General features: G+C 64.6%; 51 protein-coding genes (2 of these 51 cut by a window edge). 9 read left to right on the top strand and 42 right to left on the bottom strand.

What is annotated here, in order from left to right; all coding sequences use genetic code 11:
* Positions 1-1,154, bottom strand: the beginning of a protein-coding gene (gene pulA / locus P0M04_RS16765; protein ID WP_259452753.1) for a pullulanase-type alpha-1,6-glucosidase. It extends 1,918 nt beyond the left edge of the window; the window shows 1,154 of its 3,072 coding nt (coding positions 1-1,154); it begins with the start codon at positions 1,152-1,154; the stop codon falls past the left edge of the window.
* 243 nt (positions 1,155-1,397) lie between these two features.
* On the opposite strand from pulA, the gene P0M04_RS16760 reads away from it, so the two are divergent.
* Positions 1,398-2,744, top strand: coding sequence for an IS4 family transposase (locus P0M04_RS16760; protein ID WP_281042028.1), 1,347 nt, complete (start codon positions 1,398-1,400; stop codon positions 2,742-2,744).
* A gap of 121 nt (positions 2,745-2,865) precedes the next feature.
* Here P0M04_RS16760 and P0M04_RS16755 read toward each other — a convergent pair whose 3' ends face one another.
* From P0M04_RS16755 to rpsF, 7 genes are all read right to left on the bottom strand, one after another.
* A complete protein-coding gene (locus P0M04_RS16755; RefSeq protein WP_259452910.1) occupies positions 2,866-3,876 on the bottom strand; it encodes an inorganic phosphate transporter in 1,011 nt (336 codons plus the stop codon).
* 22 nt (positions 3,877-3,898) lie between these two features.
* The gene (locus tag P0M04_RS16750; protein ID WP_036232987.1) at positions 3,899-4,525 is read right to left on the bottom strand and encodes a DUF47 domain-containing protein; all 627 of its coding nucleotides are present in this window, start codon (positions 4,523-4,525) and stop codon (positions 3,899-3,901) included.
* An 80-nt stretch (positions 4,526-4,605) separates the two neighbouring features.
* Complete coding sequence (locus P0M04_RS16745) at positions 4,606-5,991, bottom strand: replicative DNA helicase (protein ID WP_258853419.1); 1,386 nt, start codon at positions 5,989-5,991, stop codon at positions 4,606-4,608.
* Positions 5,992-6,101: 110 nt separating this feature from the next.
* Positions 6,102-6,554 carry a 50S ribosomal protein L9 gene (gene rplI / locus P0M04_RS16740; RefSeq protein ID WP_056136742.1) on the bottom strand — a complete coding sequence of 151 codons (453 nt, stop codon included), beginning with the start codon at positions 6,552-6,554 and terminating at the stop codon, positions 6,102-6,104.
* A 45-nt stretch (positions 6,555-6,599) separates the two neighbouring features.
* The gene (gene rpsR, locus P0M04_RS16735) at positions 6,600-6,890 is read right to left on the bottom strand and encodes a 30S ribosomal protein S18 (protein ID WP_020656854.1); all 291 of its coding nucleotides are present in this window, start codon (positions 6,888-6,890) and stop codon (positions 6,600-6,602) included.
* A 42-nt stretch (positions 6,891-6,932) separates the two neighbouring features.
* The gene (gene priB, locus P0M04_RS16730; protein WP_259452909.1) at positions 6,933-7,223 is read right to left on the bottom strand and encodes a primosomal replication protein N; all 291 of its coding nucleotides are present in this window, start codon (positions 7,221-7,223) and stop codon (positions 6,933-6,935) included.
* A gap of 27 nt (positions 7,224-7,250) precedes the next feature.
* Entirely contained in the window at positions 7,251-7,634 is a 384-nt protein-coding gene (gene rpsF / locus P0M04_RS16725; protein ID WP_105378247.1) for a 30S ribosomal protein S6, read from the bottom strand.
* 285 nt (positions 7,635-7,919) lie between these two features.
* Here rpsF and lexA point away from each other — a divergent pair, with 285 nt between their 5' ends.
* The gene (gene lexA / locus P0M04_RS16720) at positions 7,920-8,585 is read left to right on the top strand and encodes a transcriptional repressor LexA (RefSeq protein ID WP_259452908.1); all 666 of its coding nucleotides are present in this window, start codon (positions 7,920-7,922) and stop codon (positions 8,583-8,585) included.
* A 55-nt stretch (positions 8,586-8,640) separates the two neighbouring features.
* Here the strand turns inward: lexA and P0M04_RS16715 are convergent, their stop codons facing one another.
* From P0M04_RS16715 to P0M04_RS16615, 21 genes are all read right to left on the bottom strand, one after another.
* Positions 8,641-9,276 (bottom strand): class I SAM-dependent rRNA methyltransferase, encoded by a 636-nt coding sequence (locus tag P0M04_RS16715; protein ID WP_259452907.1) that lies wholly within the window; start codon positions 9,274-9,276, stop codon positions 8,641-8,643.
* A 74-nt stretch (positions 9,277-9,350) separates the two neighbouring features.
* Positions 9,351-10,151 (bottom strand): tetratricopeptide repeat protein, encoded by an 801-nt coding sequence (locus tag P0M04_RS16710; protein ID WP_259452906.1) that lies wholly within the window; start codon positions 10,149-10,151, stop codon positions 9,351-9,353.
* 65 nt (positions 10,152-10,216) lie between these two features.
* A complete protein-coding gene (locus P0M04_RS16705; RefSeq protein WP_259452905.1) occupies positions 10,217-11,458 on the bottom strand; it encodes a cystathionine gamma-synthase family protein in 1,242 nt (413 codons plus the stop codon).
* An 84-nt stretch (positions 11,459-11,542) separates the two neighbouring features.
* Positions 11,543-13,066, bottom strand: coding sequence for an amidophosphoribosyltransferase (purF, locus tag P0M04_RS16700; RefSeq protein WP_259452904.1), 1,524 nt, complete (start codon positions 13,064-13,066; stop codon positions 11,543-11,545).
* A 40-nt stretch (positions 13,067-13,106) separates the two neighbouring features.
* Positions 13,107-13,595: a CvpA family protein gene (locus P0M04_RS16695; protein ID WP_259452903.1), complete on the bottom strand. Its 489-nt coding sequence runs from the start codon at positions 13,593-13,595 to the stop codon at positions 13,107-13,109.
* 13 nt (positions 13,596-13,608) lie between these two features.
* A complete protein-coding gene (locus tag P0M04_RS16690; protein WP_259452902.1) occupies positions 13,609-14,640 on the bottom strand; it encodes an SPOR domain-containing protein in 1,032 nt (343 codons plus the stop codon).
* Positions 14,641-14,651: 11 nt separating this feature from the next.
* Positions 14,652-15,950, bottom strand: coding sequence for a bifunctional tetrahydrofolate synthase/dihydrofolate synthase (folC, locus tag P0M04_RS16685; protein WP_259452901.1), 1,299 nt, complete (start codon positions 15,948-15,950; stop codon positions 14,652-14,654).
* A 69-nt stretch (positions 15,951-16,019) separates the two neighbouring features.
* Positions 16,020-16,892: an acetyl-CoA carboxylase, carboxyltransferase subunit beta gene (gene accD / locus P0M04_RS16680; protein WP_259452900.1), complete on the bottom strand. Its 873-nt coding sequence runs from the start codon at positions 16,890-16,892 to the stop codon at positions 16,020-16,022.
* Between the two features lie 162 nt (positions 16,893-17,054).
* Positions 17,055-17,339 (bottom strand): hypothetical protein, encoded by a 285-nt coding sequence (locus P0M04_RS16675; protein ID WP_259452899.1) that lies wholly within the window; start codon positions 17,337-17,339, stop codon positions 17,055-17,057.
* A gap of 434 nt (positions 17,340-17,773) precedes the next feature.
* On the bottom strand, positions 17,774-18,574 hold the full coding sequence (gene trpA, locus P0M04_RS16670) for a tryptophan synthase subunit alpha (protein ID WP_259452898.1): 801 nt from the start codon (positions 18,572-18,574) through the stop codon (positions 17,774-17,776).
* Between the two features lie 43 nt (positions 18,575-18,617).
* Complete coding sequence (gene trpB / locus P0M04_RS16665) at positions 18,618-19,862, bottom strand: tryptophan synthase subunit beta (RefSeq protein WP_259452897.1); 1,245 nt, start codon at positions 19,860-19,862, stop codon at positions 18,618-18,620.
* The gene (locus tag P0M04_RS16660) at positions 19,843-20,538 is read right to left on the bottom strand and encodes a phosphoribosylanthranilate isomerase (protein ID WP_259452896.1); all 696 of its coding nucleotides are present in this window, start codon (positions 20,536-20,538) and stop codon (positions 19,843-19,845) included. The genes trpB and P0M04_RS16660 overlap by 20 nt, the downstream gene beginning before the upstream one ends.
* Positions 20,539-20,610: 72 nt before the next feature.
* Complete coding sequence (gene truA, locus P0M04_RS16655) at positions 20,611-21,411, bottom strand: tRNA pseudouridine(38-40) synthase TruA (RefSeq protein WP_259452895.1); 801 nt, start codon at positions 21,409-21,411, stop codon at positions 20,611-20,613.
* Between the two features lie 11 nt (positions 21,412-21,422).
* Positions 21,423-24,374: a motility hub landmark protein FimV gene (locus tag P0M04_RS16650; protein WP_259452894.1), complete on the bottom strand. Its 2,952-nt coding sequence runs from the start codon at positions 24,372-24,374 to the stop codon at positions 21,423-21,425.
* Positions 24,375-24,610: 236 nt separating this feature from the next.
* On the bottom strand, positions 24,611-25,735 hold the full coding sequence (gene asd, locus P0M04_RS16645; protein ID WP_259452893.1) for an aspartate-semialdehyde dehydrogenase: 1,125 nt from the start codon (positions 25,733-25,735) through the stop codon (positions 24,611-24,613).
* A 50-nt stretch (positions 25,736-25,785) separates the two neighbouring features.
* On the bottom strand, positions 25,786-26,856 hold the full coding sequence (gene leuB, locus P0M04_RS16640) for a 3-isopropylmalate dehydrogenase (protein WP_259452892.1): 1,071 nt from the start codon (positions 26,854-26,856) through the stop codon (positions 25,786-25,788).
* A 14-nt stretch (positions 26,857-26,870) separates the two neighbouring features.
* Positions 26,871-27,518: a 3-isopropylmalate dehydratase small subunit gene (gene leuD / locus P0M04_RS16635; protein WP_105378263.1), complete on the bottom strand. Its 648-nt coding sequence runs from the start codon at positions 27,516-27,518 to the stop codon at positions 26,871-26,873.
* Positions 27,519-27,531: 13 nt separating this feature from the next.
* Positions 27,532-27,654, bottom strand: coding sequence for an entericidin A/B family lipoprotein (locus tag P0M04_RS16630; RefSeq protein WP_082577193.1), 123 nt, complete (start codon positions 27,652-27,654; stop codon positions 27,532-27,534).
* Between the two features lie 4 nt (positions 27,655-27,658).
* Complete coding sequence (gene leuC / locus P0M04_RS16625) at positions 27,659-29,059, bottom strand: 3-isopropylmalate dehydratase large subunit (protein WP_259452891.1); 1,401 nt, start codon at positions 29,057-29,059, stop codon at positions 27,659-27,661.
* 230 nt (positions 29,060-29,289) lie between these two features.
* Entirely contained in the window at positions 29,290-31,212 is a 1,923-nt protein-coding gene (locus P0M04_RS16620) for a chemotaxis protein CheA (protein WP_259452890.1), read from the bottom strand.
* Positions 31,212-32,087: a protein phosphatase CheZ gene (locus P0M04_RS16615; RefSeq protein WP_259452889.1), complete on the bottom strand. Its 876-nt coding sequence runs from the start codon at positions 32,085-32,087 to the stop codon at positions 31,212-31,214. The genes P0M04_RS16620 and P0M04_RS16615 overlap by 1 nt, the downstream gene beginning before the upstream one ends.
* A gap of 369 nt (positions 32,088-32,456) precedes the next feature.
* Here P0M04_RS16615 and P0M04_RS16610 point away from each other — a divergent pair, with 369 nt between their 5' ends.
* From P0M04_RS16610 to P0M04_RS16600, 3 genes are all read left to right on the top strand, one after another.
* Positions 32,457-32,921 (top strand): universal stress protein, encoded by a 465-nt coding sequence (locus P0M04_RS16610; protein ID WP_259452888.1) that lies wholly within the window; start codon positions 32,457-32,459, stop codon positions 32,919-32,921.
* A 136-nt stretch (positions 32,922-33,057) separates the two neighbouring features.
* Positions 33,058-33,702, top strand: coding sequence for a response regulator (locus tag P0M04_RS16605; protein WP_036232923.1), 645 nt, complete (start codon positions 33,058-33,060; stop codon positions 33,700-33,702).
* Between the two features lie 428 nt (positions 33,703-34,130).
* Entirely contained in the window at positions 34,131-34,925 is a 795-nt protein-coding gene (locus tag P0M04_RS16600; RefSeq protein ID WP_036232920.1) for a Crp/Fnr family transcriptional regulator, read from the top strand.
* Positions 34,926-35,008: 83 nt separating this feature from the next.
* On the opposite strand, the gene P0M04_RS16595 is transcribed toward P0M04_RS16600, so the two are convergent.
* From P0M04_RS16595 to P0M04_RS16570, 6 genes are all read right to left on the bottom strand, one after another.
* Entirely contained in the window at positions 35,009-36,112 is a 1,104-nt protein-coding gene (locus P0M04_RS16595; RefSeq protein WP_259452887.1) for a glycine zipper 2TM domain-containing protein, read from the bottom strand.
* Between the two features lie 69 nt (positions 36,113-36,181).
* Entirely contained in the window at positions 36,182-36,832 is a 651-nt protein-coding gene (gene pdeM / locus P0M04_RS16590) for a ligase-associated DNA damage response endonuclease PdeM (protein WP_259452886.1), read from the bottom strand.
* Positions 36,829-39,315 (bottom strand): ligase-associated DNA damage response DEXH box helicase, encoded by a 2,487-nt coding sequence (locus P0M04_RS16585; protein ID WP_259452885.1) that lies wholly within the window; start codon positions 39,313-39,315, stop codon positions 36,829-36,831. The genes pdeM and P0M04_RS16585 overlap by 4 nt, the downstream gene beginning before the upstream one ends.
* Positions 39,312-40,943, bottom strand: coding sequence for an ATP-dependent DNA ligase (locus P0M04_RS16580; protein WP_259452884.1), 1,632 nt, complete (start codon positions 40,941-40,943; stop codon positions 39,312-39,314). Before P0M04_RS16580 ends, P0M04_RS16585 begins: the two co-directional genes overlap by 4 nt.
* The gene (locus P0M04_RS16575; RefSeq protein WP_259452883.1) at positions 40,936-41,991 is read right to left on the bottom strand and encodes a ligase-associated DNA damage response exonuclease; all 1,056 of its coding nucleotides are present in this window, start codon (positions 41,989-41,991) and stop codon (positions 40,936-40,938) included. Before P0M04_RS16575 ends, P0M04_RS16580 begins: the two co-directional genes overlap by 8 nt.
* 19 nt (positions 41,992-42,010) lie before the next feature.
* Positions 42,011-43,723: a RecQ family ATP-dependent DNA helicase gene (locus P0M04_RS16570; protein ID WP_259452882.1), complete on the bottom strand. Its 1,713-nt coding sequence runs from the start codon at positions 43,721-43,723 to the stop codon at positions 42,011-42,013.
* A 523-nt stretch (positions 43,724-44,246) separates the two neighbouring features.
* Between P0M04_RS16570 and P0M04_RS16565 the strand changes: the two genes are divergently transcribed.
* The 4 genes from P0M04_RS16565 to P0M04_RS16550 all read left to right on the top strand — a co-directional run bounded on the left by P0M04_RS16565 (position 44,247) and on the right by P0M04_RS16550 (position 48,531).
* Entirely contained in the window at positions 44,247-44,693 is a 447-nt protein-coding gene (locus P0M04_RS16565) for a response regulator (protein ID WP_259452881.1), read from the top strand.
* Between the two features lie 381 nt (positions 44,694-45,074).
* Positions 45,075-46,301 (top strand): glycoside hydrolase family 30 protein, encoded by a 1,227-nt coding sequence (locus tag P0M04_RS16560; protein ID WP_259452880.1) that lies wholly within the window; start codon positions 45,075-45,077, stop codon positions 46,299-46,301.
* Positions 46,302-46,333: 32 nt separating this feature from the next.
* Positions 46,334-47,878, top strand: a complete 1,545-nt coding sequence (locus P0M04_RS16555) for a glycoside hydrolase family 30 protein (RefSeq protein WP_259452879.1) — start codon at positions 46,334-46,336, stop codon at positions 47,876-47,878.
* Positions 47,879-47,889: 11 nt separating this feature from the next.
* The gene (locus P0M04_RS16550) at positions 47,890-48,531 is read left to right on the top strand and encodes an NF038129 family PEP-CTERM protein (RefSeq protein WP_281042027.1); all 642 of its coding nucleotides are present in this window, start codon (positions 47,890-47,892) and stop codon (positions 48,529-48,531) included.
* A gap of 16 nt (positions 48,532-48,547) precedes the next feature.
* On the opposite strand, the gene P0M04_RS16545 is transcribed toward P0M04_RS16550, so the two are convergent.
* The 7 genes from P0M04_RS16545 to P0M04_RS16515 all read right to left on the bottom strand — a co-directional run.
* Positions 48,548-49,894 (bottom strand): IS4 family transposase, encoded by a 1,347-nt coding sequence (locus tag P0M04_RS16545; protein WP_281042231.1) that lies wholly within the window; start codon positions 49,892-49,894, stop codon positions 48,548-48,550.
* 127 nt (positions 49,895-50,021) lie between these two features.
* Positions 50,022-51,599, bottom strand: a complete 1,578-nt coding sequence (gene ahpF / locus P0M04_RS16540; RefSeq protein WP_259451484.1) for an alkyl hydroperoxide reductase subunit F — start codon at positions 51,597-51,599, stop codon at positions 50,022-50,024.
* Between the two features lie 231 nt (positions 51,600-51,830).
* On the bottom strand, positions 51,831-52,394 hold the full coding sequence (ahpC, locus tag P0M04_RS16535) for an alkyl hydroperoxide reductase subunit C (protein ID WP_056136676.1): 564 nt from the start codon (positions 52,392-52,394) through the stop codon (positions 51,831-51,833).
* Positions 52,395-52,548: 154 nt separating this feature from the next.
* Positions 52,549-53,766, bottom strand: coding sequence for a hybrid sensor histidine kinase/response regulator (locus P0M04_RS16530; protein ID WP_259451485.1), 1,218 nt, complete (start codon positions 53,764-53,766; stop codon positions 52,549-52,551).
* Positions 53,763-54,395 carry a chemotaxis protein CheB gene (locus tag P0M04_RS16525; RefSeq protein ID WP_259451486.1) on the bottom strand — a complete coding sequence of 211 codons (633 nt, stop codon included), beginning with the start codon at positions 54,393-54,395 and terminating at the stop codon, positions 53,763-53,765. The genes P0M04_RS16530 and P0M04_RS16525 overlap by 4 nt, the downstream gene beginning before the upstream one ends.
* Complete coding sequence (locus tag P0M04_RS16520; protein WP_259451713.1) at positions 54,392-55,219, bottom strand: CheR family methyltransferase; 828 nt, start codon at positions 55,217-55,219, stop codon at positions 54,392-54,394. The genes P0M04_RS16525 and P0M04_RS16520 overlap by 4 nt, the downstream gene beginning before the upstream one ends.
* Before the next feature lie 8 nt (positions 55,220-55,227).
* A protein-coding gene (locus tag P0M04_RS16515; RefSeq protein WP_259451487.1) for a response regulator crosses the window boundary here: on the bottom strand, positions 55,228-56,954 show its final stretch. It continues 1,768 nt past the right edge of the window; only the last 1,727 of its 3,495 coding nucleotides appear in the window; the start codon falls outside the window, past its right edge — the gene reads right to left on this strand; its stop codon occupies positions 55,228-55,230.

Below are 56,954 nucleotides of genomic sequence, written 5' to 3'. Positions count from 1 at the left end.
GCGACGAAGCTGCGCGCGCTGTTCGCCGAAAGGCTCAGCGAGTACGGATCGGTCACGGTGTTCGTCACGATCTTGTTGTCGGCCCAGCGCGACAGCACCTGCACCGTGTACGTGTAGTAGGCGCGGTTGGCGAGCGTCGGGTCGTTGGACGTGGCGCTCCACACGCCGCTGGCCGGGTCGCGCGTCATCGGGACCGTCGAGGCGGTCGTCGCGTTCGCGCTCGCGTACAGGTTCAGCGCGACGGATTTCGCCGTCGGCGCCCACACGCGGAATGTCGCGCGGCCGCTGCGGTCGAACGTCACACCCAGCTGGGCTTGCGCCGCCTGCGCCGCGAACAAATCGTCCAGCAGGCCGGCCGTCTGCAGCGACGTCACCTGCACGAGGTTGCCGCTGCCGTCGTACTGGGCGATGGCGAACTGGCCGCTGACCATAGCCGCCACCTTGGCCGCGTCGGCGTCCTTCAGGCGCAGGCCGGTGGCGCCGGCCAGGTGCGGGTATTTCTGGCGGAGCGCGTCCGGCAGTGCGGACACGGTCAAATCGAAGGCGACTTCCGCGCCCGTCAGGCCATTGGCACCGCCCGGGGTCGGCACCAGGCCGCCGTTCGCGGCATGGAACAGTTTGTAGCTGCCGCCCGTCGGCACGCCCGGCCAGGCCAGCGTGGTGCTGGTAAGCCACTGCGCGTTGGCAAACGCCAAGTTGCCGAAGCTGAGTGCCGGCTGGGCCACATACACGGTGCAGTCGCCTTCCAGCATCCAGACCTCCTGGCCCTTGGTGGCGACATCGGCATTCAGGTCGGCGTGCTGGTCGGCACCGCAGTTCTTGCTGCCGTTGCCGTCGGTGACGAGGAACCAGATCGCGCTCTTGCCGGCCGCCAGCGGAATATCGACGTAGCCGCCGAAGCCGTCGCTGTTCGTGAACATGAAGCGGTCGGTGATCCACGCCGAGCTGGGATGCTGCGGGCCGTCCCACGAATAGACGCCCCACTGGGCGGTGTCGTTCTGGACGCGGTGGAAGTGCATGCGGATGCTGCCTGGCGCGACGGGCGTGGCCGCGGCGGCGCTGGTTGCAAGCAGCCGGGTGCCGGACTGGGTGGCCTGCTGGCCCGTATCACCCGCGCCGCAACCGGCCAGCAGCACGCTGGCGCAAGCGGCCACGGCAAGCCCCGACCATGAAGTCAAACTACTTCTGAATATCATATTGTCCCCTCTTCATTCTTATTCTGACCGACGGGCGTGGCCCGGACGGCAACGCTGGCCGACGATCGCCTGTAATATTACTACGTCATTAGTAAAAATGAAAAAGGAACGCGCAACTGTGGCGAAAAACAAACCGGGGTCAGAGCTAATGCCGGTCACTTAAGGACTTGACCGACGCGATCCAAGGGCTAGAACGGATTTATGTTCAACGTAAATCCGTTTTCTATCATGGCTCTGCAACTTGACCTGGATTACTCGGCCTCGCTGACGCCGCAGGAATTTGACCGTTTCGCCAGCCTTATCGATCCGGCGTGGATCGATGAGGCTTTGCAACAGACTGGCACTGTGTCGGTGCGTCGTCGTCGGTTACCGGCCGATCGGATGGTCTGGCTGGTAATTGGACTGGCATTGTTTCGAAACGAGCCGATCTGGCATATCGTCAAACAGCTCGATCTTGCCGATGGCCCGGCAGCCAGCACACCTGTCCCCAGTGCTTCAGTGGCGGGGCGTGAGCGTTTAGGCGAAGCCCCATTGGAATGGCTGTTCAAGCGGACGGCAAGCTGCTGGGGTGAGCGTGCCCCAGCGGAGAGTGCGCTGTTTCATGGCCTGCGCAGTTATGCTGTTGATGGCGTGGTCTGGTCGGTGCCGAGCACGCCAGAAAACGAAAGGGAGTTTGGCCGGCCCCGGGGAGGTGACGGACGTGATGGCGCTTGGCCGCAATTGCGTGCCGTCTGCCTGATGGATACCCACAGTCACCTGCTGCGCGCCGTCGACTTCGGAGAGTGCCAGACAGGTGAGCTGAGCTATGCAAAGACACTGATACAGGCTGCGCCTGATAACTCGCTCACGATTTTTGATCGAGCCTATTTCTCGGCCGCGTTTCTACTGGACTGGCAACGGTCGGGCCTGCAAAAGCATTGGCTGATACGCACCAAAACCTCGCTGTGTTATGAGGTAGTCTGCCAGGTGGCTCCCGGTGACTGTCTGGTACGGCTTCCCGTCTCACCTCAGGCGCGTCGGCAGCATCCGGATCTTCCCTCGCACTGGCAGGCTAGACTGATCGAATGCACGGTGGGCGGACAGCCTCGACGATTTCTCACCTCGCTGTGCGATGCGCATCGTTTCCCCGCGCGTGACGTCGCCGCACACTACGTGCAGCGATGGGAGATCGAACTCGGTTTCAGGGAAATGAAGCAAGGCATGCTGAAAAAAGCGCCTGTCCTGCGCAGCAGGCTGCCGGAACTCGTGCGCCAGGAAGTATGGGGAATGTTGATCGCCTACAACCTGCTGCGCCATGAAATTGCCCAGATGGCCACTGAACTGAACGTGCCACCGCAGCGCCTCAGCTTCCAATGGCTGGCCCTGGCCATCGTTACCGCGCTGTACCACTGGCCGCTCGAAACACCCGGCACCTTCCCCAAGCGATTGGCATCGCTACGTGAACAAGCACGTGCCTACCTTCTACCAGAGCGACGAACACGCTCATATCCGAGAACAATAAAATCCAGGAAATCCAAGTACCCAACAAAACATGCCAGCCCCGATTAACTGACTGGCATTAGGGTCAGAGCCCGCTTTTTGGCAATTTCCCAAGATCGCGCTCTGACCCCGGTTTTGGGAAATAAAAAAGCAGCCCGCAGGCTGCTTTTTCGATAGGAGCGCGGTTCGCTTAGAGGATGTGCGTCCCGACCCACCACGCGATCGCCGCCATGAAGGCCGATGCGGGGATGGTGAAGACCCACGCCCACACGATGTTGCCGGCCACGCCCCAGCGCACGGCCGAAGCCTTTTGCGCGGAGCCGACGCCGACGATGGCGCCCGTGATGGTGTGCGTCGTCGACACCGGCACGCCGATCGCGCTGGCGAGGAACAGCGTGATGGCGCCGCCCGATTCCGCGCAGAAGCCGCCGACGGGCTTGAGCTTGGTGATCTTCTGACCCATCGTGCGCACGATGCGCCAGCCGCCGAACAGCGTGCCCATCGAGATCGCCGTGTAGCAGGCGATGATGACCCACAGCGGGGGCGCCGCATCGCCGGCCTTCGAGACGCCGGCCACGATCAGCAGCATCCAGATGATACCGATGGTCTTCTGCGCGTCATTGCCGCCGTGGCCCAGGCTGTAGGCCGCGGCCGAGACGAGCTGCAGGCGGCGGAACCACGTGTCGACCTTGCGCGGCGGGGTGCGCACGAAGATCCAGGACACGGCCAGCATCACGAGCGAACCGAGGATGAAGCCCAGCAGCGGCGACAGGAGGATCCACTGCACGGTCTTGAGCAGGCCGCCGCCGACCAGGGCGCCGGTGCCGCTCTTGGCGACGGCCGCGCCCACCAGGCCGCCGATCAGGGCGTGCGAGGACGAGGACGGGATGCCGTAGTACCACGTGATGACGTTCCAGACGATGGCGCCGACGAGCGCCCCGAACACGACGTAATGGTCGACGACGTGCGGATCGACGGTGCCCTTGCCCACGGTGGCCGCGACGTGCAGGCCGACCGTGAAGATGGCGACGAAGTTGAACAGCGCCGACATCGCGACCGCGGTCTGGGGCCGCAGCACGCCCGTCGACACCACCGTCGCGATCGCGTTGGCGGCATCGTGGAAGCCGTTCATGAAGTCGAAGACCAGCGCTAAAAAGACGAGCAGGCCCAGCACATAGATGCTGATGTGTAGAGAATCCATATTGTTCTTGTTGGTCCGGTCGTTACGCGTTCTCGACGATGATGCCTTCGATGATGTTGGCAACGTCTTCGCAGCGGTCGGTCACCGTCTCGAGGATTTCGTAGATGGCTTTCATCTTGATCAGGTTGCGCACGTCCGGCTCGTCGCGGAACAGCTTGGACATGGCGGCGCGCATCACGTGGTCGGCGTCCGATTCCAGGCGGTCGATCTCTTCGCAGATGGCGACCATCTTCTGGGCGTTGTCCATGTTGTGCAGCATGCCGACGGCCTGCTGGACCTTTTCGCAGCATGCCAGGCACAGCTCGGCCAGGCGCTTCGCTTCCGGCGTCACGGCGTGCAGGTCATACAGCGAGATGGTCTGGGCGGCGTCCTCCATCATGTCGAGGATGTCGTCCATGCGGGTGATCAGCTTGTGGATGTCGTCACGGTCGAGCGGCGTGATGAACGTCTTGTGCAGCAGGTCCACACACTGGTAGGTGATCTTGTCCGCCTGTTTTTCGATGCTCTCCACGGCGTGCGTGCGGTTTTCCAGGTCGTCGAAGTTGGTCATCAGGCCGACCATCTCTTGTGCACCCTTCACGCACAACGCGGCGTGCTGGTTGAACAGGTCGAAAAATTTGCCCTCCGTGGGCATCAGGCGTCCAAACATAGGTTCTCCGTTGGGTAAATCTCTTGGGACTTCTTTGAAAGTCGCGGCGACGCCGCGATCCTTGGCTGCTCTCGGCTTTTTTAATCGCCCTGATAAATGCTCAGGTTGCCGGTGTAATTGCCGAACTTCGTGTACATGCCCATCCAGGTCACGCGAATGGCGCCGATCGGGCCGTTACGCTGTTTGCCGATAATGATCTCGGCAGTACCTTTGTCGGGCGAGTCCGGGTTGTAAACTTCGTCACGATACAGGAAGATGATCACGTCCGCATCCTGTTCGATAGCGCCCGATTCGCGCAGGTCGGACATCACGGGGCGCTTGTTGGGGCGTTGTTCCAGCGAGCGGTTCAGCTGGGACAGCGCGATCACCGGGCATCCCAGTTCCTTCGCCAGGCCCTTCAGGCTTCGCGAGATCTCCGAGATCTCGGACGCCCGGTTGTCGCCCGGCTTGGAACCCTGCATCAGCTGCAGGTAGTCGACGATGATCAGGCCCAGCTTGCCGCACTGGCGCGCCAGGCGGCGGGCACGGGCCCGCATCTCGATCGGGTTCAGCGCCGGCGTCTCGTCGATGAAGATCTGTGCATCGTTCATCTTCTGGATCGCGTGCGTCAGGCGCGGCCAGTCCTCGTCCAGCAGCTTGCCGGTACGCAGGCGGTGCTGGTCGAGCTGGCCGATGGAGCCGAGCATACGCATCGCCAGCTGCACGCCGCCCATCTCCATCGAGAAGATCGCGACCGGGAGGCCGGCATCGACGGCCACGCTTTCGCCGATGTTGACGGAGAACGCGGTCTTGCCCATCGACGGACGGCCTGCGACGATCACGAGGTCGCCCGGCTGCAGGCCGGACGTCATCTTGTCGAGATCGGTGAAGCCTGTCGGGACGCCGGTGATCTCGCCCTGGTTGTCACGGCTGTACAGCTCGTCCACGCGCTCGACCACCTGGGTCAGCAGCGGCTGGACGGGCAACCAGCCCTGGGCGCCCCGGGCGCCCTGCTCGGCGATCGCGAAAATGCGCGATTCCGCCTCGTCGAGGATCTGCTTGACCTCGGCACCTTGCGGATTGAAGGCCTTGCCGGACACCTCGTCGGCGACGGTGATGAGCTGGCGCAGCACGCCGCGATCGCGGACGATCTCGGCATAACGGCGGATGTTGGCGGCGGATGGCGTATTCTGCGCCATCGCATTCAGGTACTGCAGGCCGCCGACGTCCTCGGCCTTGCCGAGCTGGACGAGCGCCTCGTACACGGTGATCACGTCGGCAGGCTTGCCGGCATTGATCAGGCGAACCATCTGTTCGAAGATGATCCGGTGGTCGTAGCGATAAAAATCCTCCGCATGCATGAAGTCGGCAATGCGGTCCCACGCCGCGTTATCGCGCAGCAGGCCGCCGATGACGGACTGTTCTGCTTCGATGGAATGCGGAGGGATGCGGAGCGACTCGATCTGCGGGTCTGCTGGGGTGTTCATGGCCGGCATTATACCCGTTCCCGATCAGGCGCTGAAATCATTGGTGAGTTTCCAAAAACAAAAAAGCCGGGGCAACCCCGGCTTTTCTCATTCTGACAACAGAATGTATCTTAGGCGGCTTCGCCCACGACAGCGATGGTGATTTCCACCACGACGTCGGTGTGCAGAGCGACCGACACCGGGTGCTCGCCGGTGGTCTTCAGCGGACCGGTCGGCATGCGCACTTGTGCCTTTTCGACGGCGAAACCTTGCTTGGTCAGGGCTTCGGCGATGTCGAAGTTGGTCACGGAACCGAACAGACGGCCGTCGACGCCGGCTTTCTGGGCGATGGTGACGGTCATGCCGTTCAGCTTGTCGCCCTGGCCTTGAGCGGCAGCCAGTTTCTCGGCAGCTGCTTTTTCCAGTTCGGCGCGCTTGACTTCGAACTCGGCCACGGCAGCCTGCGTTGCGCGGCGGGCCATTTTTTGCGGGATCAGGAAGTTACGAGCGTAACCATCTTTGACCTTGACGACGTCGCCCAGGTTGCCGACGTTGACGACTTTTTCCAGCAGGATAACTTGCATTTTATTCTCCAGTAATCTGACTATGCTTGCGGTCGCGACCGACGATTAAGCGTTGTGCAGGTCGGTGTACGGCAGCAGAGCCAGGTAACGGGCGCGCTTGATGGCGGTGTCCACTTGACGCTGGTAGTGAGCCTTGGTGCCGGTCAGGCGTGCCGGCATGATCTTGCCGTTTTCCTGGACGAAATCCTTCAGGGTGTCGACGTCTTTGTAGTCAACCTGTTCCACGCCTGCAGCGGTGAAGCGGCAGAATTTCTTGCGCTTGAACAGCGGGTTCTGCTGTTTACGCTTCTCTTTGAGCTTAGCTTTGTTTTTGTCGAACTTTTTACCGAATGCCATTTTGAGGCTCCTGTATCTATCTATAAACGTGCCCGCAAACTTTTATGCGGCACTGAAATCAATGATGTGAAACACCAGGCTTTTGCTGTGACGGCTTTTCCTGGCCAAGAATCCGGTGAAGCGGTACATCGCGCCCAACTCGGCATTGGCAAATCGTCCCGAAATCTCGCCCGCGGCAACCGCGGGAATCTCGAATTCGACCTGCCTGTCCAGCCTCGCTTCCGTCTGCGTCGATCCGTGTTGCAGGATGCCGCCCACGATGGGGATGCCGGCCGGGGTGTAGCGCAGGACGTCGCGTTCCAGAATGCTTGCGACCAGGGACAGCTTGTTCACTTACAGCCTGATGCTCCCGCGAGAGATTTAGGCTGCTGCGGCCGGAGCGGCGGCCTGCTCGGCGCGGTGGCTCTTGGCTGCGTCTTCGCGCTGGACCGACTTCATCATCGGCGACGGTGCGGTTTCAGCTTTCTTCATCTTCACGGTCAGGTGACGCAGCACGGCATCATTGAATTTGAATGCGGTTTCCAGCTCGACCAGGGTCTCGTTGTCGCACTCGATGTTCAGGCAGATGTAGTGTGCCTTCGGCAGCTTCTGGATCTGGTAAGCCATTTGACGACGGCCCCAATCTTCGACGCGGTGGATGTTGCCGCCGCGCGAGGTGACCGTGGTCTTGTAGCGTTCGATCATCGCCGGGACCTGCTCGCTCTGGTCCGGGTGGACGATAAACACGATTTCATAATGACGCATGAAACACTCCTTAAGGACGTTTAAACAAATGCCCACCTCGGCGTCAAGACGAGTGTGGGAAGGGAAAGCCCAACATTATAACAGCAAAACCGTCAAGTGCTCAATGGGGCAGCGGCACGCAGTGCGTGGCGCTGCGAAAAACGTTGGACGTGCGCTGCGTACCGCACCGCAAAAGGTTGTAGACGTGCACTGCGTACCGCACCGCAAAAAAACTTTGAAATCCCCTTGCGCGCGGCGCAATACTGTACAAAAATACAGTCTGACCCCGTACCAACGAAGACAAACATGCTTAAGCTCACCGCACGGCAAGAACAGATCCTCAACCTGATCAAGGAAGCCATCGACAACACGGGCTTCCCGCCGACCCGCGCCGAAATCGCCCAGGAGCTTGGCTTCCGCTCGGCCAACGCCGCCGAGGAACACCTGCAGGCCCTTGCGCGTAAAGGCGCGATCGAAATTTCCCCGGGTACCTCGCGCGGTATCCGCCTCGTCGGCCAGTCCGTCGAATCCAAGGCTGCCGCTGCTGCCGCGGTGCCTGCCTTCGTACCGCCGATTCCGCCGAACCTGATGTCGCTGCCGCTCGTCGGCCGCGTCGCCGCGGGCTCGCCCATCCTCGCCCAGGAACACGTCGAAGCGACCTATTCCGTCGACCCGGCCATGTTCTCGAGCAAGCCCGACTTCCTGCTGAAGGTCAGGGGCTGGTCGATGCGCGACGCCGGCATCTGCGATGGCGACTTCCTCGCCGTCAAGAAGGTCGACAGCGCGAAGAACGGCCAGATCGTCGTGGCCCGCATCGGCGACGAAGTGACGGTCAAGCGCTACCGCAAGACCGGTACCACGATCGAACTGCTGCCGGAAAACCCGGACTTTTCCGTGATCACCGTCGATCCGCAGGCCGACGAGTTCGCACTGGAAGGCCTGGCGGTCGGACTGCTGCGGTCCTGGCACTAAGCTTCCACCTGCACACAGGCCCGCGTCATGCGGGCCTTGTCGTTTTATCCTTCGCTCAGCGCGGATAGACGAAACCGGTACGGATATCGGTCGGCAGCAGCCGGCTGCCGTCACGTACCATCAGGCGCTGCGGCGGCTCGTCGCCGGCCAGGGCACGCCAGATGACAGGTAGCCCCTCCCCTTTGCGCAACAGCTCGTCGCTACGTTCGAATACGTTGGGGCAACCTGTGGCCGCGAGCAGCGCCTGCACGATGGTCACCTTCCACGCGTCGACACCGGCAGCATTGAACTGGCACACCAGGTAACCGGCGGTCCCGCCATAGCTGTGCACCATGAGCCCGGGCAGACCGTCTTTTTCGCCGTCGATCACCAGCACCAGGGCTTGCGGATCGGCGCCACGCACGGCAACGGCGCGCCGCGCGACCGCAGCCTGCACGCGACGCTTCATCATGGCGTGATCGACCGGTTCGTCCTCGCGCAGGGTCCAGACGCGGGCCGCGATCTGCGACTTCGCGTTGTAGGCCGCGCGCGCCAGAAACTGGCGTGCCGACGACTGCACGATCGCCGTGACACCGGGCTTGCCGCGCTCCTGGGGCCGCCCCTCGACCTTCTCGATGGCGGACAGATAAATCCAGGGGTCGCCGGACAGCAGGCTTTTTTCCTTGCCCTGTTTGATGGTGATGATGAGCATATGCAGACTTCGTTTTCAGGAGCCGAATGATACAGCAAGGCGTTATCGCCTCCGGCGTCTTCCTGCCATCGCCATCACTTGCCGTCGTCGCGCGGCGGTGCGTTCTTGACCATCTCGTTGTGTTCCTTGACGTAGGCCTCGGTACCCGCGCGCCATGCGTCGAAGTCGGCGATGACCAGCCGGCCGGCCACCTTCGTGTCTTCCGCCAGGCGGTCGCCGACCTCCTTCAGGTGCGCGTTCGCCTTCTCCGTCTCGTCCTTCGTCATCAGCTTCGTGATGTCTTCCGGGATCCGTTTCGTGAGCGGCAGCGACGCATTCAGCTGTTTCACCCAGCGGTTATGGCAGGCTTCCCAGTCCTTCATCTTGCCGCTGTAATAGTCGATTTCCTCGTTGACCTTGGACATGGCCGGGAAGCGCGGCGCCGGGCAACGGTAGTCGTTGGTGCGCAGGTCCGAGCCGTCGTATTTCGCGATCCAGTAGTCGAGGTCGGCGCGCCGCGCCTCGCGCTGCTTCATCAGCTCGAGCGACGCGATGGCGACGGCATTGCCCTTCGCGGCCGCCTTCTGGAACCACTGCGCGGCCTTGTCCATGTCGACGCTGCCCGCCTCGCCGTAGAAATACATTTCGCCCAGGTGCTGCTGGGCCATCACGTTGCCGGCGTTCGCCAGCTTCGTGTATTTCGCCAGCGCTTCCGGATACGATTTCTTCGCGAACAATGCGTCCGCTTCCGCCTGCTCGGCGGCCGCGTTGGCGGACGACGGGGCGGCGGCGGCCGGCTTCGCGGCGGCGCCTTTCGCAGGGGATTTGGCGCCGGGCTCGGCGGCGAATGCGACACCGCCGCACAGCAGTGCGGCGCAAAACAGGGCAGTCTTCATGGGGCGTGCAATCTACGGATCGGTGATTGGGAACAGGACGATCATAACCGCAGCGCCCCGCCCGCTCAACCGTTCAGTGCGTCGCCAAAATCGGCGAGCAGGTCGGCCGTATCCTCGATCCCCACCGACACGCGGATCAGCGATTCCGCGATGCCCATGCTGGCGCGGCGCTCCGCGCCCATCTCGAAGAAGATCGTGTGCGCGACCGGGATGACGAGCGTGCGCGTGTCGCCCAGGTTCGACGCCGGAATCGCGACCTTCAGGCGGTTCAGGTAGTCGAAGCAGTCGATCCCCTCTTTCAGCTCGAAGCTGAACAGCGAACCGTAGGCGCGGAACTGTTCGCTTGCCAGCTTGTGCTGCGGATGCGATTCGAGGCCCGGGTAGTAGACGGCGGCCACGCGCTCATCCGCCTCCAGCATGCGCGCCAGCGCCAGCGCGTTCGCGCTGGTGCGCTCCATGCGCAGCGCGAGCGTCTCGGCCCCGACCGCGATGTGGTGCGCCGCTTCCGGTGCCAGCGACGCGCCGAAGTCACGCAGCGATTTGGCGCGCAGTTGCGCCATGCCTTGCGCGGCCGGCGGCTGTTTGCGGAAGTTGTCGGCGATGTTCGGGAACGCGGACCAGTCGAACAGGCCCGTGTCCGTCAGCGCGCCGCCCAGTGCCATGCCGTGGCCGCCGATCGACTTCGTCAGCGAGTTCACGACGAGGCCCGCGCCGACCGCCTTCGGACGGAACAGGTAAGGCGTCGTCATCGTGTTGTCGACGACGTACAGGATGCCGCGCGCACGGCACAGCTCGCCGATGCGAGCCAGGTCCGCGATCTGCGTACGCGGGTTGGCGATCGTCTCGACGAACACGAGGCGCGTGTTCGGCTTCAGTGCCGCTTCGACATTGGCGACATCGGTCGCATCCACGAACGACACCTCGGTGCCCTGCGCGGCCACCGTGTTCCACAGGCTGTTGGTATTCCCGAACAGGAACGACGACGACACGACGTGGTCGCCCGCGCGCAGCAGCGCCTGCGCGAGCGCGCCGATGGCGGCCATGCCGGTGCCGAAGCACAGCGAGGCGACGCCGTCTTCCATCTTGCTGATCTTGTCTTCCAGCGCGCTGACGGTGGGGTTGCCCTGACGGCCGTAGCGGAAGCCCGGTTCCTTGCCCTGGAAGACGGACGCGAGCTGGCGCGCGTCCGTGTAGCCGAAGGCGACCGACGTGTGGATCGGCTTATGCAGCGAGTTGTGCTCGATCGACTTCTTGCGATCGTTGTGCAGGATGGTGGTGGTGAAGCCGTAGTTGGGTTTGTCGCTCATGGTGTCGAAATGAAAACGGGCGCCTTGGGCGCCCGATAATGCAATACAGCGCCGGCGCGAACAGCACTACGCCGGCGTCCGGGCTCATTCCGCCGCGACGGGCGGGTTCAGGTTCAGTTGTGTACGCACGATGTCTTCCGACGACTTGCCCGACGACTTGTGGCGCACGTTCTCCAGCTGGTCGAGGTAGGCCGGCGTGACGTCGCCCGTCACGTAGACGCCGTCGAAGCACGACGCTTCCACGTTCGTCAGGGCCGGGTTGACGTCGGAGATCGACTTCTTCAGCGCGTCCAGGTCCTGGTAGACGAGGCGGTCGGCCGTGATCTCGCGGCACACTTCCTCGACGGTGCGGCCGTGGGCGATCAGCTCGTCGCGCGTCGGCATGTCGATGCCGTACACGTTCGGGTACAGGACCGGCGGCGCGGCGGAGGCGAAGAACACCTTGCGGGCGCCCGATTCGCGTGCCATCTGCACGATCTCGCGGCTCGTCGTGCCGCGCACGATGGAGTCGTCGACGAGCAGCACGTTCTTGTCCTTGAATTCGGACGCGATCGCGTTCAGCTTCTGGCGCACCGACTTCCGGCGCATCGTCTGGCCCGGCATGATGAAGGTGCGGCCGATGTAGCGGTTCTTGATGAAGCCTTCGCGGTACTCCACGCCCAGCTTCAGCGCGAGCTGGATGGCGGCCGGACGGGACGAATCCGGGATCGGCATCACGACGTCGATCTCTTCGACCGGAATCTCCTTGCGGATCTTCTCGGCCAGGTATTCGCCCATGCGCAGGCGGGTGGCGTACACGGAGGCGCCGTCGATCACGGAATCCGGGCGGGCCAGGTACACGTATTCGAACGCGCACGGATTCAGCGACGGGTTCTCGGCGCACTGGCGCGTGTGCAATTGGCTGTCGCCATCGACCCAGACCGCTTCGCCCGGCGCGATGTCGCGCACGAAGCGGAAGCCCAGGCCTTCCAGCGCGACGGACTCGCTGGCGAGCAGGTATTCGGGGCCGTTCTCGGTCTCGTTGATGCCGAGGCACAGCGGGCGGATGCCGAACGGGTCGCGGAACGCGAGCAGGCCGTGGCCGGCGATCTGGGCGATGACGGCGTACGCGCCGCGCACGCGGCGGTGCACCTGCGCGACGGCCTTGAACACGGCGTCCGGGGTCAGCGAATAGCCGTCGGCCGCCGTGGCGATCTCGTGGGCCAGCACGTTCAGCAGGACTTCCGAGTCGGAGTTCGTGTTGACGTGGCGGCGGTCGTTGCGGAACAGTTCTTCCTTCAGCTGTTCCTGGTTCGTCAGGTTACCGTTGTGCGCCAGCGTGATGCCGAACGGGGCATTCACGTAGAACGGCTGCGCTTCCTCTTCGCTGGACGAGCCGGCGGTCGGATAGCGGCAGTGGCCGATGCCGGAATTGCCTTGCAGCGAACGCATGTTACGCGTGCGGAAGACGTCACGCACGAGACCGTTGGCCTTGTACATCGAGAACATGCTGCTGTGATTGGTTGCAATCCCCGCCGCATCCTGGCCGCGATGCTGCAACAGCAGCAATGCGTCATACAACAGCTGGTTGACGGGGGCTTGCGAAACGACGCCGACGATGCCACACATGGTGTGCTCCTAAACTTGGACAGCTAAACAAAAGGGTGTTTCAAAACTGCACGTGCTGCGCGAAGGCAGCGGGCAAGAAAGGTTTGACTGTGCGCGCTCCGGTTTCCGCCATGGGCGAGAGCAGCGCGTCCTTCCAGAAAGCCTGTTGGGGGATGGAAGTCATCCCGCACAATATGACGCCGGCCAGCACGATCACAATGCCCCGGCCCAATCCGAACAGGCCGCCGAGGCCGCGGTCGGCCAGGGTCATGCCGGAGGCCTCGATCAAGGCGCTTATCGCGAGGGCCAGCAGACCCATCAGCACGCGCACGCCGAGGAACAGTGCAATGAAGGCAACGATCAGCCGCAAGGCTTCGCCCGGAATCACGGATGGTAGCATGGGCGCCAGTTTCGCGCCGAAGGCGTTGGCCACCATGAAGGCCGCCACCCAGCCGACCAGCGACAGGATTTCCTTGACCAGGCCGCGCATGGTGCTGATGACGACCGACGAGATCAGGATGAACAGCACCACGTAGTCGAAAATCGTCACGGCTTTTACAGGATCAGACCGGGGTCATGGCGCCGGACATCCCCAGGCGGCCCAGCTTGGCGCGTACTTTCTCGGCATCTTCCTTGTTCAGGGGGCCGACACGTACGCGGATCAGTTCGCCGTTCGGGGTGGACGTCTTCTGCGTGTACGACGAGATGCCCGCCTCGCGCAGCTTCGCCTGCACTTCCGCCGCCTTTTCCTGGCTCGACAGCGCCGCCACCTGCAGCACGAAGCGCTGCGACGACGACGCTTCCGCCGGTTTGTCTTTCTCGGCCGGCTTGCCTTCCAGGATGGCGATCGCGCGCGACGCGTCGTCCTTCGGCTTCACGGGCTTGTCCTCGGCCTTGGCTTTGGCTTTTTCGCGGGCTTCGCGCGCGAGGCGCTCCGCCCTGTCGTGCTCAGCCTTCTCGTGCTCCGCCTTCTCGTGTGCAACCTTCTCGCGCTCCGCCCTTTCCTTCTCGGCGAGGCGCGCCTCGGCCTTGGTGTCCTTGTGCTCGACCTTCGGCGCTTCCTTGTGTTCCGGTTTCGCGGGCTCGGGCCTGGATTCCGGCTTGTGCTCGGGCTTCGTCACGGCAGGTGGTTGCACCGCGACGCTTTCGGGCTTCGCGGCGGCGACCGCGGCCGGGGCCTTCGCGGCGGGTGCGGGCGGCGGTGCGTCGACCACTTCCTCGTCCTTGTCGACGCTGTCCGCGGCGGACACGGCTTTATCGGCGGCGGGCACGGGCAGCGGTGCTGCCTTGTCCTTGGCGGGAATCTGGATCGCGATGTCGCCGGCGAGCGGCTTGGGCTCGGAATCGAGCAGCATCGGCAGGCCGACGGCGGCCGCGAGCGCCAGCGCAATGGCGCCGACGAGGCGGCGCCGGGCGCGCTTCTTTTCGGGAAGCATGGGATCGGCACCGGGACGGCGCGATGCGCCGCCGCCGGCATTGCTGGCGCGTTTGGCGCGGGCGCGTTCGCCAATCGCGGCGTCGTCGTCCTTGCTGTAGAAGCGGCCACTGTCCTCGGTGAGGCGGTCCTGCTTGCTTTTACGGGAGAACAAGCCCATGCGGTGTCACGTCAATGAAGAGAGGATTTACGGGCCGCCATCACGCCAGCCACGGTATAGAACGAGCCAAAGACCACTATTCTATCATCCTGTCCGGCCCGGCTTGTTGCATCTGCGAATGCTTCGGCCGGATTGGCGAACGTTTTGACCGAGAATTCGTCGTCTTTCGCACCACTTGGCTTCAATTTCTGCAGCTTCTCCGCCAGCACGGCCGGGTCCGCCGAACGGGGCGACGGCAGCGCCGTCACGCACCAGTGGTCGATGACCGGCGCGAGATGGGCGACGACGGCATCGATGTCCTTGTCCTGCATGATGCCGAACACGGCGTACGTGAACCGGTGGAACCCCATATTGCCCAGGTTCTGGGCGAGCGTCGCGGCCGCGTGCGGGTTGTGCGCCACGTCGAGGATCGTCGTCGGACGGCCCGCCAGCACCTGGAAGCGGCCCGGCAGTTCGACCATCGCGAGGCCTGCGCGCGTTTCCTGCGCGCCGACCGGCAGCACGTTGCGCAAGGCTTCCAGCGCGGCCAGCGCGGCCGAGGCGTTCAGCAGCTGGTTGGCACCGCGCAGCGCCGGATACGCGAGCGAATTGCGGCGCTGCGTGCGGCCGCCGTAGGCCCACTGCTGCTTGTCGCCCTGGTAGTTGAAGTCGCGGCCCAGCAGCCACAGGTCGGCGCCGATCTTTTCCGCGTGCTCGATGAGCGATTGCGGCGGCAGCGGATCGCTGCAGATGGCCGGCTTGCCGGGGCGGAAGATGCCGGCCTTCTCGAAGCCGATCTCTTCGCGCGTGTCGCCGAGATAATCCTTGTGGTCGATGTCGATGCTCGTGACGATGGACACGTCCGCATCGATCACGTTCACGGCATCCAGGCGGCCGCCGAGGCCCACTTCCAGGATCGCCACGTCGACGCCGGACGTCGACAGCAGGTGCATGATCGCGAGCGTCGTGAACTCGAAGTACGTCAGGTCGATGTCGCCGCGGCGCGCTTCGACTTCATCGAATGCCGCGATCAGAGAGGCGTCGCTGGCCATCTCGCCGTTGATGCGGGCGCGCTCGTTGAAGTCGAGGAAGTGCGGCTTGATGTACAGGCCGACCTTGTAGCCGCTCTGCAGCAGGACGGCTTCCAGCATGGCGCAGGTCGAGCCCTTGCCATTGGTGCCGGCGACCATGATCACGGGGCAGGAAAAGGCGAGGCCCATGCGCTCCTTGACGGTGCGCACACGGTCCAGGCCCATGTCGATGTGGGTTTCGGCATGGCGCGACTCGAGCAGCGCCAGCCAGTCGGGCAAGGTGGTCGGGAGGTTTTGCATGGGATGGTGTCCGGAAAGCGCGCGCGGCCGGCTGCCTCTGGGAGCAGCCGGCCGCGCGGTGACAGCGAATCAAGCGATGACGTCGGCCGGCTGGCTTTGCAGCAGGGCGAGCAGCTGCGCGATTTCTTCGCGCATCTTGCGGCGGTCGACGATCATGTCGACCGCACCTTTTTGCACGAGGAACTCGGAACGCTGGAAGCCTTCCGGCAGTTTTTCGCGCACGGTGTTCTCGATGACGCGCGGGCCGGCGAAGCCGATCAGCGCCTTCGGTTCGGCGATGACGACGTCGCCCATGAACGCGAACGAGGCCGACACGCCGCCCGTCGTCGGGTCGGTCAGCACGCTGATGAACGGCAGTTTTTTCTCGGCCAGTTTGGTCAGCATCGAGGTGGTCTTGGCCATCTGCATCAGCGACAGCAGGCCTTCCTGCATGCGCGCCCCGCCGCTGGCGGTGATGCAGATGAACGGCACCTTCTGCTCGAGCGCCACCTGGGCACCGCGCACGAAGCGCTCGCCGTTGACGGAGCCCATCGTGCCGGCCATGAATTCGTAGGCGAAGCAGGCGACCACGACCGGCAGGCTCATGATCGAACCGCCCTGCACGACCATCGAATCGGTCTCGCCCGTGGCTTCCATCGCGTCCTTCAGACGGTCAGGATATTTCTTGCTGTCTTTGAACTTGAGGGTATCGACCGGCAGCACGTCCTGGCCGATCTCGTAGCGGCCGCCTTCATCGAGCAGCGCGTCGAGGCGCTCGCGGGCGCGGATACGCATGTGGTGGCTGCATTTCGGGCAGACATGCAGGTTCGACTCCAGGTCGGCGCGGTACAGGACCGATTCGCACGACGGGCACTTGACCCACAGGCCTTCGGGCATGGTCTGGCGTTTGGCGGCATCGGAGCGCTGGATCCGGGGGGGCAGCAGCTTTTCCAACCAACTCATGTTCTCTCCTTTGCGGCAATTCTGGAATTGGGCGTAGTGTAGCCGTTCGCATCAGGCTTGTCGAATTCTTGCCGTCAAATACTTGCCTTTCTGACAAAGTTAGGCTAGTAGAAATGAAAACCGGGGCGCGTGGCCCCGGCGGTATCGCGTGCGGTTCCGGGGTCAGCGCACGGCTGCCTCGCCGACCTCCGCCGTCGTGAATTCGAAGCCGCCGATGCGGGCTGCCACCAGGTTGTAGATCCATGCACCGATGGCGGCGCCGATGAAGGCGCCGATCGCGTAGGCCACTGGCATCATGATCAGCATGGCGATACTGGCGCCCGCAGGCATGAACGCCGACATGAACAACGCGGCCAGTACGACGACGGGGATGGCGGTGACGAGATAGACAGCCGCCATGAACTTGGCCGACTGCACGACGGAAACCTGCACGATTTGTTTTTTCATGATGGATGCTGGGGTTGAGTGAAAGAAAACAGCTCGTCCACTCTATCCCGACATTTCCATCAAGAAAATCGACCGCATCAAAAACACCGGGGTCAGAGCCCGATTTTAAGCAATTTCTCAAATTCGGGGTCAGAGCATCGTTTTCTTCAAATTTGGGGTCAGAGCACATTTTTCCAGATGCTCGATAGCTGCGTGCCGATCAATTGACTCCAATGTGATATCGACGGACTCACTCTGGCACGCTGAATTTAACTGACAACCAATCAATTGTCCGAAAAAGGGCTCTGACCCCGAATTTTCGAAAAATGTGCTCTGACCCCAAATTGGGGCACTTGCCTTTCTGACAAACTTGAGCGAATGAAAACCGGGGTCAGAGCCCGATTTTGAGCAATTTCCCAAAATCGGGCTCTGACCCCGGTTTGATGTGGCGCAGGTCAGCGCGCGTCCAGCGCTTCCCGGATCCCGGCGACGAAGGTACGCACGGCCGCGGGGCCCTGCTCTTTCGGCGTGTTTTCCAGTTCCTGGATGATGCGGCTGCCGATGACGACGGCATCGGCGACGCTGGCCACCGATTTCGCCGTCTGCGCGTCGCGGATGCCGAAGCCCACGCCGATCGGCAGTTTGACGTGCTCGCGGATCGCGGCCACGCGCTTGGCCACGTCGGCCGTGTCGATGCCGCCGGCGCCCGTCACGCCCTTCAGCGACACGTAGTAGCTGAAGCCGCTGCCGTGGCGCGCCACCTGCTTCACGCGCTCCGTGGTCGAGGTCGGTGCGAGCAGGAAGATCACGTCGAGGTCGTTGGCCTTCATCTCGGCCGCGAACGCTTCGCATTCTTCCGGCGGGTAGTCGACGACGATGGCGCCGTCGGCACCGGCCGCCTTCGCGCGGCGAACGAACTCGCTCTGGCCCATGCGTTCGATCGGATTCGCGTAGCCCATCAGCACGACCGGGGTGTGCTGGTTGGTCTTGCGGAACTCGGCGACGTAGCCGAACACGTCGGTCATGCTGACGCCGAAGGTGAGCGCTCGCTCGCAGGCGCGCTGGATGACGGGGCCTTCCGCCATCGGGTCGGAGAACGGGACACCCAGTTCGAGGACGTCGGCGCCGCCTTCCACGAGGGCGTGCAGCAGCGGGACGGTCAGTTCCGGGGCCGGGTCGCCGGCGGTGATGAAGGTGACGAGACCGGTCTTGCCCTGTTCCTTGAGGGCGGCGAAGGTTTGTGCGATACGGGACATGCTGTTATTCCTTATTCTGTGGTTGCAAACGATGGATGGGGGCTCAGCCGAAGTTGAGTCCCGCCCGTTGCGCCACGGTGTGCATGTCCTTGTCGCCGCGGCCCGACAGGTTGACCAGGATGATCTGATCCTTGGGCAAGGTCGGCGCCAGCTTGGCGGCGTAGGCGATCGCGTGCGACGATTCCAGCGCGGGGATGATGCCCTCGATGCGGCAGCAGTCGTGGAAGGCGGCCAGCGCCTCGTCGTCCGTGATCGACACGTATTCCGCACGCTGGCTGTCCTTCAGCCACGCGTGTTCCGGGCCGACGCCCGGATAATCCAGGCCCGCCGAGACCGAATGCGTCTCGATGATCTGGCCGTGCTCGTCCTGCAGCAGATAGGTGCGGTTGCCGTGCAGGACGCCCGGGAAGCCGGCCGTCAGCGACGCGGCGTGCTTGCCGCTGTCGAGACCCTCGCCCGCCGCCTCGACGCCCACGAGCTTCACGCCCGGCTCGTCGATGTACGGATAAAAGATGCCCATCGCGTTCGAGCCGCCGCCGATGCAGGCGACGACGTAGTCCGGCTGGCGGCCCGTCATCTGCGGCATCTGCACGCGGCATTCCTCGCCGATCACGGACTGGAAGTCGCGCACCATCATCGGATACGGGTGCGGACCTGCGACCGTGCCGATGATGTAGAACGTGTTCTCGATGTTCGTGACCCAGTCGCGCATCGCTTCGTTGAGCGCGTCCTTCAGGGTCTTGGAGCCCGATTCCACCGGCACGACGGTCGCGCCCAGCAGCTTCATGCGGTACACGTTCTGCGCTTGGCGCTTGACGTCCTCGCTGCCCATGTAGATGACGCACTCGAGGCCGAAGCGGGCGCAGATCGTGGCCGTCGCGACGCCGTGCTGGCCGGCACCGGTCTCGGCGATGATGCGCGGCTTGCCCATGCGTTTCGCCAGCAGCGCCTGGCCGATCACGTTGTTGATCTTGTGGGCGCCCGTGTGGTTCAGGTCTTCGCGCTTGAAGAAGATCTGCGCACCGCCGCCCTGCTCGGACCAGCGCTTGGCGTGGTACACGGGCGACGGACGGCCGACGAAGTGCGCCAGTTCGTAGCGGAATTCTTCGAGGAATTCGGGATCCTGGCTGTAGCGCGCGTAGGCGTCGTTCAGCTCGGCCAGCGCGTGGCTGAGCGTCTCGGCGACGAACGAGCCGCCGTAGGGGCCGAAGTGGCCGGTGGTGTCCGGCAGTTGATAGTCGGGGGTCTTGAACAGCGCCTGGGCGCCTTTAACTTGATTGGCTTTCATGGTGTTCCTGGCTCAAAAGGGTGGCATCGCCTGCCCGCACCGCGTCGATGAACGCGGCAATCTTGCGGGCATCCTTGATCCCCTTCGCCGCCTCGACACCGCTACTGATGTCGACCGCGAAGGGGCGTACTTGCGCCACCGCGCCAGTCACGTTGTGTACGCTCAAGCCACCACTCAAAACGACCCGAGGCGCGAGCTCTTTTGGAATAAGAGACCAATCGAAAACCTTTCCTGCGCCGCCGTAGGCATCCACGTACGTGTCGAGCAGAAGCCCCGAGAACCAGGGCGATGCGGCGCGGTATTGAGCTTCCGATTCTAGCAAATCGGCGGCGGTCGTGTCAGGTTTTACCCGGAATGCCCGCGTGAACGGGCGTTGGACGGCGTCGGCCAGTTGCGCGCACTGCTCGGCCGTCTCGTCGCCATGGAATTGCAGCAGCGACACCGGACCGGCCGCGACGACCGCGCGGACCTCGTCCACGGTCGCGTTGACGAACAGGGCGACGGCGTTCACGTACGGCGGCAGTTCACGGGCCAGTTCGGCGTAGCGCTCCGCGGTGACGTAGCGGGGGCTCCTGGCGTAAAAGACGAAGCCGAGGGCATCGGCGCCGGCATCGACGGCGGCGTGCAGGTCTTCGGTGCGGGTGATGCCGCAGATTTTGATGCGGGTACGTTTCATGGGAGTTCGTTGGAGGCGTCGCGGCAGAACACCGGGGTCAGAGCCCCGAAAAGCAACACCGGGCTCTGACCCCTATAGCCAGGGAAGCGGCGGCGCCGGTTCCTGCGGCAGCCCCCACTTCGGATCGTAGTCGATTGTAGCAAGGTACAGCCCATCCGGCATGAAGGTGGGCGCCGCGGCGTCGCGCGAGCGCGCGTCCAGCACCTCGGCCATCCAGCCCGGCTCGTTGCGGCCCGTGCCCACGTAGATCAGCGAGCCGACGATGTTGCGCACCATGTGGTGCAGGAACGCGGACGCGCGCACCGTGAACACGATGAGGTCGCCCATCCGTTCGATCTTCACCTCGTGCATCTGCTTGACGGGCGAATTCGCCTGGCAGCCAGAGGCGCGGAAGCTGGAAAAATCGTGCGTGCCGATCAGGTGCGCGGCTGCTTCCCGCATGCGCTCGACGTCGAGCGGGCGGAACACCCAGCCGGCGCGGCCGGCCAGCAGCGCGGACGGGTTGGCGTGGTTGTACAGCACGTAGTGATAGGTGCGCGAGCGGGCCGAAAAACGTGCGTGGAAGTCCTGCCCTTCGGCATCCGGCGCGACCACGTGGGCCCAGCGCACGACGATCGACTCGGGCAGGAAGGCGTTTGTGCCGCGCACCCACGATTGCGGGGCACGGTCGAGGTCCGTGTCGAAATGGACGACCTGCTCGATGGCGTGGACGCCGGCATCCGTGCGGCCGGCGCACGTCGTCGCCAGCCGCGTGCAGGCAAATTTCTCGAGCGCGATCTCCAACTGGTCCTGGACCGTGTCGCGCGATGGTTGTTTCTGATACCCGTTCCAGGCGGTGCCCACGTACTGGACACCCAAAGCGATACGTGTCAAATCGTCCTGCCTTACACCAGTGTCGCGCGCATCGAGCTGGCGCGTGCCGCCTGCTCGGGATTGCCGCCGCGGATGACTTCGTCGAGCAGCTCGCGCGCCCCTTCCTTGTCGCCGATTTCCTGGTAGGCGATGGCGAGATCCAGCTTCGTCTCCATCTCCATCTGGGCGGCCGACAGCGCGGCCGGTTCGGCCGGAGCAGCATGCGTCTCGAACTGCGGTTCGGACAGCGACTGCACTTCCGGCAGCGGCAGCGAACCGTCGGCCGGCAGGTCGAGGTCGAAGCCGCCCACGTCGAACTGCGGCACGGCCGGTTCGAGCACGATGCGGTCATGCTCGGCGAACGGCGCCTCGGCCGGCGCCGGCGTGGCCGGGATGTCGAACAGGTGCTCGTCCAGCGCGGCCGTCGGGATCGAGGCGGGGCTTTCAGCACGCGGCGTCTCGTCCAGGCCGAAGTCCATCGCGTCGAGATCGAACAGCGGATCGCGTGCAGATTGCTCCGGTTCCGGCGGCAGGTTGGCCTGCAGTTCCGTCGGCAGGTCGGGCAGGTCGAATTCGCGGGCCAGGTTGGCCATCTCGATGTCGGCGGCGGCGGCCGTGCTTGCAGCCACACCTGCCGCGGGCGACAGCAGGTCGTCGTCCGTGTGGACTTCCAGCTGCGGCACCGGGTTCGGGGCCGGGGCGGCGAAGTCCATGTCGAACGAGAAGTCGAGCGGATCGTCTTCCCGCTTGTCCAGTGCGACCGCCGGCTCGGCCGCCGGCGCAGGCGCGGCCGGCGTCTCGAACGCGCTCATGTCGAAGTCGAGATCGTGCGCGCCGCCCAGGTCGGCCGCCGGTGCCGCGGCTGCTTGCGGCGCGGCCGCCGGCTCGACCGGTTCGAACGCGAGTCCGCCCAGGTCGAAGTCGAGCACATGGTCGTCTTCCATCGGCGCGGGTTCGGTCGACGGCGCATTGGTGACGGGCGCCGGGGCCGGCTGCGCGGTCGCCATCGCGTCGGCGAAATGCTGGCTGAAGTCCAGCGGCTCGCCCGCCAGCGCGGCCGTCGGCGTGGCCTGCGGATCGGGCGCACTGAACACGTCGTCCAGCTCCTTCGACAGCAAGACCTGCTGGCCCAGTTCCTCGGTGCTCGGCGCCGGACCGCTCGGCGCGGTCGTGTGCTGGTACAGCGGATTGAGCGGGTCGATGGTGAGACCGAGCGCGGCGGCCTGCGCCCACTCGTCGCCCTGCCCGCGCGTCATGCTGTAGAGTTCCGCGGCCTGCGTCTCGAACGCGCGCTGGTCCTTGCGCGCGGCATAGATCTCGAGCAGTTTCAGGCGCACCGGATAGCGCTCCGGATGCGTGCGCAGGGCTTCCTTGAGGATCTCCTCGGCCTGCGCATCGCGGCCGTAGGCGATGTAGACGTCGGCTTCCGCCACCGGATCGACCTCGTTCGTGTCGAGCTGGCTGGCGGACGGCGCGAAGCTGGAATTGAAGACGCTGTTGTTCGTGTCGACGCTCTGGCCGCCCGTTTCCGCGAACATCGAGTGCGCGGGCTCGCTCGGCACGCCGAGGATCGACGGTTCCGGCACCACCTTGACGACCTTCTTCTTGCGGCGCTGGGCGACCAGCAGGCCGCCGAGCAGCAGCGCGGCCGCGCCGCCGCCGACCAGCGGCAGGTTGTCCATGATGAAGTCCATCAGGCCAGGTTCCGGCGGTGCGGCCGCAGGCTTGGCGGCCGGCTTGATGGCCGGCAGCTTCTGTGGTGCGGGCTGGGGTGCCGGCGGCGTCGCGGCGACAGGCGCGGGCGCGGAAGCATTCTTTTCCGCCTCGGCGCCGGCTTTGCTCTTGATCGTGGCAACCTTTTCGAGGTCGCTCACGTTGCGTTCAAGCTCGCGCACGCGCGTCTGCGCATCGGCCAGTTCCTTCTCCTTGGCGATGCGGTCCTCGGTGCTCATCGTCGTGCCCTTGCCGGCCGGCGTGGTCGGCGCGGCTTTCGACAGGCGCAGCTTGTCCTGCGATTCGTTGGCGGCGGTCGGGCGCTCCTCGACCTTGGCCGTGATCTTGCCGGCCGCGCCCTGGCCCGGCTCCGGCGTCTTGACGGGTTCCGATGCGCCGACCTGGCCCGCCAGCTTGTTGCGGTAGGCGTTGAAGTCGGCCGCGTGGGCGACGACGACGCCATGCGCCTCCGTGTCGTCCGTGCCGCGCACGGCATCGCCCGCCGGCACGGTCAGGATGCGGCCCGACTTCAGGCGGTTCATGTTGTTGCCGATGAAGGCATCCGGATTGGCGCGGTACAGCGCCACCAGCATCATGTCGAGCGACACGTCGACGGGTTTCAGCTGGGCGGCGATGCGGCCCAGGCTGTCGCCCTGCTTGACGCGGTAGCGCGACTGGGAGGCCGTCTCGGCCGCCGGTTTCGGCGCTTCCGTGGTCTCGGCACGGGCGACGCGGCGGGGACGCTCGGCGGCCGGCGCGGTCGACGATTGCGCCGGCGCGGGCGCCGCTTCCGTGCGCGGACGGGCGGATTCGCCGGCTGCGACCTGGGCCGACTGCGTCGCGCGCAGCTCGGCCGGGTCGAGCAGGAACGTGTATTCGCGCACGAGGCGGCCGTTATTCCACGACAGTTCCAGCAGCATGTCGACGAACGGCTCGTTCAGCGGCTGCGTGGAGCTGACACGGATGAACTGGCGGCCGCCGCGCTGCTCAACGTTGAAGCGCAGCGACAGCAGGGCCGGATTGAAATCGATGTTCGCCGCCTTGAACGCTTCCGGCGACGCCAGCTTCGCGGCGAGGCCCGACGCTTCGTCGCCGGACACCGCCGTCAGTTCGATTTCGGCGCGCAGCGGCTGGCCGAGTGCGGACAATACCGTGAGCTTGCCGAGACCGGCCGCGTGGGCCGCCGACGTCAGGACCAGCGCACTTGCGACCGCCGCAGTGAGCTTTTTCAGTGCGGACGACTTCATCGGGAGGCGGGGAGTGACATGCATAGGTTCGAGAGCGACGTGGCCGGAGGTCTCAGGAACATATCATCATGCACTGTGGCATGCAAGTTCCGTGGGGAGAAACATTCAGGAAGTCTGACGTATGTAGACGGTCTATTCAGACTAATGATGTTTTTTGGATGATTCGGTGTCAATTCAATACGAAACCCAGAATAAAAAAAGGGCGGCACCGGGCCGCCCCCTCTTCTTGCACCTTGTGCGCCCGCAGGCGCCAGCTTACATCACTTGTCCAGGACGATGCGCAGCATACGGCGCAGCGGCTCGGCGGCGCCCCACAGCAGCTGGTCGCCGACGGTGAACGCGGAGATGTACTCCGGGCCCATCGACATCTTGCGCACGCGGCCGACCGGGATCGTCAGGCTGCCCGTGACGGCGGCCGGGGTCAGGTCGCGCACCGACGCTTCGCGCGTGTTCGGTACGAACTTCACCCACTGGTTGTCGTTGGCGATGATGTCGTTGATCTCGTCCAGCGGCACGTCCTTGTTCAGCTTGATGGTCAGCGCCTGCGAGTGGCAGCGCATCGCGCCGATGCGGACGCACAGGCCGTCGACCGGGATCACATTATTGCCGGCAGCGTTGCGGCCCAGGATCTTGTTGGTCTCGGCGCCGCCCTTCCACTCTTCCTTCGACTGGCCGTTGCCCAGGTCCTTGTCGATCCACGGGATCAGGTTGCCGGCCAGCGGCACGCCGAACTGCTTGGTCTCTTCGGCCGACATGCCGTGCTGGGTGGCGAGCACGCCGCGGTCGATTTCCAGGATGGCCGATGCCGGGTCGTCCAGCAGGTGCTTGACGGACGAGTTGATCGTGCCGAACTGGGTCAGCAGCTCGCGCATGTGCTGCGCGCCGCCGCCCGATGCGGCCTGGTACGTCATCGACGTCATCCAGTCGACCAGGTCGTGCTTGAACAGGCCGCCCAGGCCCATCAGCATGCACGACACGGTGCAGTTACCGCCGATGAAGTTCTTCACGCCTCGCACCATCGCGTCCTTGATGACGTTCAGGTTGACGGGGTCGAGGACGATCACGGCGTCGTCGTTCATGCGCAGGGTCGACGCGGCGTCGATCCAGTAGCCGTTCCAGCCGGCGGCGCGCAGTTTCGGGAACACTTCGGTCGTGTAGTCGCCGCCCTGGCACGAGATGATGATCTCGCATTTCGACAGTTCGGCGATGTCGGTTGCGCTTTTCAGCTTGGTTTCGTTCTTCGCCATCTTCGGCGCGTCGCCACCCGGATTCGAGGTGGTGAAGAACACCGGCTCGATGTGGGCGAAATCGCCCTCGTCCTGCATGCGTTGCATGAGGACCGAACCGACCATGCCGCGCCAACCAACCAGACCTACTAATTTCATGATATCCCTCGTTTAAAAATGTTCCGCCCGATGTCCGGGCGTATTCCTGGTCAACCCAATGCGTTGACGACGGCGTCGCCCATCTGTTCCGTGCCGACCTTCGTCGTGCCGTCTTCGTAGATGTCCGGCGTGCGCAGACCCTGGGCCAGCACCTTCTTGACGGCGTTCTCGATGCGGTCGGCCTGCTCGGCCTTGCCCAGCGAGAAGCGCAGCATCATCGCGGCGGACAGGATCGTCGCCAGCGGATTCGCGATGCCCTTGCCCGCGATGTCAGGCGCCGAACCGTGCGACGGCTCGTACAGGCCCTTGTTGTTCGCATCCAGCGATGCCGACGGCAGCATGCCGATCGAGCCGGTCAGCATCGCGGCCGCATCCGACAGGATGTCGCCGAACATGTTGCCGGTGACGATCACGTCGAACTTCTTCGGCGCGCGCACGAGCTGCATCGCGGCGTTATCGACGTACATGTGTTCGAGCTCGACGTCCTGGTATTCCTTGTGCACGTCGGTGACGATGTCGCGCCAGAACTGGAACGTCTCCAGCACGTTGGCCTTGTCGACGCTCGTCACACGGCGGTCGCGCTTGCGCGCAGCCTGGAACGCGACGTGGGCGATGCGGCGGATCTCGCCTTCCGCATAGCGCATCGTGTCGAAGCCTTCGCGCTGGCCGGCGAACGGACCGTCCGGGCACTCGCGCACGCCGCGCGGCTTGCCGAAATAGATGTCGCCCGTCAGTTCGCGGATGATCAGGATGTCGAGACCCGACACCACTTCGGGCTTCAGCGTGGAGGCGCCGGCCAGTTCCGGATACAGGATCGCGGGACGCAGGTTGGCGAACAGGCCCAGTTCCTTGCGCAGGCCGAGGATGGCCTGTTCCGGACGCAGCGCGCGTTCCAGCGAGTCGTACTTGTAGTCGCCGACGGCGCCGAACAGCACGGCGTCCGCGGCCTTCGCCAGCGCCAGCGTACCTTGCGGCAGCGGGTGGCCGTGCGCGGCATAGCCGGCGCCGCCGACGTCCGCGCTTTCCAGTTCGAAGGACTCGCCCAGTGCGTTCAGCACCTTGACGGCTTGCGCGGTGATTTCGGGACCGATGCCGTCGCCCGGCAGGATGGCAATCTTCATGTTCTTGTTCTCGTTCAGATGGTGTTGGCGAGCCACGGCTGCGCGCGCAGATGGCGTTCTTCGTAGGCGCGGATGTCGTCGGCGTGGCGCAGCGTGAGGCCGATGTCGTCCAGGCCGTTCAGCAGGCAGTACTTGCGGAAGTCGTCGATCGCGAATTCGAACGCGAATTTGCCGTCCGGCGTGCCCACGGTCTGCTTCTCGAGGTCGACGACAAGCTTGTAGCCGGGGAATGCCTTCACTTCATTCATCAGCTGGTCGACCTTCGCTTCGTCCAGCACGATCGGCAGCAGGCCGCCCTTGAAGCAGTTGTTGAAGAAGATGTCGGCGAAGCTCGGCGCGATGATGGCGCGGAAGCCATACTGCTGCAGGGCCCACGGCGCGTGCTCGCGCGACGAGCCGCAGCCGAAGTTCTTGCGGGTCAGCAGGATCGACGCGCCGGCGTAGCGCGGCTGGTTCAGCACGAAGTCCGGATTGACCGGACGATTCGAATTGTCCATGCCCGGTTCGCCGTGGTCGAGATAACGCCACTCGTCGAACAGGTTGGGGCCGAAGCCGGTGCGGCGGATCGACTTGAGGAACTGCTTCGGAATGATGGCGTCGGTGTCGACGTTGGCCCGGTCCAGCGGGACCACCAGTCCTTCGTGTACGGTGAATTTATCCATGATTCCTGATCCTTTACTTGCCGCCGGCGCCCGTGATGACCTGGCCGACCTTCTGCACGTCCTTGCCGACGCCCGAGATGGTGTTGCAGCCGGCGGCAGCGATTGCGATGAGTGCGAGAGCGATGATTTTTTTCATGTGATCAGAGGGCACGTACGTCCACAAAATGACCGGCGATACCTGCCGCCGCGGCCATCGCCGGCGACACCAGGTGCGTGCGGCCACCCTGGCCCTGGCGGCCTTCGAAGTTGCGGTTCGACGTCGACGCGCAGCGCTCGCCCGGTTCCAGGCGGTCGGCGTTCATCGCGAGGCACATCGAGCAGCCCGGCTCGCGCCATTCGAAGCCGGCGGCCTTGAAGATCTGGTCGAGACCCTCGCGTTCCGCCTGTTCCTTCACGAGACCGGAGCCCGGCACGACCATCGCCAGCTTGACGTTCGACGCGCGCTGGCGGCCGCGCACGACGGCGGCGGCGGCGCGCAGATCTTCGATGCGCGAGTTGGTGCAGGAACCGATGAACACCTTGTCGATGCGGATGTCTTCCATCGCGGTGTTCGGCTTCAGGTCCATGTAGACCAGGGCCTTTTCCATCGCGTCGCGCTTGACGGGGTCTTTTTCCTTGTCCGGATCGGGCACGCGGCCGTCGATCGTCGTGACCTGCTCGGGCGACGTGCCCCAGGTCACCTGCGGGCGGATCTCCGCGGCATTCAGTTGCACGACGAGGTCGAACTTCGCGCCCGGATCCGAGTGCAGGGTGCGCCAGTAGGCGACGGCCTGTTCCCACTGCGGACCGACGGGGGCGAACGGACGGCCCTTGACGTAATCGATGGTCGTGTCGTCAACGGCGACCATACCGGCGCGCGCGCCCGCTTCGATCGCCATGTTGCAGACCGTCATGCGGCCTTCCATCGACAGCGAGCGGATCGTCGAGCCGCCGAATTCGATGGCATAGCCCGTGCCGCCGGCGGTGCCGATCTTGCCGATCACGGCCAGCACGATGTCCTTGGCGGTCACGCCGGCCGGCAGTTCGCCGTCGACCTGCACCAGCATCGATTTCGATTTCTTCGCGAGCAGCGTCTGCGTGGCCATCACGTGCTCGACTTCCGACGTGCCGATGCCGTGGGCCAGCGCGCCGAACGCGCCGTGCGTCGACGTGTGCGAGTCGCCGCACACGACGGTCATGCCCGGCAGCGTGGCGCCCTGCTCCGGCCCGATCACGTGCACGATGCCCTGGCGCTTGTCGTTCATGTTGAAGTACGTGACGCCGAAGGACTTGGTGTTATTGTCCAGTGTCTCGACCTGCAGGCGCGAGGTCGGGTCGGCGATGCCGTGCGAGCGGTCGGTGGTCGGTACGTTATGGTCGGCTACGGCAAGATTGGCCGAAGTGCGCCATAGCGGGCGGCCGGCTTCGCGCAGGCCTTCGAATGCCTGCGGGCTGGTGACTTCGTGGACCAGGTGACGGTCGATATACAGCACGGTGGTGCCATCCGCATCGGCACGCACGACATGCGAATCCCAAAGTTTGTCGTAGAGCGTTTTTAACATGTCAAATCCAGTGAAACGACCGCTACATGCGGGCATGGTCTTTGATTATGCCATATTTGTGCAATGCGGAAGCAATGCCCTTCGAGCACGATTATTTCAATGAACTCATCCATATAAAAATTTTGTTCGGACGGATATCCAGACATGCAAATAAAAAAAGCCCGCGCATTTCCTGCGCAGGCTTTTCGTAGCTTTGTGGCAAAAATGCCTCAGCCGCGGTTTATGCCCTTTTATGCTGCAAGACGCACCGTGGAGCGGCAACCGTCCATCAGGAACGACAGGCCGACGACCAGCACGAGCGAGCCTTCCGCCGAGCGTGCCGTACCGGTGATGCCTTCGACGTTCAGCGCCGTCATCGGCTTGATCACCAGGTCGGCCGTGCCGTCGACGGCTTCCACCGCGATGATGTAGGGCTGCGGGGCGTTGATGACGATGCCCACGCGCTCCACGCACGCCTCGTAGCCGAGCGACAGCGCCAGCGAACGCACCGGCAGCGGACGGCCCTGGTCTTTCAGCACCGGGGCGCCGCCGACCTGCATGAAGGTCTCCGGCAGTTCGACGACGCGCTCGACCACCGCCATCGGCAGGGCCAGTTGCGCGCCCGACGTCGACACGAGCATGGTCGGCACGATCGACAGTTCGATCGGCAGGCGGATCGAGAATTTCGTACCGGTACCCAGGTTCGAGTCGATGCGGATCGCGCCGCGGTTCTTCTCGACGGCCGTCTTGACCACGTCCATGCCCACGCCGCGGCCCGAGACCGACGACGCCACTTCCTTGGTCGAGAAGCCCGGCAGGAACACGAGCTGGTACGCCTCGTCGTCGCTAGTGGCCTGGTTCTCGGAAATGAGACCCTTCTCCATCGCCTTCTTGCGCAGCTTGGCCGGGTCCATGCCGCGGCCGTCGTCCTGCAGCACGATCATGACGCTGTTCGCTTCCTGCCAGGCTTTCAGCAGGATGAACGCCTTGGCCGGCTTGCCGTTGGCGACGCGGTCTTCCGGGCCCTCGACGCCGTGGTCCAGCGCGTTGCGCAGCATGTGCACGAGCGGGTCGTACAGGCTGTCCACGACGACGCGGTCGACTTCCGTCTCGGCGCCTTCGATCGTCAGCTCGACGTCCTTGCCCAGGTCCTTCGCCAGCTCGCGCACGAGACGCGGGAATTTCTGGAACAGACGGCCGACCGGCTGCATGCGGGTCGCCAAAGTGGCGCGCTGCAGCTCGGCCGAATAGCGCGACGCGCGCTCCAGCGTTTCCGTCAGCGTGGCCATCAGGGTGGCGGCCTGGCCTTCGAACTTGAACTGCGACAGGCGCTCCAGCAGCACGGCCGCCTGGTTCGCGGCCTGCACGGATTCGCCGGCCACTTCCAGCAGCGCGTCCAGCTTAACCGCGTCGATACGGATGCTCTCGTCCTTCGCGGGTCCGGTGCTGGCCGGCTTGGCCTCGTTGCGGCGCTCGACGCCGTCCCAGCCCGGCTTGCCGGACGCGGCGGCTGCGGGTGCGGCTGCGGCCGTCTCGGCCGGGGCGGCCTGGACCGGCGCAGCGGCAGGCGCGGCAGCCACTTCAGGCGCTGCGGCGGCCACCGGCGCCTGGCTCGGCGTATAGGTGCCCGGCGGGACGACCGCCATGAACATCGCTTCCCAATCGAGACCGTCGGCGCCCGGCGCGGCCGGTGCGCGCACCGGTGCAGGTGCCGGTGCGGCCGCGACCGGCGCCGGCGCAGCCTTCACGGCCGCAGGCGCTGGCGCGGCCTTCGGCGCAGGCACGGCGTCCTGGCCGGCGATCGCATCCTTGAGCATGCGCTCGAGGTCGGCCGGCATCTGCGGCAGCTGGTCCGGCGTGGCGCCGTTGTTCAGGTCATTGAGCTGGTCGGCCACGAAGCCCGACGCCTGCAGCGACGCTTCGATCGCACCCGGCGTGACAGGGGCCGCGCCGGTGCGCAGCGCGTCGAACAGGTTTTCCGTCAGGTGGCAGGCGGCGACGAGCGCCGGCAGCCCCATGAAACCCGCGCCACCCTTGATGGTGTGGAACGAGCGGAACACCGCGTTCAGCGTTTCCTTGTTGTCGGGATCGCGTTCGAGGTGCAGCAGATGCTCTTCGACATTCGCTGCAAGATCCATCGCCTCGACGACGAAATCCTTGAGCATTTCATCCATTAGAATCCCAGATCGGCAAGAAGGTCATCGACACTGTCCTGGTCGAGCGCCACGGTCGGCACCGACGGACCCGACATCAGTTGCTGCGGCTGCTGCGGCTGTTCCTGTGCCGCCTGTTTCTGCGCCAGCTTTTCCTTCACGTCCGGCGGCGCGCTGTCCTTCAGCAGCTGGGTCAGCTCGTTCTCCACGGTCTTGGTGATGACGACGACTTTCTTGATCAGCTGGCCGGTGATGTCCTGGAAGTCCTGGGCCATCATGATCTCGAGCAGGCGCGCTTTCTCGGCTTCGGTCGCTTCCGTCACCAGCTGGGCGAACTGCTTCGAATCGCCGGCCAGGGCCTTGAACTGTTCGATCGAGAGCTTGCCGGCGAACAGGTCATCCCAGCGGTTTTCCATGTCCTTGGCCTGCTTGGACAGCAGGTCCTGGGCCGGCATGCCGTCGTCCAGGGTGTTCAGCACCTTGTTGGCGGCCTGTTCGGTCAGGGTGGCGACGTATTCCAGGCGGTCCTGCGCGTCCATGATCTGGGACGACGCCTCGGTCAGCGCCTTGTCGTAGCCCAGTTCGCGCAGCGAGTCGTGCAGCAGGCGCACGATGCCGCCCAGGCGCTCGTACATGCCTTTTTCATGTTCGTCCTCGCCGGTCTCGGCCGGTGCGGCGGCGGCCGGAGCGGCCGGTACGGACACGACGGCCGGAGCCGGGGCGCTGGTGGCCGCGACCTGGTCGAACAGGGCCTCCAGGTCGTCGGTATCGCCGCTGTCGCCGCCGGCGGCGGGCTCGGGCGCGGGCGCCGGCGTCGGAGCGGCAGCGGGTGCGCTGGCACGCTGCGCTGCCACTTCCTCGAATAATGCGTCGAAATCGTCAGCGGCGTCGGTCATAGTCCCTGCTTCTCCATAATTTAAATGTCGCGATGATCTTTGCTGTGTGCGGTACTGCTGCCGTCATTACGCTGACGGTACAAATTTCCGACGAGTGTATCAGCGTGGTTGCCGTAGGTAAATCTTCTGAAATGCCGGCGTTGCCGATTGGTGAGTAATCTTGGTCTGTCGACAATCTTTTACAGCGTTTTCTGATTATTTTCACAAAGTATGTGTTGTATTTTTTTATCGCGGAGGCATTTGTGACATCTGGTATTTGGGCGCCGAAAGCCGAGCACATCCCTGAGAAAGATCAAGCATTTACATTCCGCCAAGAGGGGAAACGCGAACTACAATGAGAAGGTAGCGTGACGTGAGGGAGGGCTCACCATGTACCAGAAGATTCTGATCACCACCGACGGCTCCGCGGTATCGCAGCACACCGCCTGCGCCGGCGTCAAGTTTGCACGACAGATGGGGGCCGAAGTCCTCGCCCTGTTCGTCGCGCCCGAGTACCAGTATCCCGTTTATGTCGAGATCGTGCCGCCCGCCTACCCCAGCGAAGAGGAATATGCCCAGCAGATGCAGCGCCTGGGCGAGGAATACATGGGGTCGATCATGCGTGCGGCGGAGGGTTGCGGCCTGAAGCATGCCTGCATGACGGCATTTTCCGACGCGGCGGCGCTGAAAATCGTCGACGTGGCGGAACAGCAACACTGCGACCTGATCTTCATGGGTTCGCACGGCCGCAGCGGCTGGGGACAGTTGCTGCTAGGTAGCGTGACCAATAAGGTGCTGTCCCATACGACCAAGCCCGTGCTCGTGCACCGCCTGATCCGGGAGCCCGGTACCTGACGCACCTGCCGAAGTGACCGCGACGCCGCGGCGCCGCATCGGACAGCAGGCATTGTCCGAAAAAAAGGCAACGGCAGTGTTGCCGCTGTGATATCTTTTTACCTTCATTTTACAATTGATCCCTAAGGGACATCCTATGATTCGCATTGTCATCGCCGACGACCACACGATCATGCGCGAGGGTCTCAAACGTATCCTCGACGGCGCGCTCGACATCGAGATCGTCGGCGAAGCCATCAACGGCTTCGAAGTGCTGTCGCTGGTACGCCAGGGCGGCTTCGACCTGCTGCTGCTGGACCTGTCCATGCCCGGCCGCAGCGGCGTCGACCTGATCCGCCAGGTGCGCAGCGAAGCGCCCAAGCTCGCCATCCTGATCCTGACGATGCACGAGGAAGAACAGTACGCCGTGCGCGCCATCCGGGCGGGAGCCCAGGGCTATCTCACCAAGGAAAGTGCCGGCACGCAGCTCGTCGGTGCGATCCGCAAGGTGGCTTCCGGCCGCCCGTACATCAGCACGGAAGTGGCCGAGCAACTGGCGCTGAACATCATGGCGCCGAACGAGCAGCTGCTGCACAAGCAACTCTCGGATCGCGAATTCGAAGTGTTCTCGCTCCTCGTGGGCGGCAAATCGATCACCGAGATCGCGAACAACCTGCACCTGTCCGTCAAGACGGTCAGCACGCACAAGACCCGCATCATGCAGAAAATGGGCATGACCTCGCTGTCGGAAATGGTCCAGTATGCGGTGGCGCATCGTCTGCTTGCGCCGATGAAAGCCTGAACGGCACGGCACGAAACATATTTGACATTCAAGCGACACTTTTCGTGCCCTGCCCCGGCCTTTTCCGGCCTTTTCCGGCCATGCAGGGCCCGCCGCCCGCTCGCGTAATCCTACACGCGCTTCACTCGTGACTTCCCGCCGTTGGCAGTTGAACGGTAAGAAAACTCCTACAAGCTGACGCTCCCTCCTACTACACATTCAGCCGTTGCTGATATTAATGCCGGACTCGTGTTGGCATACTGACTTCAGCGTTTCGACTTGCCTGCGGTCCATATCCGTATCCAGTCAGCTCTGTGGCTCCGATACCGCACTGGCACCACCGGACCGCAGCTTAGTTCTTTGAAATCCTAAACCTGGAGATGAGTATGCAGTCCCAGCTAACTTCAGAACAACGCAACGCCTCCCCGTCGACCCTGCACTCGTCACAGATGGAAGCCGGACGCCAACGCCAGGGCCGTCTCTGGTCGAACCTGAAAGAGGTCTGCGACCTGCTTCACATCCCGGCCGCCGTCTCGATGAACACCGAAGAACTCCTGTTCCAGCACGTCCAGTTCAAGACCGGACAGCGCGTGCACACGATCGGGCAGGCGTTCGACACCCTGTACATCGTCAACTCCGGTTTCCTGAAAACGGTTCTGATCGATGAGTTCGGCAACGAACAGGTCCTCAGCTTCCCGATGAAGGGCGACATGCTCGGCGTCGACGGCATTCACACGCGCCATTACGCGTCGGAAGCCGTCGCCCTGTCCGACTGCGACCTGATCCTCGTGCCGTTCAAGAAGCTCACCGCGCTCGGCCGCGTGCATGCCGAGCTCGAGAACCTGATGTACGGCGTGATGAGCCGCGAACTGGTACGCGAACAGGCCATGATCGGCATGCTCGGGGCCCTCTCGGCCGAAGCGCGCGTGGCACGCTTCCTGATCTCGCTGGCGGAACGTTTCGCCGCGATGGGGTATTCGAGCAAACTGTTCAACCTGCGCATGACGCGCCATGAGATCGGCAGCTATCTCGGCCTGACGCTCGAGACGGTCAGCCGCACCTTGTCCGCTTTCAACGAAATCGGCCTGATCACGGTCGACCAGCGCACCATCGGCATCAAGGATCCGGAAGCCCTCAAGACGCTGCGCCGACTGCCGCCGTCGCGCTCGCGCGCCAAGCAGAACGCCAAGCACAAGGCCGAAGCGGACAGCGCCGGCGACGGCCAGGTCCTGGCCACGGCCTGAGCAGCACCACGCACGATCCTGCCGTCGAACGAAAAAAGCCGGTTCCGCGCGGAAGCCGGCTTTCTGTTTTCTGGTGCTGATCTTCAGTCGCGGATCAGCACGCCATCGCTGACCTTCACGCGGTCGCCCACGCGGAAGCCCGGATTGTTTTCGTACGGGATCGTCTGCGTGGCACCGTTGGCATAGCGCACGACGACTTCGAAACGCTGGCGCGCATTGGCATTGCGTTCGATCTCGCGGCCCGCGATCGCGCCGCCGACAGCGCCCGCGACGGTCGCCGCCGTGCGTCCGCTGCCGCTGCCGACCTGGTTGCCCAGGAGGCCGCCCACGACGGCGCCGGCACCGGTGCCAAGATAGCTGCCGTCGCCGCTGACCTGCACGACGTTGACGGCTTCCACCGTCGCGCAATTCGTGCAGTAGCGTGCCACGCGCGGCTGGCTGCCCGCCGGATTGAGACCCTGGCCATTGCCGCCCGCCATCAGCGGTTGGCCCAAGGTGGCCGTCGAATAGCGGCCGTTGGCGCGGATCGTGGCCGTCACGGCCGCATCCGGCGCGATACGGTCGTCGCGGCGGATCGTGTACAGGCCGCTGTATTCGCCTGGCCGCACTTCCGGCAGGAAGAAGATGCCGCGCGAACCGGCAATCTGCACCTCGACCTTCGCACCCGGCGTACCGCGCACGGTGAATTTCAGCTCGTTACCCGGGCCGAGGTCGTCGCTGCCGCGCACGTCGAAACGCTCCACGTGCGGCATGTTGGACGCGGTGCGGTCGCTGCGGTCGTCACGGCCGGGGCCGCGCACGATCGATTCGGCCAGCAGGCGCGTCGTGACCATGTCGTTCACGCGCAGGTTCGCGGTGACGGCGCTGCCGGGGTTGATGCGATCGTGCGTGCTGATCGTGTAGGTGCCCTGATAGGTGCCCGGCGACGTTTCCTGCAAGGTCAGGTTGCGCGTGGCGCCATCGATGCGCAGGGTGGCATAGCCGCCCGGCGTGCCGTACAGGTCGAAGTTCAGCTCGGTGCCCGGTTCCAGGCGCCGCACTTCGTCCACGTTGAAACCGTCGATGCGGGGCGCCAGCCGGGCCGCGCGCGGGTGATCCTGCGCTTGCACGGGCGTCGTCACGGTCATCGAGAGCAAAGGCAGCGCTGCCACGACGGCTGCGGCCAATGTCTGTCGGGTTGTTGCCATGGGATCCTCCGACTTCGTCTTGTTGTCGATAAGACCAGCTTACGCCGCGCTCATGTCGGGCTCGGTGCGTTAGCGAACGCTGTGCACGGCTTCCCCGGAGGTAACGAAAATGCGGTCGCCCTCCTCTGGGTGGATGCTGTGTCCACCGGTAAAAGATCCGAATGACGGCAGGATCATCCGACGCGGCCCTAAGACGAAGCACGGCAGGCGCAGGGCGTCGAAACGTGTCGCCAAGACATAAACTGGGTGGACGTGCCCCGCCAGCACATAGCCGGGCGCAGCCAGGTCCGGATGGTGGCAGAAGGACAGCGGACCAAGCGTGAACGGCTCGTCGACGAGGTCGATGCCGAGCACGTCGGCTGGGTCGCCCGCGTGCTTGTCGTGGTTGCCGCGCACGAGCGTCAGCACGAGATCGCAGCGCCGCCGGCGCCACGCGAGCATGACGGCCTGCGTGCCCGCCGCGTGCGCCGCGCGCGCGTGCAAAAAGTCGCCGAGGAACAGCACGTGATTCGCGCCCGTCGCATCGATGAGGGCGTCGAGGGCGTCGAGGTTTTCCGTCGTCGTCCCGCGCGGCACGGGAATGCCGAACGAGCGGAACGCGGCCGCCTTGCCGAAGTGGATGTCGGCGATGGCCAGCAGTTTTTCGCGCGGCCAGTACACGGCCTTCTGGGGCAGCAGCACGAGCTGTTCGCCGGCGACGTCGACCGTGACGTTGCTCATGCCTCGGCCGCCTTTTCGAGTTCCCGCACCATGCGCGCGACGCGGTCCGCCAGCTTTTCCGTGCTGACCTTTTCGCGGAAGCGCTCGACCATCAGCGGAAAGCCGAACGGCGTGGCGCGCTTCACCTCGCGGAACGCGATGCGGCGCGCATGCAGTTCGACGAGCGTGTCGCGCAGCCGCGTGAGTTCCAGTTCCTGCTCCAGCACTTCGCGCTCGGCCTGCGTGAGCAGCAGGTTGCCGCTGTCGTGCTTGCGGAAGACTTCGAAGAACAGCGACGACGACGCCTGCACCTGGCGCATGGATTTATGCTGGCCCGGATAGCCCTGGAAGATCAGCCCCGCGATGCGCGCCACCTCGCGGAAGCGCTGCTGCGACAGCTGCGTCGCGTTCAGGCTGTCCAGCACGTCCTCCAGCAGGTGCGACGTGTCGAACAGGCCGACGTCGGCCCCCGTCTCCGCGTCGAATACGGTGGCCCAGTCCACGGCTTCGGGCGCCAGCAGTTCGAGCCCGTAATCGTTGATCGCGATGGAAAACGTGCTGGGCATGACGCGGCCCACGCGGTACGCGAACAGCGACGCGAGCCCCGTGTGCACGGCCCGTCCCGCGAACGGGTACACGAACAGGTGGTAGCCCTCGCGGCTCTTCATGCTTTCCACGACGAGCACGTCGCTGTCGGGCAGCGCCGACCAGCGGGCCTGGATTTCCAGCAGCGGCTGCAGCGCGCGCATCTCCGGCCCGTCATAGACGCCCTCGCCGGCCAGCTTGAGTTCTTCCAGCGCCGCGTGCGCGAGCTCGGACGACAGCGGCATCTTGGTGCCCTGCCAGCGGCTGACGGCGCCGCGCGTCGATTCCGAGCGCTTCACGTACGCCGTCATCTCGTGCACACGCACGAGTTCCAGGATGCGGCCGGAGAACAGGAAGCGGTCGCCCGGCTTCATGCGCCCGATGAACGATTCCTCCACGCTGCCGATGCGGCCGCCGCTCACGTACTTCACCTGCATCTGCGCATCCGACACGATGGTCCCGATCCCCATGCGGTGGCGCCGGCCGATCTTCACGTCGGGCACGCGATAGACGCCCTCCTCGTCCGGCAGCACGCGCTTGTACTCCGGATAAATCGTCAGGCTCTGGCCGCCGCGCGCGACGAAATCCAGCGCCCACTGCCATTCCTCCGGCGTCAGGTGGCGGTACGACCACGCGCTTTTGACTTCCTCGTAGAAGTCCTCGGACCGGAAGCCGCCGCCCAGCGCGACGGTGACGAGGTGCTGCACGAGCACGTCGAACGGCTTGTTCGGCACCTGCCGCGCTTCGATGCGGCGCGTGGCCACCGCACGCTTGGCGCCGGCCGCTTCCAGCAATTCCAAACTGTTCGTCGGCACGAGCGTCACGCGCGAGATACGGCCCGGCGCGTGGCCGCTGCGGCCCGCACGCTGCAGCAGCCGCGCGATGCCTTTCGCGCTGCCCACCTGCAGTACGCGCTCGACGGGCAGGAAATCCACGCCCAGGTCCAGGCTCGCCGTGCACACGACGGCCTTCAGGTCGCCGCGCTTCAGGCCCGTCTCGACCCATTCGCGCACCTCGCGGTCGAGCGAACCGTGATGCAGCGCGACGAGGCCCGCCCAGTCCGGACGCGCTTCGATGATGTTCTGGTACCACAGCTCCGATTGCGAACGCGTGTTCGTGAAGACCAGCGTCGCCTCGTGGTTCTCGATCTCGGCGATGACCGGCTGCAGCATCTGCAGGCCCAGGTGGCCGGCCCACGGAAAACGCGCGACACTCTGCGGCACGAGGCAGTCGACGACGATCTGCTTTTTCAGGTCGCCCTCGACGAGCACGCCCGCATCCGGATCGCCCAGCAGCACGCTGCGCGCCTCCGCCAGATTGCCCATCGTGGCCGACAGGCCCCACACGACGAGGCCCGGATTCCAGCGCCGCAGCCGGGCGAGCGCGAGCTGCACCTGCACGCCGCGTTTGCTGCCCATCAGCTCATGCCACTCGTCGATGATGATCATGTCGAGGTGCCTGAACTGGTCGCGCGCGGCGGCATGGGACAACAGCAGCGACAGGCTTTCCGGCGTCGTGATCAGCGCACCGGGCAGCGACTTGGACTGGCGCGCGCGCTCGGCCGCGCCCGTGTCGCCCGTGCGCGCGCCGATCGTCCACGTGCCGATGACGTCCGGGCTCGCGGCCGCCAGTTCGGCCGTGGACACTTCCAGCGAGCGCTGCGTGTCCGCCGCCAGCGCACGCATCGGCGTGATCCACAGCACGCGCAGGCCCGCGTTCGCGCGGCGACTCCGATTGGCACCGCGCAGCAGCGCCGCGAACCACACGGCGTACGTTTTACCGGCCCCCGTGTTCGCATGCAGCAGGCCCGATTCGCCCGCCAGCGCGGCCTTCCACACGGCGCGCTGGAACGGGAATACCTTCCAGCCGCGCGCTGCGAACCAGGCGTCGACCGCCGCTTCCGCCTGTGTCTTGGTCATGGCGTGACGGCTCCCAGCAGGCCTTTCAACGTATCGAGCGTATCGGCCTCTTCGACGGGCTTGTCGTCGCGCCGCCGCAGGATGCGCGGGAAGCGCACGGCGATGCCGGCCTTGTGGCGCGTGGACAGCGCGATGCCCTCGAAGCCGATCTCGAACACCATCGTCGGCTTCACGGACCGCACGGGCCCGAATTTTTCCACCGTCGTCTTGCGGATGATGTTGTCGACCTGGGCGATCTCCGCATCCGTGAGGCCGGAATAGGCTTTCGCGAACGGCACCAGCTTGCGCGCGTCGCCCTCGCCATCCCACACGGCGAACGTGTAGTCCGTGTACAGCGACGCGCGCCGTCCACTGCCCGCCTGCGCGTAGATCAGCACCGCGTCGATGGCATACGGATCGATCTTCCACTTCCACCACGTGCCCACATCCTTCGTGCGGCCTACGCCGTACTGCGCGTTCCGTGCCTTCAGCATCATGCCTTCGACGCCGCGCGCCCGCGATTCCGCCCGCAGCTTGCCGAGGTCGTCCCAGCTGTCGGCGGTCACGAGCGGGGAGATGCGCAGCTGCGGTTGCGCGGCGCCCGTGACGAGCGTCTCCAGCAGCGCGCGCCGCTCGTGCTGGGGCAGCGCGCGCGTGTCGACGCCGTCCAGTTCCAGCAGGTCGTACGCGAGCAGCACCGCCGGCAGCTCGGCCAGCAATTTCGCGGACAAGGTCTTGCGGCCGATGCGCTTCTGCAGGTCGGCGAACGGTGCCGGTGAATCGCCTGTCGTCCAGATCAGCACCTCGCCGTCGACGACCGTCCCTTCCGGCAGAGATAAACCCGCCAGTTCGGGAAAGCGCTCCGTGATCAGGTCCTCGCCGCGCGACCACAGGTAGTTCTGCCCGCCGCGCCGCACGAGTTGCGCTCGGATGCCGTCGTACTTCCACTCGACCTGCCAGTCGCCCATGTCGCCCAGAGCGCCAGGTTCGCCCTGCAGCTGGTGCGCGAGGAAGAAGGGATAAGGCTGGCCGCCGCGCAGCTTGTGTTCGTTGTCGGTCTGCGCCGCGATCAGCTGCAGGAAACCCGCCGCCGTCGGCTTCACACGGCCATCCGTCCAGCCCATCAGGCGCTGCGCGATCAGCTTCGAATCGACCGCGGCGATGGACGCCAGCGCGCGCGTGACGAGCAGCTTCGACACGCCCACGCGGAAGCCGCCGCCGATCAGCTTCCCGAACAGGAAGCGTTCGCGCCACGTGAGTTCGTCCCAGTACGAGAACAGCGCTGCGCGGATCGTGCCCGGATCGGCGCCGCGCAACGGGCCGATACGCTCTTCCATCCACACAGCCAGGCCCACGTCGCTGTGGTGTTTCGGGGGCGGCAGGATGTGGGCGATGGTCTCGGCCGTGTCGCCGACGGCGGCGTACGATTCGTCGAACAGCCAGTCGTCCAGGCCCGCGTATTCGATGGCGTACTGGCGCATGAGTTTGCTCGGCACGGCCTGGCGCGGCTTGCCGCCGGCGAGGAAGTACACGGCCCACGCGGCGTTTTCCGGGGCGGCGCTGGCAAAGTAATTCTGCAGCGCCTCAAGCTTGCGGTTGGTGGCGGTGGTTTCGTCGAGTTCGGCGTACAGGCGGGCGAATTCACGCATCCTTCGCCTCCCCTGGCTCTTGTTCGACCTGGGGTTCGCCGGGCGTCGCGCCGACGGCTTCGTCGTCCTCCTCGCCGTATTCCGTGTCGAACGCTTTCGCATCGAGGCCGATCTGGCACAGCCAGCGCACCATCACGGGAATCGAACCGTGCGTGACGATCACCTGCTGCGCGCCCGTGGCGTGGATCGCGTCCAGCAGGCCGGGCCAGTCGGCATGGTCGGACAGCACGAAGCCGCGGTCGACGCCGCGCCGCCGGCGCGCGCCGCGCAGCAGCATCCAGCCGCTCGCGAACGCGTCGGAGTAATCGCCGAAGCGGCGCGTCCAAGGCGAGCCGGATGCGGACGGCGGCGCCAGCACGAGCGCCTTTTTCAGATCGGCCTTGTCCGTCTCGCTCACCATCTGCGTGTGCGGCAGCACCACGCCGCCCTCGCGGTAGATGCGGTTCAGCGGCTCGACGGCACCGTGGCAGACGATGGGACCAATAGAAGGATCGAGGCCGCACAACAGGCGCTGCGCCTTGCCGAACGCGTAGGCGTACAGGATGCTCGTGCGGCCCTCTTCCGCGTTGCGGCGCCACCAGCCGTTGATGTCGTCGAAGACGTCCTGCTGCGGATCCCAGCGGTAGATCGGCAGGCCGAACGTGGATTCGGTGATGAAGGTGTGGCAGCGCACGGCTTCGAACGGGGCGCAGGTGGCATCCGGCTCGACCTTGTAGTCGCCCGACGCGACCCAGATCTCGCCTTCGTACTCCATGCGGATCTGGGCCGAACCCAGCACGTGGCCGGCCGGGTGCAGCGAGATCGTCACGCCGTTGTGGACGACCTTGTCGCCATAGTCGACGCCGTCGATGTTGATGTCCTGGCCGAGGCGCGACTTCAGGATACCGACGCTTTGCTTCGAGGCCAGGTAATGCTTATGGCCCCAGCGCGCGTGGTCGCCGTGCGCATGGGTGATGACGGCCCGGTCGACCGGCCGCCACGGGTCGATGTAGAACTGGCCCGGCACACAGTACAGGCCTTCCTTGCGTACGACGACCATGTCTCCCATGCGGTTGGCGTCCTCCTTGTTACGCTGGCGTCACGAAGTCGGCGAGGAACGCGCGCTGCTCGCCGTCCGGGAATTCGATGTGGACCTGGTCCCCGGCCATGGAGAGCACGACGCCTTCGCCATATTTCGGCACCGTCACGCGCGCGCCGGTGTCGAACGCGGGGCCGGCGGGCGCCTGGCCTTCCGGTTCGCGGTCGAATTCGTCGTCGCGGATTTCGATCTCCTCCGTCAGCACGGCGGCCGGCGGATTCAGGCAGTTGTCGCAGCGGCAGCACTTCTCGAAGCCTTCGACCTCGTCGCCGAAATAGTCGAGCAGCAGCTTCCAGCGGCAGAAACCGCTCACGGCATACGATACCATCTGTTCCAGCGCTTCCTTGTCGCGCTCCTGCTTCTGGCGATAGACCTCGGCCATCGCCGTGAACAGTTTATCGTCGGGCGTCGCGCTGCCGGGCAGGTACGCGAGCTTGCGGTTCTGGCGCAGCAGCTTCGCATCCTTCAGCAGTTTCAGGCACACCTTCAGGTGCGGCCCGGCCAGCTCGCCGGCCACATCGTCCACGCGGTCCGGCGTCGCCGTCTCGTTCCCGGCCAGCGCGTGCACGGCCTCGTACACGGCGCGGATCTCGTCCGCCGTCGGGTAGTGCTTCACGAGGAAGAACTGCTGCACGCGCTTGTCGTCCTGCAGGAACAGCAGGGTGCAGCTGGCATCCTGGCCGTCGCGGCCCGCGCGGCCGGATTCCTGGTAGTAGGCTTCCAGGTTCGCGGGGATCTGCAAGTGGATGACGAAGCGCGTGTCCGGCTTGTCGATGCCCATGCCGAACGCGTTGGTCGCCACCATCACGCGCCGTTCGTCGTTCATGAACAGTTCCTGGTTCGCCTTGCGCTCGGCGGCGGGCAGCTTGCCGTGGTAGAGCGTGACGGATTCGCCGGCGTCCAGCAGCACCTGGTGCATCTCCTCGGCCATCTTGACGGTGGCGGCGTAGACGATGCCCGTTCCTTGGGTTTCACGCACGAGGCGCAGTGCCTCCTGCAGTTTCTCGTCCGGGTTCGTCACCTGCACGACGGCATATTGAAGGTTCGGCCGGTAGATGCCGGTGTTGATGACGTTCATCTTTGGACGGTTCAACTGGCGGCCGATGTCCTCGACGACGTCTTCCGTCGCGGTCGCCGTCAGCGCCAGCACGGGCGGGCGGCCCAGTGCCTCGATCGCACCGCCCATCTCGAGATAGGCCGGGCGGAAATCGTGCCCCCACTGCGAGATGCAGTGGGCTTCGTCAACGACCACGAGGGCGATCCTGACGGCCTTCAGTACGTCGACGAACTCGGGCATCGTGAGGCGCTCCGGCGTGCAGAACACGATCTCGCAGCGACCCTCCTCGATCGCCGCCAGCGCCGTCCTCTCCTCTTCCGCCGACAGACTGCTGTTGACCTGCTCCGCGCGGATGCCCAGTTCCCCGAGCTTTTCCAGCTGGTCTTTCATCAGCGAGATGAGCGGCGAGACGACGACCGTCATGCCGTCGAGGATACGGGCCGGGATCTGGTAGCACAGCGATTTACCGCTGCCGGTCGGCATGATCGCCAGCGTGTCCCTGCCATCGAGGACGCTGTCGATCACGCGTTGCTGGCCGTCGCGCAGGTGTTCGATGCCGAACACCGAATGCAGCAGGCGGCGGATGGTGTTGCGGCGTACCGCGAGCACACCCTTGTGGAGGAGTCTGGGATCGTGTGTGGTCATGATGCAGCCAATGTAAGCCTGAGCACGGCGACACACCATAGGACGCAACCTACAGCAACCGTAGGAGGCTATGCACGAGCGCCCACTAGCGGTCATACAAGGCGACGAGCTTTATTCCTACAGAGTGACGGATTGCCAGCCGATAGTTTCTCTCAAGCACACGTTCTAAGATGACATCAACACGACAGCAATCCGTATGCCGGAGGTTCATCATGATCCGCTTCTTACCCGCTCCCTTTACCGCAGCCTGGCTAGCGCTCACTGGCATGGCAACGTGGCTCCTGTGCGAGACCGATGCGCTGGGCGGCTTTGCGCCGATGTTCCTCCACTGACGATGCAGCGCATCCAATCGCAGTCGACCTCGTTGCAGACTCTCCGGTCCCGCGTGTGCGCCGCACGCGTGGATGCGTTCGCCCGCTGGCGCGCCCATCGCTAGGCCGAACAAGCCGTTCGCATCATTTGTTACAAATTGACAGTTGAACAATACGAGGAGGCCGCCATACCCAAGGCAGGAGGACTCATCATGAAGTACGCCCTGATATACGACGATGACGCGGCCGCACGCCGCCACAGTGCCACCCTGCTCAAATCGCTCGGCTACCTGGTTGCCGAGACGACGACGACGCAGGCGACGCTGAACGCCACCAAGGCGCTGCACTTCGACGTGATCCTCACCTCCAGCGCGCACGCCGCCGGCGACCGGCGCTCGCTGCCCGGCGAGCTCTCCCGCCTGGCCTCCGGCACGCCGACAGTCCTGCTGCTCGACGAGGACGAGCCCTTCCCGCCGCTGTACCACGCGTTCAGCGCCACTGTCACGAAACCGGTTACCGTGCGCGCCCTGCGCCATGCGCTGGAGTTCGGGCTGGACGGCACGGGCGCCCATCCTGTCCCTTCTTCCATCCGGTTCGAGCGGCGCGACGGCCAGCGGCGCCGGCACGCCCGCGACAGAGCCTCCACCCGGTTAGCATAAATACAATTTGTGAATTATTGCTAACAATCTTTGGTTTGATCGCGCATCCCCCGAGGCATAAGATAGTTGCAACAAAAATGTTATCGCAAACATAAATTTGTGAAATAACAGTAAATAACAATAAACGGAGGAGATATGCCACACACCCCGATCACGCGTCGCCCGCCGCGTTCCCTTCCTCGCCTCATCCCGCTCTTGTTCCGGCGCTGATCGCGCGCTACGACAGTCCGCTTTTTCACAGCGACCTCGTGCCCTCATCGGGCACTGGCGTCGCTCGTCCTGCCCGCCGGCGATCCCGGCACGGGTCCGCAGCAAAAGCAGCACACGCAGTGAACTCCCGGGCCGCCCCCGCCCGGCAATCAACCGATCACGGAGACGTTCATGCCTCATGCTTTTTCGCGCACCACCCGCCGCGTCGCGGCGGCGATTCTCCTGTTGTCCGCCTTTGCCGCCAGCGCATCCGCGCAGACGGTCGCCATCAACCCGGCCACGACGTACCAGACCGTGCGCGGCTTCGGCGGCTTCAGCGGTGCCGGCTGGGCGGCGGAGCTGACCGCTGCCCAGGTCGACGCCGCGTTCGGCACCGGCACGGGCCAGATCGGCCTGTCCATCATGCGCCTGCGCATCGATCCGGATCCCAGCAAGTGGTCCACGCAACTGACGTCCGCGCAACTCGCCAAGGCGAAAGGCGCCATCCTGTTCGGGACGCCGTGGACGCCGCCGGCGGACATGAAGACAAATAACAGCCTCGTCCAGGGAAGCCTGTTGCCCAGCCGCTATGGCGACTACGCCACGCACTTGCTGAACTTCGCGAGCACGATGCAGGCCGGCGGCGCCGCGCTATACGCCATCTCGATCCAGAACGAACCGGACTTCGCCCCGGACTACGAAAGCTGCCTGTGGACCTCGCAGCAATTCATCGATTTCCTGTCCTCCCAGGGGTCGCGCTTCGGCACCTACAAGGTGATCGCGGGCGAGTCCGCCACGTTCTATAAACCGCTCACCGATCCAATTCTCAACAGCGCGACGGCCGCGCCGCAGTTCGACATCCTCGCCGGCCACCTGTACGGCGTGAACCCGAGCGACTATCCCCTCGCCCGTTCCAAGGGCAAGGAGGTGTGGATGACGGAGCACTTCACCGACAGCACGTCCGACGCAAACGACTGGACGAAGGCGATGCCGGTCGCGCTGGAACTGCACAACAGCATGGTGGCCAACTACAGCGCCTATGTCTGGTGGTACATCCGACGCCCGTACGGCCTGCTGACGGAGGACGGCAACGTCAGCAAGCGCGGCTACATCATGGCCCAGTTCGCGAAATACGTCCGCCCCGGCGCCGTGCGCGTCGCGGCGACGGAAAAGCCGTATGCCGACGTCTTCGTCACGGCCTACAAGAACACCGCCGGCAAGCTGGTCGTGGTGGCCATCAACAACGGCACGTCGCAGCGCCAGCTGCAGCTGCAGGTCGGCAGTGCCGCCCCCGGCTTCACGAAATACCGCACCACGTCGACGGACAACACCGGGTATGCGGGGCAGTACACGGTCACGGCCGGCGTCGCGACCGCGTGGATCGATCCCGGCAGCGTCAACACTTTTGTAAGTCAGTAAGTCAATAAAACCAACCCAGGAGGAGATGAGTCATGTTGAAACAACGTTTATTACGATGGAGCCTGCCGCTGCTCGCGATGTCCGCGCTCCCCGCGGCCGTCGCGCAGACGGTCGCCATCGATCCCGCGACGACCTACCAGGTCATCCGCGGGTTCGGCGGGCATAACGGCGCGGGCTGGATCGCCGACCTGACGCCGGCCCAGGTCGACACCGCGTTCGGCACGGGCCCGGGCCAGATCGGCCTGACGGTCATGCGGATGCGCATCGACCCGTCCAGCAGCGCGTGGGCCACGCAGGTGCCGACGGCGAAGCTGGCGAAGGCGAAGGGCGTCACCCTGTTCGCCACGCCGTGGACGCCGCCGCCGTACATGAAGACGTCGAACGCCATCGCGCACGGCAGCCTGATCCCGAGCTACTACCCGGACTACGCGACGCACCTGCTGGGCTTCGCCGACTACATGCGCACGAACGGCGCCCAGCTGTACGGCATCTCCGTGCAGAACGAGCCGGACTGGGATCCGGACTACGAGGGCTGCCAGTGGACCTCCGCCCAGTTCATCGACTTCATCAAGTCGCAGGGGCCGCGCTTTGCCGGCCTCAAGCTGATGGCGCCGGAATCGCTGGGCATGCGCAAGGTGCTGTCCGATCCGATCCTGAACGACGCGGGCGCGGCGGCCCAGCTGTCCATCGTGGCGGGCCATTTGTACGGCACGACGCCCAGCGACTACCCGCTCGCGCGCGCCAAGGGCAAAGAGGTGTGGATGACGGAGCACTACACCGACAGCACGTCGGACGCCAACGACTGGGCCAAGGCGATGCCGGTGGCGATCGAGGTCCACCGCAGCATGGCCGCGAACTACAGCGCCTACGTGTGGTGGTACATCCGCCGCTTCTACGGGCTGATCACGGAGGACGGCAACGTCAGCAAGCGCGGGTGGATCATGTCGCAGTACGCGAAATTCGTGCGGCCCGGCTACGTGCGCATCGGCGCCACGCAGAACCCCTACCCCGACGTGTACGTGACCGCGTACAAGGGCGGCGACGGCAAGGTCGTCGTCGTCGCGGTCAACAACGGCACGGCGCAGCGCCGCGTCAACCTGGCGTTCGGCAGCGGCGCGCCCGGCACCCTGAAACGCTACGTCACGTCGGCCGCGACGAACGAAAGCTATGCGGGCGACTACCCGGTCATCGCGGGCGGCGCCAGCGCCGACCTCGAACCGTCCAGCGTGAGCACCTTCGTCAGCCAGCCGGCCGTCGCCGACCTCACGGCCAGCGTCAAGGTCGTGCAGAGCGGCCTGACGGCGAACCGTTTCACGAGCCAGTTCAGCGGCACGGTGTCCTTTACCAATACCACGGGCGCGACGATCGCCGCGTCGACCCTGCGCCTCGTGGTGGAGGGCCTCACGGCGGGTGTCACGCTCGACAACAGGCAGGGTGACGTGAACGGCGTGCCGTACATCACGCTGCCCGTGAACCAGATCGCCCCGGGCGCCACCGTCACCGTGACGACGACGTTCGGCAACCCATCGAAGGGCGCCATCGCCTACACCCCGAAACTCCAAGGCATCACGTTCTGAAAGACTCCGCCATGATCAAGCACCTGACATCCTTCTTCACACGCGCCCTGCTGGCACTGGCGCTCGCCGGCGGCGCGAACACCGCGTTCGCCGGGCCGATGTATCACTTCACCGTCGACACGTCGGGCCTGACGGGCACCGGCTACCTCGACCTGACGTTCGCGGCTCTGGCAGGCGCGACGCCGGCGACGGCCACGCTGACGCATTTCACCGGCGCGTTCGGTGGCACCGCGCTGCCGGCGGGCGACGTCGGCGGCGACATCGGCACCAAAGTCACGTTCGGCAACGGCCCCACGTTCAACGAACTGCTGCAGGCCGTGACGTTCGGCGGCCTGCTCAGCTTCGACGCCGCCTTCGACATCGCGCCCGGCGGCGCGATCGGCACCGGCTTCGGGATTGCGCTGGTGAACGCGGCGCTCGACAACTACGTCCCGGGCACGAGCGGCAACGTCGCATCGATCGACCTGATGCCGGGCGCACCCGCCACGGTCTGGGCCGACGCCGCATTCGTGACCGCCACCCCGGTGCCGGAACCGGCCGGCCTGCCCGTGTTCGCGACGGGCTGCGTGCTGGCGGCACTGGCCCTGCGCTACCGTAAAGCAACACCGGGGTCAGAGCCCGATTTTGGGAAATTTCCAATAACCGGGCTCTGACCCTAATGCCAGTCAGTTAAGCGGGGCTGGCATGTTTTGTTGGGTACTTGGATTTCCTGGATTTTATTGTTCTCGGATATGAGCGTGTTCGTCGCTCTGGTAGAAGGTAGGCACGTGCTTGTTCACGTAGCGATGCCAATCGCTTGGGGAAGGTGCCGGGTGTTTCGAGCGGCCAGTGGTACAGCGCGGTAACGATGGCCAGGGCCAGCCATTGGAAGCTGAGGCGCTGCGGTGGCACGTTCAGTTCAGTGGCCATCTGGGCAATTTCATGGCGCAGCAGGTTGTAGGCGATCAACATTCCCCATACTTCCTGGCGCACGAGTTCCGGCAGCCTGCTGCGCAGGACAGGCGCTTTTTTCAGCATGCCTTGCTTCATTTCCCTGAAACCGAGTTCGATCTCCCATCGCTGCACGTAGTGTGCGGCGACGTCACGCGCGGGGAAACGATGCGCATCGCACAGCGAGGTGAGAAATCGTCGAGGCTGTCCGCCCACCGTGCATTCGATCAGTCTAGCCTGCCAGTGCGAGGGAAGATCCGGATGCTGCCGACGCGCCTGAGGTGAGACGGGAAGCCGTACCAGACAGTCACCGGGAGCCACCTGGCAGACTACCTCATAACACAGCGAGGTTTTGGTGCGTATCAGCCAATGCTTTTGCAGGCCCGACCGTTGCCAGTCCAGTAGAAACGCGGCCGAGAAATAGGCTCGATCAAAAATCGTGAGCGAGTTATCAGGCGCAGCCTGTATCAGTGTCTTTGCATAGCTCAGCTCACCTGTCTGGCACTCTCCGAAGTCGACGGCGCGCAGCAGGTGACTGTGGGTATCCATCAGGCAGACGGCACGCAATTGCGGCCAAGCGCCATCACGTCCGTCACCTCCCCGGGGCCGGCCAAACTCCCTTTCGTTTTCTGGCGTGCTCGGCACCGACCAGACCACGCCATCAACAGCATAACTGCGCAGGCCATGAAACAGCGCACTCTCCGCTGGGGCACGCTCACCCCAGCAGCTTGCCGTCCGCTTGAACAGCCATTCCAATGGGGCTTCGCCTAAACGCTCACGCCCCGCCACTGAAGCACTGGGGACAGGTGTGCTGGCTGCCGGGCCATCGGCAAGATCGAGCTGTTTGACGATATGCCAGATCGGCTCGTTTCGAAACAATGCCAGTCCAATTACCAGCCAGACCATCCGATCGGCCGGTAACCGACGACGACGCACCGACACAGTGCCAGTCTGTTGCAAAGCCTCATCGATCCACGCCGGATCGATAAGGCTGGCGAAACGGTCAAATTCCTGCGGCGTCAGCGAGGCCGAGTAATCCAGGTCAAGTTGCAGAGCCATGATAGAAAACGGATTTACGTTGAACATAAATCCGTTCTAGCCCTTGGATCGCGTCGGTCAAGTCCTTAAGTGACCGGCATTAGCTCTGACCCCGGTTTTTGGAAACAAAAAAGCCCGGACGGTCTCTCGTCCGGGCTTTTACGACCAGCTTGCCTTAAGCGGCTTCGACGGCCACCGGCATGCGGATCAGGTAGTCGAACGCGGACAGTGCCGCCTTCGCCCCGTCGCCGGCCGCGATGACGATCTGCTTGAACGGCGTCGTCGTCGCATCGCCCGCGGCGAACACGCCCGGGATGTTGGTGCGGCCGTGGTCGTCCACGACGATCTCGCCGAAGCGCGACAGTTCCAGCGTGCCCTTCAGGAACTCGGTGTTCGGCACGAGGCCGATCTGGACGAACACACCGGCCAGTTGCACCAGGTGTTCCTCGCCGCTCAGGCGGTCCTTGAACTTGATGCCGTTGACCTTGCTGCCGTCGCCGGTGATCTCGGTCGTCTGTGCGTTCGTGTGGATCGTCACGTTCGACAGGCTCTCGGCCTTGTTCACGAGCACGGCGTCCGCCTTCAGCTGCGGGGCGAATTCCAGCAGGGTCACGTGCTCGACGATACCGGCCAGGTCGATCGCCGCTTCCACGCCCGAGTTACCGCCGCCGATGACCGCCACGCGCTTGCCCTTGTACAGCGGGCCGTCGCAGTGCGGGCAGTAGTTCACGCCGGCGTTCTTGTACTCCTGCTCGCCCGGCACGTTCACGTTCCTCCAGCGCGCACCCGTCGACAGGATCACGGTGCTCGACTTCAGCGAGCCGCCGTTCGCGAACTGCACTTCGACCAGTTCGCCCGGCGCCGACGGCGGAATGATTTTCGCCGCCGTCTGCTGCGTCATGATGTCGACGCCGTAGTGGCGCACTTGCGCTTCCAGCGCGGCCGCGAATTTCGGGCCGTCCGTTTCCAGCACGGAGATGTAGTTCTCAATCGACATCGTGTCGTTCACCTGGCCGCCGAAGCGTTCCGTCGCGACGCCGGTACGGATGCCTTTGCGGGCCGCATACACGGCCGCTGCCGCACCCGACGGGCCGCCGCCGACGATCAGCACGTCGTACGGGTCCTTCGCGTTCAGCTTCGCAGCGTCACGGGCGCCGGCGCCCTTGTCCAGCTTGGCGACGATCTCTTCGATCAGCATGCGGCCCGAGCCGAACAGTTCGCCGTTCAGGAACACCATCGGCACGGCCATCACCTTGCGCGACTCGACTTCGGCCTGGAACGCGCCGCCTTCGATCACGGTCGTCTTCACACGCGGGTTCATGATCGCCATCAGCGACAGGGCCTGCACGACGTCCGGGCAGTTATGGCAGGTCAGCGACATGTACATCTCGAATTCGTAGTGGGAGTCAAGCGCCTTGATCGCATCGATCGTCTCGGCCTCGACTTTCGGCGGATGGCCGCCCGTCCACAGCAGCGCCAGCACGAGCGACGTGAATTCGTGGCCCAGCGGCAGGCCGGCGAAGCGCAGGTTCATGTCGGTGCCGACACGCTTCAGGGTGAACGACGGCTTGCGGGCGTCGTTGCCATCGGTGCGCAGCGTGATCTTGTCGGCGCGCAGGTCCTGGATCGTCTGCAGCAGGTCGAGCATCTGTTTCGACGTGTCGCTGTCGTCGAGCGAGGCGACGATCTCGAAAGGTTGCTGGACGCGTTGCAGGTAGCCGGCGAGTTGGTTTTTGAGTTCTTGTTCGAGCATGATCGTATCCTTTCGTTTCGTTCAGTCGTGTTCAGGCCGATGCGGTCCACATGAGGACGCATCCGTCAAATCTAAATAGTGAATCTGGAAGGCAGATCGACTAGCGAGATCGCCTGTTGTGCTTGTGCGGGCCCATTCCGGGTGGGCTCGTGGGGAGGGGGTGGGCACCGGCCGCCCCTCGCGGCCGGTGCCTGGTACTACGGTGCTACTGGTGCTTCTAAAACAGATCTATTAGATCTTGCCGACCAGGTCCAGCGACGGCTTCAGCGTTTCGGCGCCTTCGGTCCACTTGGCCGGGCAGACTTCGCCCGGGTGCGATGCGACGTACTGGGCTGCCTTCACTTTGCGCATCAGTTCCGACGCGTCGCGGCCGATGCCGTTGTCGTGCACTTCCATGACCTTGATCTGGCCTTCCGGATTGATCACGAACGTGCCGCGCAGGGCCAGGCCTTCTTCTTCGATCATGACTTCGAAGTTACGCGACAGCAGGCCGGTCGGGTCGCCGATCAGCGGGTAGTTGACCTTCTTGATCGCGTCCGACGTGTCGTGCCATGCCTTGTGGGCGAAGTGGGTGTCGGTCGACACGCCGTAGACTTTGACGCCCATCTTTTCGAATTCCGGCTGGAAAGCAGCCAGGTCTTCCAGTTCGGTCGGGCAGACGAAGGTGAAGTCCGCCGGGTAGAACATCAGGACCGACCACGTGCCTTTGAAATCGGCTTCGGTCAGGTCGATGAACTTGCCTGCGTGGTAAGCGGTTGCTTTGAACGGCTTGATTTCGGTGTTGATGATGGACATTCAGTACTCCTCTTTCGGGGTTAAAAAAAGCTTAGGTGTGAACTATACCCTGTCACACCCTTCATGTGAAATTGATTGAACAGATTCTATCAATTGATTTTAGCTATCACATCGGGATAGCCTGTGCCTATCGGGAACATTGGCGGCGCGAGGATCAGGCCGGCGTTGCCGCCGGCTGCAACGCAGTCTCCATGCACGGCAGGGTGAGGCTGAACGTCGCCCCCTGCCCCGGCGTGCTCTCGACCGTCAGCTGGCCGCCGTGCGACACGGCGAGCTGGCGCGAGATGTACAGGCCCAGGCCGAGGCCCTTCGGCTCGCCGCTCTTCGCGCCCCGCTCGTACGGTTCGAAGATGCGGTCGATGAAGTCGGGCGCAATGCCCTTGCCGTGGTCGCGCACGGCAATGCGGACGTTGCAGCCTTCATCATGCACGCTGACCTCGACCGCGCCGCCGCCGCCATAGCGCATGGCATTGGTCAGCAGGTTGACGACGACCTGCTCGATGCGGAATTCGTCCCAGAAGCCTTCGACCGCGTGATGCGGCGCCAGCACGACGTTGGCGCCGGCTGCGGCGGCCTGCAGCGACAAATCGTTCACGACGCGCTCCAGCAAGGCCATCAGCTCGACCTTCGCCGGGCGGATCGACAAGGTGCCGCTCTTCATGCGCGAGACGTCCAGCATGTCGTCGATCAGGCGGATCATCGCCTTGATCTGGCGCTCGTCGCGCTTGATCATGTTGTTCATCTGGTCCGGATTGAACGCCGGCAAATTGCCCCGCTTCAATTGCAGGCTGCGCATCTGGGTTTCCAGGAACAACGTGTTGAGTGGCGTGCGCAACTCGTGCGCGACGAGCGACATGAATTCGTCGCGCATGCGCAGCGAGCGCTGCAGTTCGGCCTGCGTCTCGTTCAGTTCGCGCAGCAGCACTTCCTGCTCGCGCCGCGCCGCTTCCAGCGCCTCCATCTGGCGCTGCATCTCGCGCCGCTGCTGGTCCAGGGTGACGAACACGTGCACCTTGCTGCGCACGGCGTCCGGGTCCAGCGGTTTGTAGAGGAAATCGACCGCGCCCGTCTCGTAGCCTTTGAAGGCATAGTTCAGCTCGCGGCCGGCGGCGGACACGAACACGATCGGGATATTGCGGGTGCGCGACGTGGAGCGCATCAGCTCGGCGAGTTCGAAGCCGTCCATGCCGGGCATCTGCACGTCGAGGATGGCGAGCGCGAAATCGTGTTCGAGCATCAGGGACAGGGCTTCCTCGCCCGACTGGGCCTGGAACACGAGGCGCTGTTCGTCGCGGATCAGCGCGTCGAGCGCGCGCAGGTTTTCCGGCAGGTCGTCGACGATCAGCAGTTTGCTAGGGTCATGTGCGCTCATGGTTCATTCATCTCCAACATGGGCAACAGGGCGTGGATGCGCGCCAGAGGCAGGATCAGGTTCGGTTTGCAGCGGTTGATGGCGCTCACGGGCATGGTGGGCACCTGGGCGTCGGCGGGATCCTGCACGACGGTGAAGCCGCCGCGCGCGCGGATGCGGGCCATGCCGTCCGCGCCGTCGTGGTTCGCCCCCGTGAGCAGGATGCCGGCCAGGCCGGGGCCGTAGGCATCGGCGCTGGATTCCATCAGCACGTCGATCGCGGGCCGCGCGAAATGCACGGGCGGCTCGCAGCTGATCGAAAACGTGCGGTCCCGCTCGACGGACAAATGGTAGCCCGGGCCGGCGAAGTAGACGGTGCCGGGGCGAATCTCTTCCTTGTCGGCCGCTTCCTTCACGGGCACGGGGAGGCGCTCGTCGAACAATTCGGCCAGGCGGCTTTCGCGGTCGCCCGGCATGTGCAGGATGCAAAACACGGGCAAGGTATAGTCGGCCGGAATCGCGGGCAGCAGCCCGACGAGCGCATCCACGCCGCCGGCCGAGCCGCCGATCACAACGGCCTCGAAACGCCGCCCCCGCAGCGCGGCGCGCACGGCGCCCTCATGCGGACCGGGGTCGACGGCGGGACTCATGACGCCACCTTGCGGAACACCCGCTCCCGCTTCGCGAGCGGTTCGAATTGCTGGGCATACGTGGAAAAGTCGATGCTTTCCTTGCTGCCGAGGCCGAGGAAGCCGCGGTGGCACAGCGAGTCGTGGAACAGGCCCAGCACCCGGTTCTGCAGGCGCCGGTTAAAGTAGATCATCACATTGCGGCAGCTGATGAAATGCGTCTCGGCGAATACGCTGTCCGTGGCCAGGCTGTGGTCCGCGAACGTGACGTTCTCGACGAGCGCGCGGTCGAACAGCGCCCCACCGTACGCGGCCGTGTAGTAATCGGAAAACGCGCGCGTGCCGCCCGCCTTCTGGTAATTCTCCGTGTACACGCGCATCTTATCCAGCGGCATCACGCCGCGCCGTGCCGCTTCCAGAGACTCCGGATTAATGTCGGTCGCGTACATCTGCGTGCGCTCCAGCAGGCCCTCTTCGTGCAGCAGGATCGCGAGCGAAACCACTTCCTCGCCCGTGCTGCAGCCGGCCACCCACACGTTCAGCGACGGGTACGTCTTCAGGAACGGCACGATGAGCCGGCGTACAGCCAGATAATAATCCGGGTCGCGGAACATTTCCGTCACAGGAATGGTCAAAAACTGCAACAGCTGCGCGAACGCGGCAGGGTCGTGCATGACGCGCGCCTGCAAAGCCGAGATCGTTTCGCATTCCATCGCGCGCAACGCGGCGAGCACGCGGCGCTTTTGCGAGGCGCCTGTGTAGTCGCGGAAATCGTAGTTGTACTTGAGGTAGACAGCCTCGATCAGCATCCGCAACTCGATGTCGTCGCTCGGCAGGCTGTGCATTGTCTTTTTCAAATGCGCTCCAGCGTCGGCATCCACACGCGCAGCAGCGAGTACAGCCGGGTCAGGTCGATCGGCTTGGCGAGATAGTCGTTGGCGCCGGCGGCCAGGCATTGTTCCTGGTCGTCCTTCATCGCCTTCGCCGTGATCGCGATGATGGGCAGGCGCGCGAAGCGCTTGTCCTGGCGGATGCGACGCGTCGCTTCCAGTCCGTCCATGCCCGGCATCATCACGTCCATCAGGACCAGGTCGATCGCTTCATTCTCATCGAGCTTGGCAATGGCTTCATAACCGTTGCGGCCCACCTCTACCCTGGCGCCACGTTGTTCCAGGGCACTGGTCAGCGCGAACACATTGCGCACGTCATCGTCCACGAGCAGGATCGTGCGGCCTTCGAACACGCGGTCGCGCCCGCGCACCGTCTTGAGCATCGACTGGCGTTCCGACGACAGTTCCGATTCCACCTTGTGCAGGAAGAGCGTCACCTCGTCCAGCAGGCGCTCCGGCGAGCGCGCACCCTTGATGATAATCGAGCGCGAATATTTCAGCAGTTCCGCTTCCTCGTCGCGCGTCAGGTTGCGTCCCGTGTACACGATGACGGGCGGGAACGAGCACAGTTCTTCCAGAGACATACGCTTGAGCAACTCATTACCCTGCATGTCGGGCAGCTTCAAGTCGATGATCATGCAGTCGAAAATCTCCGTGCGCAACAGGTCCAGCGCTTCCGTGCCGGAACCGACGGCCGCGATCTCGACGTCGGTATCGGAAATCAATTGCACGACGCTGTCGCGCTGGCGCTCGTCGTCTTCCACGAGCAGTACGCGCTTGATCTGTTGCGACGACTTGTCCTTCAGTTTGCGGAACACCTCTTCCAGCTGTTCGCGCGACGTCGGTTTCAAGGCGTAGCCGATCGCGCCCAGGTGCAGCGCCTCGCCGCCGTTGTCCTGGCTCGAGACGACGTGGACGGGAATGTGGCGCGTCGCCGGATTGTCCTTCAGCTGTTGCAGCACGGACAACCCGGAACCGTCCGGCAGGCGGATGTCGAGCAGGATCGCGTCGGGGCTCTCGTTTGTCGCCAGTTCCAGCCCTTCCTGCGCCGTCAGCGCGACGAGGCAGCGGAATTCCATGTCGTGCGCAAGGCCGTACAGGATGCGCGCGAATTCCGGCTCGTCCTCGACCACGAGCACCGTGCGTACGCCGGCCGCGGGTTGCGTCCGATCGTCGGCGAACGCCGGCAGCGTGCCCTCTTGCGGCTGCGCCACCGGCTCGCGCTCCGGCTCAGGATTCGGCGCGGTGACGGGTGCCGATGCGCGCACGGGCGGCTGCGCCGGCGGCAGCACGGGCGGCGTCGCGGCGACGGTGCCGTTGCGCGGCAGGCTCAGGACGAACGTGCTGCCCTCGCCCGGCGCACTCGTCAAGGTCAGGGTGCCGCCCAGCAGTGCGGTCAGGTCGCGCGAGATGGACAGGCCCAGTCCCGTGCCGCCATACTTGCGCGCGGTGGAGCCGTCGGCCTGGTGGAACGCGTCGAAGATTTTATCCTGCTGCTCGGGCGCGATGCCGATGCCGGAATCCTGCACGGCGAACTGGATCCAGCCATCCGTGTTGGCGCTCACGGTGAGATGCACCTTGCCCTTATCCGTGAACTTGACGGCGTTCGACAGCAGATTCTTGAGGATCTGTTCCAGGCGCTGGCGGTCCGTGTGGATGCTGATCGGCACGTTCGGCTCGACCGTCAGGC

Origin of the sequence: Telluria mixta, assembly GCF_029223865.1 — a bacterium.
GTDB lineage: Bacteria > Pseudomonadota > Gammaproteobacteria > Burkholderiales > Burkholderiaceae_D > Telluria > Telluria mixta.
Note: the sequence above shows the minus strand (reverse complement) of the source record. Positions and strands in the feature narration are given on the sequence as shown.

Bases quoted from the DNA above. Each gene is read 5' to 3' on its own strand.
- P0M04_RS16760 (WP_281042028.1), top strand. From the start codon at position 1,398: ATGTTCAACGTAAATCCGTTTTCTATCATGGCTCTGCAACTTGACCTG.
- P0M04_RS16755 (WP_259452910.1), bottom strand. From the start codon at position 3,876: ATGGATTCTCTACACATCAGCATCTATGTGCTGGGCCTGCTCGTCTTT.
- P0M04_RS16750 (WP_036232987.1), bottom strand. From the start codon at position 4,525: ATGTTTGGACGCCTGATGCCCACGGAGGGCAAATTTTTCGACCTGTTC.
- P0M04_RS16745 (WP_258853419.1), bottom strand. From the start codon at position 5,991: ATGAACACCCCAGCAGACCCGCAGATCGAGTCGCTCCGCATCCCTCCG.
- rplI (WP_056136742.1), bottom strand. From the start codon at position 6,554: ATGCAAGTTATCCTGCTGGAAAAAGTCGTCAACGTCGGCAACCTGGGC.
- rpsR (WP_020656854.1), bottom strand. From the start codon at position 6,890: ATGGCATTCGGTAAAAAGTTCGACAAAAACAAAGCTAAGCTCAAAGAG.
- rpsF (WP_105378247.1), bottom strand. From the start codon at position 7,634: ATGCGTCATTATGAAATCGTGTTTATCGTCCACCCGGACCAGAGCGAG.
- lexA (WP_259452908.1), top strand. From the start codon at position 7,920: ATGCTTAAGCTCACCGCACGGCAAGAACAGATCCTCAACCTGATCAAG.
- P0M04_RS16715 (WP_259452907.1), bottom strand. From the start codon at position 9,276: ATGCTCATCATCACCATCAAACAGGGCAAGGAAAAAAGCCTGCTGTCC.
- P0M04_RS16710 (WP_259452906.1), bottom strand. From the start codon at position 10,151: ATGAAGACTGCCCTGTTTTGCGCCGCACTGCTGTGCGGCGGTGTCGCA.
- P0M04_RS16705 (WP_259452905.1), bottom strand. From the start codon at position 11,458: ATGAGCGACAAACCCAACTACGGCTTCACCACCACCATCCTGCACAAC.
- purF (WP_259452904.1), bottom strand. From the start codon at position 13,066: ATGTGTGGCATCGTCGGCGTCGTTTCGCAAGCCCCCGTCAACCAGCTG.
- P0M04_RS16690 (WP_259452902.1), bottom strand. From the start codon at position 14,640: ATGGGCTTGTTCTCCCGTAAAAGCAAGCAGGACCGCCTCACCGAGGAC.
- folC (WP_259452901.1), bottom strand. From the start codon at position 15,950: ATGCAAAACCTCCCGACCACCTTGCCCGACTGGCTGGCGCTGCTCGAG.
- accD (WP_259452900.1), bottom strand. From the start codon at position 16,892: ATGAGTTGGTTGGAAAAGCTGCTGCCCCCCCGGATCCAGCGCTCCGAT.
- P0M04_RS16675 (WP_259452899.1), bottom strand. From the start codon at position 17,339: ATGAAAAAACAAATCGTGCAGGTTTCCGTCGTGCAGTCGGCCAAGTTC.
- trpA (WP_259452898.1), bottom strand. From the start codon at position 18,574: ATGTCCCGTATCGCACAAACCTTCGCCGCCCTCAAGGAACAGGGCAAG.
- trpB (WP_259452897.1), bottom strand. From the start codon at position 19,862: ATGAAAGCCAATCAAGTTAAAGGCGCCCAGGCGCTGTTCAAGACCCCC.
- P0M04_RS16660 (WP_259452896.1), bottom strand. From the start codon at position 20,538: ATGAAACGTACCCGCATCAAAATCTGCGGCATCACCCGCACCGAAGAC.
- P0M04_RS16650 (WP_259452894.1), bottom strand. From the start codon at position 24,374: ATGCATGTCACTCCCCGCCTCCCGATGAAGTCGTCCGCACTGAAAAAG.
- asd (WP_259452893.1), bottom strand. From the start codon at position 25,735: ATGAAATTAGTAGGTCTGGTTGGTTGGCGCGGCATGGTCGGTTCGGTC.
- leuB (WP_259452892.1), bottom strand. From the start codon at position 26,856: ATGAAGATTGCCATCCTGCCGGGCGACGGCATCGGTCCCGAAATCACC.
- leuD (WP_105378263.1), bottom strand. From the start codon at position 27,518: ATGGATAAATTCACCGTACACGAAGGACTGGTGGTCCCGCTGGACCGG.
- P0M04_RS16630 (WP_082577193.1), bottom strand. From the start codon at position 27,654: ATGAAAAAAATCATCGCTCTCGCACTCATCGCAATCGCTGCCGCCGGC.
- leuC (WP_259452891.1), bottom strand. From the start codon at position 29,059: ATGTTAAAAACGCTCTACGACAAACTTTGGGATTCGCATGTCGTGCGT.
- P0M04_RS16620 (WP_259452890.1), bottom strand. From the start codon at position 31,212: ATGGATGAAATGCTCAAGGATTTCGTCGTCGAGGCGATGGATCTTGCA.
- P0M04_RS16615 (WP_259452889.1), bottom strand. From the start codon at position 32,087: ATGACCGACGCCGCTGACGATTTCGACGCATTATTCGAGGAAGTGGCA.
- P0M04_RS16610 (WP_259452888.1), top strand. From the start codon at position 32,457: ATGTACCAGAAGATTCTGATCACCACCGACGGCTCCGCGGTATCGCAG.
- P0M04_RS16605 (WP_036232923.1), top strand. From the start codon at position 33,058: ATGATTCGCATTGTCATCGCCGACGACCACACGATCATGCGCGAGGGT.
- P0M04_RS16600 (WP_036232920.1), top strand. From the start codon at position 34,131: ATGGAAGCCGGACGCCAACGCCAGGGCCGTCTCTGGTCGAACCTGAAA.
- P0M04_RS16595 (WP_259452887.1), bottom strand. From the start codon at position 36,112: ATGGCAACAACCCGACAGACATTGGCCGCAGCCGTCGTGGCAGCGCTG.
- pdeM (WP_259452886.1), bottom strand. From the start codon at position 36,832: ATGAGCAACGTCACGGTCGACGTCGCCGGCGAACAGCTCGTGCTGCTG.
- P0M04_RS16585 (WP_259452885.1), bottom strand. From the start codon at position 39,315: ATGACCAAGACACAGGCGGAAGCGGCGGTCGACGCCTGGTTCGCAGCG.
- P0M04_RS16580 (WP_259452884.1), bottom strand. From the start codon at position 40,943: ATGCGTGAATTCGCCCGCCTGTACGCCGAACTCGACGAAACCACCGCC.
- P0M04_RS16575 (WP_259452883.1), bottom strand. From the start codon at position 41,991: ATGGGAGACATGGTCGTCGTACGCAAGGAAGGCCTGTACTGTGTGCCG.
- P0M04_RS16570 (WP_259452882.1), bottom strand. From the start codon at position 43,723: ATGACCACACACGATCCCAGACTCCTCCACAAGGGTGTGCTCGCGGTA.
- P0M04_RS16565 (WP_259452881.1), top strand. From the start codon at position 44,247: ATGAAGTACGCCCTGATATACGACGATGACGCGGCCGCACGCCGCCAC.
- P0M04_RS16560 (WP_259452880.1), top strand. From the start codon at position 45,075: ATGCCTCATGCTTTTTCGCGCACCACCCGCCGCGTCGCGGCGGCGATT.
- P0M04_RS16555 (WP_259452879.1), top strand. From the start codon at position 46,334: ATGTTGAAACAACGTTTATTACGATGGAGCCTGCCGCTGCTCGCGATG.
- P0M04_RS16550 (WP_281042027.1), top strand. From the start codon at position 47,890: ATGATCAAGCACCTGACATCCTTCTTCACACGCGCCCTGCTGGCACTG.
- P0M04_RS16545 (WP_281042231.1), bottom strand. From the start codon at position 49,894: ATGTTCAACGTAAATCCGTTTTCTATCATGGCTCTGCAACTTGACCTG.
- ahpF (WP_259451484.1), bottom strand. From the start codon at position 51,599: ATGCTCGAACAAGAACTCAAAAACCAACTCGCCGGCTACCTGCAACGC.
- ahpC (WP_056136676.1), bottom strand. From the start codon at position 52,394: ATGTCCATCATCAACACCGAAATCAAGCCGTTCAAAGCAACCGCTTAC.
- P0M04_RS16530 (WP_259451485.1), bottom strand. From the start codon at position 53,766: ATGAGCGCACATGACCCTAGCAAACTGCTGATCGTCGACGACCTGCCG.
- P0M04_RS16525 (WP_259451486.1), bottom strand. From the start codon at position 54,395: ATGAGTCCCGCCGTCGACCCCGGTCCGCATGAGGGCGCCGTGCGCGCC.
- P0M04_RS16520 (WP_259451713.1), bottom strand. From the start codon at position 55,219: ATGCACAGCCTGCCGAGCGACGACATCGAGTTGCGGATGCTGATCGAG.